Origin of the sequence: Sporosarcina sp. P29 (genome assembly GCF_002743265.1) — a bacterium.
GTDB lineage: Bacteria > Bacillota > Bacilli > Bacillales_A > Planococcaceae > Sporosarcina.
On record NZ_PDYX01000006.1, the window covers coordinates 1 to 57671 of the forward strand.

The 57671-nt window shown below is 43.2% G+C and carries 55 protein-coding genes (1 of these 55 running past the window's edge); 28 read left to right on the forward strand and 27 right to left on the reverse strand.

Translation table 11 applies throughout. The annotated features are described in order from the left end of the window. Positions 1-429: 429 nt before the first annotated feature. The gene (locus tag CSV68_RS06925) at positions 430-840 is read right to left on the reverse strand and encodes a DUF2621 domain-containing protein (RefSeq protein ID WP_085133516.1); all 411 of its coding nucleotides are present in this window, start codon (positions 838-840) and stop codon (positions 430-432) included. A gap of 133 nt (positions 841-973) precedes the next feature. Here CSV68_RS06925 and CSV68_RS06930 point away from each other — a divergent pair, with 133 nt between their 5' ends. The 5 genes from CSV68_RS06930 to CSV68_RS06950 all read left to right on the forward strand — a co-directional run bounded on the left by CSV68_RS06930 (position 974) and on the right by CSV68_RS06950 (position 3056). Then, complete coding sequence (locus tag CSV68_RS06930) at positions 974-1195, forward strand: DUF1659 domain-containing protein (protein WP_099633467.1); 222 nt, start codon at positions 974-976, stop codon at positions 1193-1195. Positions 1196-1218: 23 nt separating this feature from the next. Continuing rightward, positions 1219-1437, forward strand: a complete 219-nt coding sequence (locus tag CSV68_RS06935) for a DUF2922 domain-containing protein (RefSeq protein ID WP_099661757.1) — start codon at positions 1219-1221, stop codon at positions 1435-1437. A 75-nt stretch (positions 1438-1512) separates the two neighbouring features. Continuing rightward, positions 1513-1641 carry a YvrJ family protein gene (locus tag CSV68_RS06940; protein ID WP_081657891.1) on the forward strand — a complete coding sequence of 43 codons (129 nt, stop codon included), beginning with the start codon at positions 1513-1515 and terminating at the stop codon, positions 1639-1641. Between the two features lie 120 nt (positions 1642-1761). Then, on the forward strand, positions 1762-2352 hold the full coding sequence (locus CSV68_RS06945) for an SCO family protein (RefSeq protein WP_099633465.1): 591 nt from the start codon (positions 1762-1764) through the stop codon (positions 2350-2352). 20 nt (positions 2353-2372) lie between these two features. Beyond that, positions 2373-3056, forward strand: a complete 684-nt coding sequence (locus tag CSV68_RS06950) for a lytic transglycosylase domain-containing protein (RefSeq protein ID WP_099633464.1) — start codon at positions 2373-2375, stop codon at positions 3054-3056. Between the two features lie 328 nt (positions 3057-3384). On the opposite strand, the gene CSV68_RS06955 is transcribed toward CSV68_RS06950, so the two are convergent. Both CSV68_RS06955 and CSV68_RS06960 read right to left on the reverse strand, forming a co-directional pair. Then, the gene (locus tag CSV68_RS06955; protein ID WP_029053795.1) at positions 3385-3639 is read right to left on the reverse strand and encodes a GlsB/YeaQ/YmgE family stress response membrane protein; all 255 of its coding nucleotides are present in this window, start codon (positions 3637-3639) and stop codon (positions 3385-3387) included. A gap of 132 nt (positions 3640-3771) precedes the next feature. After that, entirely contained in the window at positions 3772-4320 is a 549-nt protein-coding gene (locus tag CSV68_RS06960) for a cysteine hydrolase family protein (RefSeq protein ID WP_099661758.1), read from the reverse strand. Positions 4321-4696: 376 nt separating this feature from the next. Here CSV68_RS06960 and acnA point away from each other — a divergent pair, with 376 nt between their 5' ends. The 3 genes from acnA to CSV68_RS06975 all read left to right on the forward strand — a co-directional run bounded on the left by acnA (position 4697) and on the right by CSV68_RS06975 (position 8482). Beyond that, on the forward strand, positions 4697-7411 hold the full coding sequence (acnA, locus tag CSV68_RS06965; protein WP_099633462.1) for an aconitate hydratase AcnA: 2715 nt from the start codon (positions 4697-4699) through the stop codon (positions 7409-7411). 328 nt (positions 7412-7739) lie between these two features. Further along, a complete protein-coding gene (locus CSV68_RS06970; RefSeq protein ID WP_099661759.1) occupies positions 7740-8165 on the forward strand; it encodes an acyl-CoA thioesterase in 426 nt (141 codons plus the stop codon). Continuing rightward, positions 8165-8482, forward strand: coding sequence for a hypothetical protein (locus CSV68_RS06975; RefSeq protein ID WP_099633460.1), 318 nt, complete (start codon positions 8165-8167; stop codon positions 8480-8482). The genes CSV68_RS06970 and CSV68_RS06975 overlap by 1 nt, the downstream gene beginning before the upstream one ends. 27 nt (positions 8483-8509) lie before the next feature. Here CSV68_RS06975 and CSV68_RS06980 read toward each other — a convergent pair whose 3' ends face one another. After that, the gene (locus CSV68_RS06980; protein ID WP_099633459.1) at positions 8510-8803 is read right to left on the reverse strand and encodes a HesB/YadR/YfhF family protein; all 294 of its coding nucleotides are present in this window, start codon (positions 8801-8803) and stop codon (positions 8510-8512) included. A gap of 29 nt (positions 8804-8832) precedes the next feature. Then, a complete protein-coding gene (plsY, locus tag CSV68_RS06985) occupies positions 8833-9435 on the reverse strand; it encodes a glycerol-3-phosphate 1-O-acyltransferase PlsY (RefSeq protein WP_099633458.1) in 603 nt (200 codons plus the stop codon). 231 nt (positions 9436-9666) lie between these two features. Here plsY and parE point away from each other — a divergent pair, with 231 nt between their 5' ends. The 14 genes from parE (at position 9667) to CSV68_RS07055 (ending at position 28636) form a co-directional block, all read left to right on the forward strand. Next, positions 9667-11682 carry a DNA topoisomerase IV subunit B gene (gene parE / locus CSV68_RS06990; RefSeq protein WP_233192878.1) on the forward strand — a complete coding sequence of 672 codons (2016 nt, stop codon included), beginning with the start codon at positions 9667-9669 and terminating at the stop codon, positions 11680-11682. Then, entirely contained in the window at positions 11679-14105 is a 2427-nt protein-coding gene (gene parC / locus CSV68_RS06995; protein ID WP_099661761.1) for a DNA topoisomerase IV subunit A, read from the forward strand. The genes parE and parC overlap by 4 nt, the downstream gene beginning before the upstream one ends. Before the next feature lie 361 nt (positions 14106-14466). Then, positions 14467-16617, forward strand: coding sequence for an acetate--CoA ligase family protein (locus CSV68_RS07000; RefSeq protein WP_099661762.1), 2151 nt, complete (start codon positions 14467-14469; stop codon positions 16615-16617). A 19-nt stretch (positions 16618-16636) separates the two neighbouring features. Next, complete coding sequence (locus CSV68_RS07005; RefSeq protein WP_099661763.1) at positions 16637-17080, forward strand: MaoC family dehydratase N-terminal domain-containing protein; 444 nt, start codon at positions 16637-16639, stop codon at positions 17078-17080. 14 nt (positions 17081-17094) lie between these two features. Then, positions 17095-17520, forward strand: coding sequence for a MaoC/PaaZ C-terminal domain-containing protein (locus tag CSV68_RS07010; protein ID WP_099633453.1), 426 nt, complete (start codon positions 17095-17097; stop codon positions 17518-17520). 30 nt (positions 17521-17550) lie between these two features. Beyond that, entirely contained in the window at positions 17551-18711 is a 1161-nt protein-coding gene (locus CSV68_RS07015; protein WP_099633452.1) for a thiolase C-terminal domain-containing protein, read from the forward strand. 11 nt (positions 18712-18722) lie between these two features. Continuing rightward, positions 18723-19160: a Zn-ribbon domain-containing OB-fold protein gene (locus CSV68_RS07020; RefSeq protein WP_099661764.1), complete on the forward strand. Its 438-nt coding sequence runs from the start codon at positions 18723-18725 to the stop codon at positions 19158-19160. A gap of 31 nt (positions 19161-19191) precedes the next feature. Further along, positions 19192-20388 carry an acyl-CoA dehydrogenase family protein gene (locus CSV68_RS07025; protein WP_099661765.1) on the forward strand — a complete coding sequence of 399 codons (1197 nt, stop codon included), beginning with the start codon at positions 19192-19194 and terminating at the stop codon, positions 20386-20388. A gap of 20 nt (positions 20389-20408) precedes the next feature. Next, positions 20409-21542: an acyl-CoA dehydrogenase family protein gene (locus CSV68_RS07030; RefSeq protein ID WP_099661766.1), complete on the forward strand. Its 1134-nt coding sequence runs from the start codon at positions 20409-20411 to the stop codon at positions 21540-21542. Positions 21543-21560: 18 nt separating this feature from the next. After that, positions 21561-23048: an aldehyde dehydrogenase family protein gene (locus tag CSV68_RS07035; protein WP_099661767.1), complete on the forward strand. Its 1488-nt coding sequence runs from the start codon at positions 21561-21563 to the stop codon at positions 23046-23048. A gap of 149 nt (positions 23049-23197) precedes the next feature. Beyond that, positions 23198-24640 carry an MFS transporter gene (locus CSV68_RS07040; protein ID WP_099661768.1) on the forward strand — a complete coding sequence of 481 codons (1443 nt, stop codon included), beginning with the start codon at positions 23198-23200 and terminating at the stop codon, positions 24638-24640. 33 nt (positions 24641-24673) lie between these two features. Further along, a complete protein-coding gene (locus CSV68_RS07045; RefSeq protein ID WP_099661769.1) occupies positions 24674-25447 on the forward strand; it encodes an electron transfer flavoprotein subunit beta/FixA family protein in 774 nt (257 codons plus the stop codon). A gap of 30 nt (positions 25448-25477) precedes the next feature. Continuing rightward, a complete protein-coding gene (locus CSV68_RS07050) occupies positions 25478-26464 on the forward strand; it encodes an electron transfer flavoprotein subunit alpha/FixB family protein (protein ID WP_099633445.1) in 987 nt (328 codons plus the stop codon). Positions 26465-26620: 156 nt separating this feature from the next. Further along, positions 26621-28636 carry a helix-turn-helix domain-containing protein gene (locus tag CSV68_RS07055; protein WP_099661770.1) on the forward strand — a complete coding sequence of 672 codons (2016 nt, stop codon included), beginning with the start codon at positions 26621-26623 and terminating at the stop codon, positions 28634-28636. A gap of 1131 nt (positions 28637-29767) precedes the next feature. Here CSV68_RS07055 and CSV68_RS07060 read toward each other — a convergent pair. From CSV68_RS07060 to modA, 5 genes are all read right to left on the reverse strand, one after another. Beyond that, positions 29768-30142, reverse strand: coding sequence for an rRNA methyltransferase (locus CSV68_RS07060; protein ID WP_099633443.1), 375 nt, complete (start codon positions 30140-30142; stop codon positions 29768-29770). Positions 30143-30185: 43 nt separating this feature from the next. Beyond that, positions 30186-31217, reverse strand: a complete 1032-nt coding sequence (gene fni, locus CSV68_RS07065; protein WP_099661771.1) for a type 2 isopentenyl-diphosphate Delta-isomerase — start codon at positions 31215-31217, stop codon at positions 30186-30188. 125 nt (positions 31218-31342) lie between these two features. Beyond that, entirely contained in the window at positions 31343-32011 is a 669-nt protein-coding gene (locus CSV68_RS07070) for an ATP-binding cassette domain-containing protein (RefSeq protein WP_099633441.1), read from the reverse strand. A gap of 19 nt (positions 32012-32030) precedes the next feature. After that, complete coding sequence (gene modB, locus CSV68_RS07075) at positions 32031-32705, reverse strand: molybdate ABC transporter permease subunit (RefSeq protein ID WP_483315671.1); 675 nt, start codon at positions 32703-32705, stop codon at positions 32031-32033. Between the two features lie 25 nt (positions 32706-32730). Further along, a complete protein-coding gene (gene modA / locus CSV68_RS07080) occupies positions 32731-33528 on the reverse strand; it encodes a molybdate ABC transporter substrate-binding protein (protein ID WP_099661773.1) in 798 nt (265 codons plus the stop codon). Positions 33529-33687: 159 nt separating this feature from the next. Between modA and CSV68_RS07085 the strand changes: the two genes are divergently transcribed. After that, positions 33688-34641, forward strand: coding sequence for a substrate-binding domain-containing protein (locus tag CSV68_RS07085; protein ID WP_099661774.1), 954 nt, complete (start codon positions 33688-33690; stop codon positions 34639-34641). 324 nt (positions 34642-34965) lie between these two features. Here CSV68_RS07085 and CSV68_RS07090 read toward each other — a convergent pair whose 3' ends face one another. From CSV68_RS07090 to CSV68_RS07100, 3 genes are all read right to left on the reverse strand, one after another. Next, positions 34966-36207 carry an AI-2E family transporter gene (locus CSV68_RS07090; protein ID WP_369823482.1) on the reverse strand — a complete coding sequence of 414 codons (1242 nt, stop codon included), beginning with the start codon at positions 36205-36207 and terminating at the stop codon, positions 34966-34968. 27 nt (positions 36208-36234) lie between these two features. Beyond that, entirely contained in the window at positions 36235-37191 is a 957-nt protein-coding gene (locus CSV68_RS07095; RefSeq protein WP_099633437.1) for an LCP family protein, read from the reverse strand. Positions 37192-37266: 75 nt separating this feature from the next. Beyond that, complete coding sequence (locus tag CSV68_RS07100; protein WP_233192880.1) at positions 37267-38445, reverse strand: MFS transporter; 1179 nt, start codon at positions 38443-38445, stop codon at positions 37267-37269. A 150-nt stretch (positions 38446-38595) separates the two neighbouring features. On the opposite strand from CSV68_RS07100, the gene CSV68_RS07105 reads away from it, so the two are divergent. Beyond that, a complete protein-coding gene (locus tag CSV68_RS07105) occupies positions 38596-40194 on the forward strand; it encodes an ABC-F family ATP-binding cassette domain-containing protein (protein ID WP_099633436.1) in 1599 nt (532 codons plus the stop codon). Between the two features lie 165 nt (positions 40195-40359). Here the strand turns inward: CSV68_RS07105 and CSV68_RS07110 are convergent, their stop codons facing one another. Next, complete coding sequence (locus CSV68_RS07110; protein WP_099633435.1) at positions 40360-40722, reverse strand: helix-turn-helix domain-containing protein; 363 nt, start codon at positions 40720-40722, stop codon at positions 40360-40362. A gap of 365 nt (positions 40723-41087) precedes the next feature. Here CSV68_RS07110 and CSV68_RS07115 point away from each other — a divergent pair, with 365 nt between their 5' ends. After that, positions 41088-41780 (forward strand): hypothetical protein, encoded by a 693-nt coding sequence (locus CSV68_RS07115; protein WP_099633434.1) that lies wholly within the window; start codon positions 41088-41090, stop codon positions 41778-41780. Positions 41781-41827: 47 nt separating this feature from the next. Here the strand turns inward: CSV68_RS07115 and CSV68_RS07120 are convergent, their stop codons facing one another. Both CSV68_RS07120 and CSV68_RS07125 read right to left on the reverse strand, forming a co-directional pair. Beyond that, positions 41828-42028 carry a cold-shock protein gene (locus CSV68_RS07120; RefSeq protein ID WP_085130730.1) on the reverse strand — a complete coding sequence of 67 codons (201 nt, stop codon included), beginning with the start codon at positions 42026-42028 and terminating at the stop codon, positions 41828-41830. Positions 42029-42237: 209 nt separating this feature from the next. Then, positions 42238-42531, reverse strand: a complete 294-nt coding sequence (locus tag CSV68_RS07125) for a DUF1033 family protein (RefSeq protein ID WP_099633433.1) — start codon at positions 42529-42531, stop codon at positions 42238-42240. 234 nt (positions 42532-42765) lie between these two features. Here CSV68_RS07125 and CSV68_RS07130 point away from each other — a divergent pair, with 234 nt between their 5' ends. Both CSV68_RS07130 and CSV68_RS07135 read left to right on the forward strand, forming a co-directional pair. Then, positions 42766-43425 (forward strand): 5-bromo-4-chloroindolyl phosphate hydrolysis family protein, encoded by a 660-nt coding sequence (locus tag CSV68_RS07130; protein ID WP_099661775.1) that lies wholly within the window; start codon positions 42766-42768, stop codon positions 43423-43425. Continuing rightward, positions 43415-44605, forward strand: a complete 1191-nt coding sequence (locus CSV68_RS07135) for a toxic anion resistance protein (protein ID WP_099633431.1) — start codon at positions 43415-43417, stop codon at positions 44603-44605. The genes CSV68_RS07130 and CSV68_RS07135 overlap by 11 nt, the downstream gene beginning before the upstream one ends. A 336-nt stretch (positions 44606-44941) precedes the next feature. On the opposite strand, the gene CSV68_RS07140 is transcribed toward CSV68_RS07135, so the two are convergent. The 4 genes from CSV68_RS07140 to CSV68_RS07155 all read right to left on the reverse strand — a co-directional run bounded on the left by CSV68_RS07140 (position 44942) and on the right by CSV68_RS07155 (position 50607). Then, a complete protein-coding gene (locus CSV68_RS07140) occupies positions 44942-45139 on the reverse strand; it encodes a DUF6501 family protein (protein ID WP_099661776.1) in 198 nt (65 codons plus the stop codon). A 63-nt stretch (positions 45140-45202) separates the two neighbouring features. Next, a complete protein-coding gene (odhB, locus tag CSV68_RS07145; protein ID WP_099661777.1) occupies positions 45203-46441 on the reverse strand; it encodes a 2-oxoglutarate dehydrogenase complex dihydrolipoyllysine-residue succinyltransferase in 1239 nt (412 codons plus the stop codon). A gap of 95 nt (positions 46442-46536) precedes the next feature. After that, complete coding sequence (locus tag CSV68_RS07150; protein ID WP_099661778.1) at positions 46537-49347, reverse strand: 2-oxoglutarate dehydrogenase E1 component; 2811 nt, start codon at positions 49345-49347, stop codon at positions 46537-46539. Positions 49348-49533: 186 nt separating this feature from the next. After that, positions 49534-50607 (reverse strand): undecaprenyldiphospho-muramoylpentapeptide beta-N-acetylglucosaminyltransferase, encoded by a 1074-nt coding sequence (locus CSV68_RS07155; protein WP_099661779.1) that lies wholly within the window; start codon positions 50605-50607, stop codon positions 49534-49536. Positions 50608-50693: 86 nt separating this feature from the next. Between CSV68_RS07155 and CSV68_RS07160 the strand changes: the two genes are divergently transcribed. Next, complete coding sequence (locus tag CSV68_RS07160) at positions 50694-52049, forward strand: MATE family efflux transporter (protein ID WP_099633427.1); 1356 nt, start codon at positions 50694-50696, stop codon at positions 52047-52049. A 354-nt stretch (positions 52050-52403) separates the two neighbouring features. Here CSV68_RS07160 and CSV68_RS07165 read toward each other — a convergent pair whose 3' ends face one another. The 7 genes from CSV68_RS07165 to msrA all read right to left on the reverse strand — a co-directional run. Continuing rightward, positions 52404-53057 carry a CAP domain-containing protein gene (locus tag CSV68_RS07165; RefSeq protein WP_099633426.1) on the reverse strand — a complete coding sequence of 218 codons (654 nt, stop codon included), beginning with the start codon at positions 53055-53057 and terminating at the stop codon, positions 52404-52406. A 178-nt stretch (positions 53058-53235) separates the two neighbouring features. Then, positions 53236-54135: a CobW family GTP-binding protein gene (locus CSV68_RS07170; RefSeq protein ID WP_099633425.1), complete on the reverse strand. Its 900-nt coding sequence runs from the start codon at positions 54133-54135 to the stop codon at positions 53236-53238. Between the two features lie 64 nt (positions 54136-54199). Continuing rightward, the gene (locus CSV68_RS07175; protein WP_099661780.1) at positions 54200-55696 is read right to left on the reverse strand and encodes a lmo1851 family serine protease; all 1497 of its coding nucleotides are present in this window, start codon (positions 55694-55696) and stop codon (positions 54200-54202) included. A gap of 75 nt (positions 55697-55771) precedes the next feature. Then, positions 55772-56476: a purine-nucleoside phosphorylase gene (deoD, locus tag CSV68_RS07180; RefSeq protein ID WP_099633423.1), complete on the reverse strand. Its 705-nt coding sequence runs from the start codon at positions 56474-56476 to the stop codon at positions 55772-55774. Positions 56477-56554: 78 nt separating this feature from the next. Next, entirely contained in the window at positions 56555-56779 is a 225-nt protein-coding gene (locus CSV68_RS07185) for a YozE family protein (RefSeq protein ID WP_099633422.1), read from the reverse strand. A 15-nt stretch (positions 56780-56794) separates the two neighbouring features. Continuing rightward, entirely contained in the window at positions 56795-57220 is a 426-nt protein-coding gene (gene msrB / locus CSV68_RS07190; protein WP_099633421.1) for a peptide-methionine (R)-S-oxide reductase MsrB, read from the reverse strand. Further along, positions 57217-57671 carry the 3' portion of a peptide-methionine (S)-S-oxide reductase MsrA gene (gene msrA / locus CSV68_RS07195; RefSeq protein ID WP_199168399.1) on the reverse strand. Its footprint extends 82 nt past the window's final position, so the window shows 455 of its 537 coding nt (coding positions 83-537); the start codon falls outside the window, past its right edge; it ends in the stop codon at positions 57217-57219. Before msrA ends, msrB begins: the two co-directional genes overlap by 4 nt.

The following is a 57671-nucleotide window of genomic DNA, read 5'->3' on the forward strand; positions in this document are numbered from 1 at the left end:
ATGCCTATGGCTTTAGACGTTTCGATCACTTTAGGGCGAAAATTTTATTAAACATACAGTATAAAGAAATTGGCGTTCATTTAGGTTGAGGGGTGGATTTAAATTCACTCCACCCCAACATTTGATTTAGAACCTCTTTTTTTATGTATGGAATGAAGGGGGAAGGCAGGGGGGCTAGGGATAGGGATTTAAATAAGTTAAAACACAACAATAATTCACACACTGACTTCAGTGAGCGATCTAAGTGCTAACACTATTAACGTAGGATGGAAGCGGCTCAAGCCACGCCCACGGGAAAGCGTCCGCCAGCTGGAGCTTCCATCCCATGACGTATCCCCTAACTCACTGAACTTATGAACTTGAACTAATTACTCAAAACCACAAAAAAACAGGACGCCCCATCAATAGGGACGTCCTGTTTTTACGTACTCACGTAAATAAATGCTCATACGGCTGAATATCAATTTCCATCTGCTTCAGCTTCTTGCGCAAGAAGTTATGGTCGCGCTTCGGTGTAGCAAGAATATAGCCCTTGATAATATGATCAAATTCAATAGTTTTGGCACGGTCTTCTAACGCAATCTCACCGATCTTGGCACCGATCTTCTGCTTTGCCACATCGCGGAACAACTCCGGCACAGGCGTAACGAGTTCGTTGAGCATACTCTTCGCCTCATCATTCCATAAATGCAATGACTCATTGACGTAATGCTCTTCCCAATCCAGCGTCGATTTTCCGTCTTCTTTCGGCAATACCTTCAGGAACTTCCGGAACATAAAGAATCCACCGATAGCGAATAAGCCGATCATCACAATACCCCAAAATATAATAAACCACATAAATAGGTCTGGCACGGTTTTTTCACCTCTTCCATTCTATCCTTCATTATAAAAGCAATTGAGAAATATTTCACTAACAAAGTATCCTTTTCGAGATTTCTGTCTATATAGCGGATGAAAGGAGGTGATACACATGGCAGCAGCACTAGAATTCAGTCAGGCTACGGCGAAGATCCACTTTAATGCAGGCGTTAACGAAAAAGGTCACTTCATTCGTAAGATTAAAACGTACAAATTCATCAATGATGACGCAACACCGGCAAATATGTACACTGCTTTGACACAACTCGCTTCATTATCAAGCTACCCATTAATTCAGCTCGAGAAAGTCGTAACAGAAGATCTTCATAACTAAAACCGTACAGGAGGAGAGCGCATATGGCAAAAGTATTGGAACTAACATTTTTAACCGCAGCCAATAAGCCGGTGAAATTAACGGTAGATGAACCGCATGAAGACCTTACGGAAGGGCAAGTCGAAACCGTGATGCAGCAAGTGATCGCAAGCAATATCTTCCTCATCGAAGAATCTCCACTCGCTACGATCAAAAGCGCACGAATCGTTGCACGTGATACACAAAACATCGTCAGTCGATAAGTTGCGGCCGGTTTTCAGTCCTGTACTGGAAGCCGGCTTTTTTATTCAATGAAAACGAGAGAGGGGGAGTGAACAATGGAGGACTGGCTACAGCTTATACAAGATGTTGGATTCCCGATTTTCGTATCGTTTTATCTACTACATCGTTTGGAAGTGAAGTTAGAAGCGATTCATGGCGTTCTCTCGGACATCAAAAACAGGTGACTTCATAGGAACTTCATGAATCCGACAAGATTTAGCCAAAATGCGGGACGCCTTCACCTTGTATGCGTTGTGAACTTTCGTTATGATAAAGTGACTATTAAAAGGTGGAGGAATCGAAAAATGTATAAAAAGCTTTTGGTACCGTTGACACTTATATTTGTGCTGTTGTTGAGTGCGTGTGGTGGTGGTTTTAAACCGGACCATAAATATAAAGTGGATTCATTTGAATTTACCAACCAAAACAATGAAACTGTAACCGATGAAGATCTAAAAGGCTCTGTCTGGCTGGCACAGTTCGTATTCACGAAATGTACAACAGTTTGTCCGCCGATGATGAGCAATATGGTTACGTTGCAGGAAGAATTAATTGACAATAAAATCGAGGATTATAATATTGTGTCGTTCAGTGTAGACCCGGATGTAGATACACCGGAAGAATTGGCAAAATACCTTGACCTATTCAGCGCGCCGGATGAAAGTAAATGGCAGATGCTGACAGGATACGATATGAAGACGATTGAAAAAATAGCCGCTTCATCGTTTAAACAATTAGTGAAACAAATTCCTAACGATGATCAAGTCATCCATGGTGTTTCATTCGGCTTGGTAAATCAAAACAACGAAGTAGTAAAATTATATGGTGGGAACGAAGACGTGCAATATGATACAATCGTAAAAGACATGAAAGCACTCATCAAAGAAGGCAAGTAATCAACAGAAGGGGTGAGGCAATGAAGAAATTAAAGAAAAAGAGACTCAGTCGATCGGGACGCGTTATGGTCGCTTTTTTGGTTTTATTAGTACCTGTTGCTGTCACACTCTTTACGATTTCCGCCATTCTTTGGGTGAATTTCGGAAAACACGACACGATTGCAGAAACGGCTACAGCGTTATTTCATATTCAAGACCGTAAAACTGGAGAAGCCGTCCCACAGGAATTTATTCCAATCTATATCGAAGCAGCAAAAGAATACAATATTCCTTGGACGTTGCTTGCAGCGCATCACCGCATTGAGACTAGGTTCTCTACAATGAAAACCGACGTCTCGCCTGTTGGAGCAGAAGGACCGATGCAGTTCATGCCATGTACTTTCGTCGGCTGGGATTATCCTGGTTGTAAGGAGTTAGGCAAGGGAGAAATTCCTGAACGCGATAAGATCGATCCGGCTGTCATCGAGCAATATGGCGGCTACGGTGTCGATGCAAATGGTGACGGAATAGCGGATCCATTTGATATAGAAGACGCCATCTTCAGCGCGGCGCACTATCTGTCGGATAGTGGTGCAGCGGATGGGGATATACAGAAAGCAGTTTTCACTTATAATCACAGCGATCAGTATGTAGAGGATGTATTGTGGTACTATAATGAATTCGAAGAACAACGCATCGCCTCAGAAAAACAAGTGAAAAAATAAAACGTAGAGTCCACCGAATTTGGTGGCTCTACGTTTTTTTAGTTTCTATACGTTTGAAGGTGACGTTCAGAAAGCGGGTGATTGAGCGGTTGCAGGTCGGGAAAGAGCGCTTAACGTAAAGTATGAGCGGTTACGGCCCATGATAGAGCAGTTGCCAACTAGTATAGAGCGCTTCGCAGCGACCGTAGAGCGGATTCGCATGAACTATGAGCGCCTAAACAATTCAATGAGCCAATTCGCAACGTTTTCTCGTTACGCCTAATTTTATTCACAAAATAAAAAACGTGAAGCGCCTCGAATGGGCATCTTCACGTTTTGATGTTTAATTTTATGAAGCTTTACGCATACTCTTCATAATCAAGCTCACAATGAATACAAGTACGATCGCACCGATTAACGCTGGTACGAAATAGAAACTAGAGATCTGTGGACCCCATTCTCCTAATAGTGCACCACCAATCCATGCACCTACAATACCTGCAATGATGTTACCAATAATACCGCCGGGAATATCTTTACCTAAAATAAGTCCAGCTAGCCAACCAATGATACCTCCGATAATTAAGAACCATAAAAAGCTCATGTTGCTCATCTCCTTTTCAATATGTTATGTAGCTCTCGCTTAGTATTGGTATTGCCATCTTTTTAATACCTCAAACATTTTTCGTTAAAAAAGTTCAGACAGGAGAAAATACCTGCTGAACTTTCGGATTGCTTATTTGGCTAGTACAGTCGCGCCCAAGGTGTTTTGGAAGTGGGAGAGAGCCCAGTCATGGCCTGCAGCGTTGAAGCTTGCGACGCCGCCTTCGTGGACGACAATCGTGTAACCGAGGTTGTACGCGTCAACTGCAGTATGTAAAATGCAAATATCCGTACATACACCCATAAGATGGATTTCCGTAATGCCGCGTGCACGCAATTGGATATCGAGGTCTGTTCCAGCGAACGCACTGTAGCGTGTTTTATCCATCCAAATAATTTCTTGCTTCTGCTCGGTATAAAGATCATGCAATGTCCCATAAAGATTTCTACCTTCCGTACCTCGAATATTATGAGGTGGGAATAGTTTGCTTTCAGGATGATACGGATCATTTTTTTCATGCAGATCATTGATAACGAATACTGGCAGTTGTTGTTTCAAATAATCTGCTGTCTGATCGACAATATACTTCTCAAGCGCGATACCTGGTTCGCCACAAGTCAATGCGCCGTCTTTAGCAACAAAATCTACTGTATAATCTACAACGAGTAACGCTTTCTTCATATAGAACATCTCCTTTTCTTTATTTTCTCATAGTGGCGGCCTAGTGTCTAAACATATGTAAAGACATCTTTGAACTCATTAATCTGCATAAAATCATAATAAAACATAAAATATTTAAAATAATAAATAATTATTTTTTCGAAAAAGATATACAGTAAATGACATAAACTGCATTTTTACGAGTAAAAGTCGTGCTATTTGAGAATGCAAACGACTAATTGAGAATTCTTAATGATATTTCGTTTAGTCATAAGCTTTTCTTATGTACACCTATAATGTATATGTATTTTACTATTGTTCTTTGGTATACTAAGATGGAGTAGAGGAAAGATGTAAACTTTTCGTCTTTCAGTACATAAAGGGAGGAAACAAAAAAATGGCAAAAAGCAACTTGCATAATAGCCGTCAGTCTTTCACAGTAAACGACAAGACGTATAACTACTACCGTTTGAAAGCTTTAGAAGAAGCAGGACTAACAAAAGTATCGAAACTTCCTTATTCTGTAAGAGTATTACTAGAATCAGTACTTCGTCAACACGATGGATACGTAATCAAGGACGACCATGTTGAAGATTTAGCTAAATGGGGCACTGTACAAAACGCAGACGCTGAAGTTCCATTCAAACCTTCACGTGTAATCCTACAAGACTTCACAGGAGTTCCTGTTGTAGTGGACTTGGCTTCATTGCGTTCTGCAATGAATGAACTAGGTGGAGATCCAAACGAAATCAACCCTGAAATTCCAGTGGATCTAGTAATTGACCACTCAGTACAAGTAGATAGCTATGGTACTCAACAAGCTCTACAACTGAACATGGAACTAGAATTCGAACGTAATGCTGAGCGTTACCAGTTCCTAAGCTGGGCACAAAAAGCATACGATAACTACCGTGCAGTACCACCAGCAACGGGTATCGTTCACCAAGTAAACCTTGAATATCTAGCAAACGTTGTTCACGCTGTGGAAAACGAAGATGGATCATTCGAAACATACCCAGATACATTAGTTGGAACGGACTCCCACACGACTATGATCAACGGTATCGGCGTACTTGGATGGGGTGTTGGTGGTATCGAAGCCGAAGCAGGAATGCTTGGACAACCTTCATACTTCCCAATTCCAGAAGTTATTGGTGTGAAATTAGTTGGAGATCTTCCAGACGGAACAACTGCAACTGACTTAGCGCTTAAAGTAACTCAAATCCTTCGTGCACAAGGTGTTGTAGGTAAATTTGTTGAGTTCTTCGGCCCTGGCGTTTCTAAATTGCCACTTGCTGACCGTGCGACAATCGCAAACATGGCGCCTGAATATGGTGCTACTTGTGGATTCTTCCCGGTTGACGAAGAGTCACTTAACTATATGCGCTTAACAGGCCGCGACGAAGAACACATTGCAGTAGTGAAGCAATACTTGATCGAAAACGATATGTTCTTCACTCCTGAAAAGGAAGAGCCGACATTCACTAAAGTTGTAGAAATCAACCTTAGCGACATCGCTGCAAACCTTTCAGGTCCAAAACGTCCACAAGACTTGATTCCATTGACTGAAATGCAACAGTCTTTCAAAGACTCAGTTGTAGCTCCAGAAGGAACACAAGGTTTTGGATTAACTCCAAAAGAGCTTGAGAAAAAAGGCACAATCAAGTTCGAAGACGGACGTAAAGTTGATCTTAAAACTGGTGACGTTGCAATCGCAGCTATCACTTCTTGTACAAACACATCTAACCCTTACGTAATGTTGGCGGCTGGATTGGTTGCGAAGAAGGCTGTTGAAAAAGGACTTACACCTCCTGCATACGTGAAAACATCATTGGCACCAGGTTCAAAAGTCGTTACTGGCTACTTGAACGAATCAGGTCTATCTGATTACTTGGATACAATCGGATTCAACACAGTAGGTTACGGTTGTACTACATGTATCGGTAACTCGGGTCCATTGCTTCCAGAAATCGAAAAAACAATTGCTGACGAAGATCTTCTAGTTACATCTGTCCTTTCAGGTAACCGTAACTTTGAAGGCCGCGTACACCCATTCGTGAAAGCGAACTACTTGGCTTCACCTCCACTAGTTGTAGCATACGCACTAGCTGGAACAGTGAACATTGACTTCGCAAAAGATCCAATCGGAACGGACAAAGACGGTAAAGACGTATTCTTCAAAGACATCTGGCCTACTACACAAGAAGTCAACGATGTATTGAACGCTACAGTTACACCTGAATTGTTCCGTAAAGAATATGCTCGCGTATTCACTGAAAACGAAGCATGGAACGCAATTGAAACGACTGACGATTCACTATACGATTTCGATGAATCTTCAACATATATTCAAAACCCACCGTTCTTCGAAAACCTTTCGAAAGAACCTGCGGATATCGAGCAGCTTAAAGGCTTGCGTGTAATCGGTAAGTTCGGTGATTCTATCACGACTGACCATATTTCACCTGCTGGAGCTATCGGTTTGAACACACCTGCTGGACTCTACTTGCGTGAAAATGGCGTAGAGCCACGTAACTTCAACTCTTACGGTTCACGTCGTGGTAACCACGAAGTCATGATGCGCGGAACGTTTGCGAACATTCGTATTCGTAACCAAATCGCAGCTGGCACTGAAGGTGGATTCACTACGTACTGGCCAAACAAAGAAGTTATGCCGATCTATGATGCTGCAATGAAGTATCAAGAAGACGGTACAGGTCTAGCTATCCTTGGTGGTAAAGACTACGGAATGGGCTCTTCACGTGACTGGGCAGCAAAAGGTACAAACTTGCTTGGCATTAAAACAGTTATCGTAGAAAGCTTCGAGCGTATTCACCGTTCGAACCTAGTGATGATGGGTGTACTTCCACTTCAATTCATCAATGGTGAAAACGTTGAGTCTCTAGGCTTAACTGGTGAAGAAGAAATCAGTGTAAATATCGCTGAAGGCGTAAAACCACGTTCAATCCTTAAAGTTACAGCGAAAGCTCCAGACGGCAAGGAAACTGAATTTGAAGTACTAGCTCGTTTCGACTCTGAAGTTGAAGTGGACTACTACCGTCACGGCGGAATCCTTCAAATGGTTCTACGTAATAAATTAGCAGCTAAGTAATAAGAAATTGATGAGGGTGCCCGGCTTAGCCGGGCACCTTTTTTGCATTTTACAAGCGAAGTAGCAGGGAAATAATCAAAACCATCGCGTGGACGCTCATTCAATTCGTGTAAGCGCTCATAGTTCATGCGTATCCGCTCTATGGTCACCGCGAAGCGCTCTATCACAGCCCGTATCCGCTCATACTCAAGCCATAACCGCTCATAACGTCGTCTTAAGTGCTCTAAGGCAACTATTAAGCGCTCAATCCTAGTCCGCGAAACCATCAGAATGTCTATCACAAGCAATCCACTTTCCCATTCGCTATACTAGAGCATGAGGTGATCACATGTTTACCAGTGAAAAAGAAATAGAAGTACGATACGCAGAAACCGATCAGATGGGCGTCGTCTACCATGCGAACTACTTAGTTTGGATGGAAATCGGCCGCACTACGCTGATCAAAGACCTCGGATACGAATATGCACAGCTCGAGCGCGACGGCTACCTATCGCCTGTAACAGAGCTGTCAGTGAAGTATAAGACGTCGATTACATATGGTGAGACCATTACCGTCAAAACATGGGTAGAGTCGCACGGAAAGCTACGTACCGTCTACGGCTATGAAATCCTGCATGCGGATGGATCGATTGCCGCAACCGCTGTTTCCGAGCACGTAGTAGTCAAAAAAGAGAACTTCCGCCCTGTATCATTGCGTAAAATCCATCCAGAGTGGGACGCCAAATACACAGAAATTCAGCGAGGCGAAGGCTGATGGCATTCGGAATCAATCGACAACAATTAAAAGAGTGGAAAAATGCGGTGCAGCGTGAGGAAATTGCGTTTTTGACACATTATTGGCTAGATGACCGTTTTCCAACAGTAAATACCGTCACAAAAGCAGGATGCAGTGATGTAAAAAAGCTGATAAAGTGGGGAAGTCAGTACGGTTTGCAACCGGAATGGATCCACGCGCGCGAAGAATATCCACATTTTGATTTACTCGGGGAACGTCAAGTAGATATTTTGACAAAAGAAGGGCAATTACATCAATTAACGCGATTAAAAAATGGTAAGCAGAACTCTTTATAGGAGTTTTGCTTACCATTTTATTTGTCATTATGCTACTTGATAGTCAAAGGATAATTCTTCTGTTGACGAATCCGCATCAATATGCAGGTCATGTCCATCAAAGAACCAAAGATCTCGTTCTTCCACGTAATAATGCACGCCGTTTACGATGTTTTCTACTGCCAGCTCGTCTGGTTCTTCTTTCGTAATACCTATGGAAAAGCCTTCATGTAGCGGACTGGATCCGCCATAACGCGCGAAAAACTTAACATAATCGCCTGTAGCGACTTCCATCTCTTCTTCAAACCATTGAATTGCTTGTTCGGATAGGTGAATATTCATGCTGTATACATCCTTTCCAGTGGAGAACCCTAAAGCCATTTCACTTTCGGTTCGGTTCCATTTTTAATTCGGCTAATATTGTCACGATGGCGATAAAAAATGAAGAAGCCCATCAGTGCGACGACTAAAAATAAATACAGGTCGCCACCCATAAAGTAATAAATGAGACAGTATAGTGGTCCCATGACAGACACGATGATGGATGTTAACGATACCATCTTCGTTAGTTTTAACGCAATTAAAAACGTAATGACGACCAATAAAAAAATGGGCCAATTATAGCCAAGTAATACACCGCCAGAAGTCGCAACGGCTTTTCCACCTCTAAGACCTGCAAAAATAGGGAAAATGTGTCCGAGTACTGCGACGACTCCAAGAATTAACGGATGAATCGCTGTATCATGAAAGAACGGCAATAGCGGTAAAAGAACAGCTGCTGTTCCTTTGAAGATGTCTAGCAGTGTGACGACAATGCCAGCTTTCTTTCCGAGTACTCGAAATGTATTCGTTGCACCCATGTTTCCACTGCCATGCTGTCTAACATCCGTTCCATAAAAAAGCTTGCCGATCCAGAGTGCGGAAGGGATAGAGCCGAGCAAATAAGCTGCCAGAATGATAACGTAATTTTCCATAGTGAACCCCTTTATGCATGATAAACTATTTTATTATTAGTGTAGCAGATGCATAAGTTCTGGACAATAATAGATTTCTAGGGGAAGATGAAGAACAGACGAAAAAACGAAATTCCGTATAAATCGTTCGGAGCGTTGTCATGGTTTGCTCGTTGCATTCCGTACATTTCTTCTATACAATAGGTTGAGCTGAAACAAAACGTTGATTTGACAAGGTTTATCAGAAGATGTATGATTAAAATAACAGAACATTTGTTTGACGGGGGTTTCATTTTGACGAAACAGAAAATACAAAATACGTATGATGATAGTTCCATTCAAATTTTAGAAGGCTTAGAAGCGGTACGAAAAAGACCAGGAATGTATATCGGTTCGACCGATACGAGAGGTCTACACCACTTAGTCTACGAAATAGTGGATAACTCGGTGGATGAGGCGCTAGCCGGCTTCGGTAATGAAATTGATGTCACGATCCATAAAGACGGCAGCATCAGCGTACGAGACTATGGACGCGGTATGCCGACAGGGAAGCATGAGTCAGGGAAACCGACTGCTGAAGTCATTATGACAGTCTTGCACGCAGGCGGAAAGTTCGGACAAGGCGGCTATAAAACGAGTGGTGGCTTGCACGGCGTAGGGGCATCTGTTGTCAATGCTTTATCCGAGTGGCTAGAAGTGACCATCTATCGTGAAGGAAAGAAATTTCTCCAGCGCTTTGAACATGGTGGCAAACCGGCTACCACGCTTGAAGAAATCGGTAAAACGAAAGAAACCGGCACGACGATTCATTTCAAACCGGATACGACGATCTTCTCTACGATTAAATATCAATATGACACACTGGCAGAAAGATTGCGTGAGTCCGCTTTTCTATTGAAAGGTTTAAAGATTACGCTAAAAGAAGAAAGTACGGATAAACAAGATATCTTCCATTACGAATCGGGTATTGAAGCGTTTGTTGCCTATTTGAATGAAGAAAAAGAAGTGTTGCATGAAGTAGCGTACCTCGAAGGTGAAGTCGACGGCATTGAAGTCGAGTTTGCGTTCCAGTTCAGCGATGGCTATGCCGAAACCATTCTTTCATTCGTTAACAACGTCCGCACGAAAGACGGCGGAACGCATGAAACCGGTGCGAAAGCTGCAATGACTCGTGTGGTGAATGAATACGCACGTAAAGCAGGCTTATTGAAGGAAAAAGATAAGAATCTCGATGGCTCAGATATTCGCGAGGGGATTGCAGCGATTGTTTCGGTTCGTATACCGGAAGAAATCTTGCAATTTGAAGGTCAAACGAAAGGGAAACTCGGTACTAGCGAAGCACGAACGGTGACAGATGCCGTCATATCGCAAAAAATGCTGTATTTCCTTGAAGAAAATGCGGAACTGAGCGCAAATCTTGTCCGTAAAGCGATCCGTGCGCATCAAGCACGTGAAGCTGCACGAAAAGCACGTGAAGATGCGCGTTCAGGCAAGAAACGCAAGAAATCCGATACATTGTTATCCGGGAAATTATCTCCGGCGCAATCACGTAACGCAGCCAAAAATGAATTATATCTCGTGGAAGGTGACTCAGCTGGCGGTTCAGCAAAACAAGGTCGCGATCGTACGTTCCAAGCGATTTTGCCGCTGCGTGGTAAAGTCATCAATACAGAAAAAGCGAAACTTGAAGACATCATGAAAAACGAAGAAATCAACACAATCATCCATGCAGTCGGTGGTGGAGTCGGTGCGGATTTCCAAATTGAAGATGCTGCGTACGACAAAGTTATCATTATGACCGATGCCGATACCGATGGCGCACACATTCAAGTGTTGCTATTGACGTTCTTCTATCGTTATATGAAGCCGTTAATTGAAGCGGGTAAAGTGTATATCGCACTGCCGCCTTTATTCAAAGTGTTTAAAGGCACAGGTAAAAGTGAAAAGCTTGCCTATGCGTGGACAGATGATGATCTTGAAGGTGCTATCGAAAAAGTCGGAAAAGGCTATATGCTTCAACGCTATAAAGGTCTTGGTGAGATGAACGCCGATCAATTATGGGAAACGACGATGGATCCATCGACACGGACGTTGATTCGTGTAACGATTGAAGATGGAGCGAAATCCGAGCGTCGCGTGACCACGTTGATGGGTGATAAAGTCGAACCACGTCGTAAATGGATTGAAGAGAACGTCGATTTCGGCTTGATTGAAGAACATAATATTTTAGACAATGCATATATACATGTTGAGGGGGATACGGAATGACACAGTCAGAAACGTTTCAAGATCTGCCCTTGGAAGAAGTAATTGGTGACCGTTTTGGGCGTTATAGTAAATACATTATCCAGGACCGTGCGATTCCAGATGCACGGGACGGATTAAAGCCGGTGCAACGTCGTATTTTGTACGCGATGTTCCATGAGGGCAATACACATGAAAAAGCGTTCCGTAAATCCGCAAAAACGGTCGGTAACGTAATCGGTAACTATCACCCACACGGTGATACATCCGTTTATGACGCGATGGTCCGGATGAGTCAGTCATGGAAGTTGCGTCATGAAATGGTAGATATGCAAGGGAATAACGGTTCGGTCGACGGAGACTCTGCGGCTGCCATGCGTTATACCGAAGCTCGACTTTCTGCTATTGCGAGTGAAATGTTGCGCGATATTCGTAAAGAAACAGTCGATTTTGCTTTTAACTTTGATGATACGGAACTAGAACCAACTGTTTTACCGGGACGTTTTCCGAATTTGCTAGTGAACGGAACGACTGGTATTTCTGCTGGTTATGCGACCGATATTCCGCCACACGCACTGCATGAAGTCATCGATGCGGTGTTGATGCGCTTAAAGAAGCCGGATGTCAGCGTAGATGAGCTGATGACGGTTATTCCGGGACCAGACTTCCCGACAGGCGCGATTATCCAAGGAACAGACGGAATCCGCACAGCCTATAAGACAGGAAAAGGGCGTTTCATAATCCGCGCATTATGGGAAATCGAGCAGTTAAAAGCCGGTAAATCTCAAATTGTCATTACGGAAATCCCGTATGACGTCAATAAAGCCAATTTGGTCAAGAAGATGGATGAACTGCGCCATGACCGTCGATTGGATGGTATTGCGGAAATTCGTGACGAATCCGACCGTACAGGCATGCGTATCGTAGTCGAGTTGAAGAAAGAAATGGACGGCACAGCGATCATGCAATATTTATTGAAGCATACCGATCTACAGATCACGTACAACTTCAATATGATTGCTATAGCAGGTAGACGTCCGATGTTGATGTCTCTTCCAATGCTTCTTGACGCGTATATTGATCATCAAAAAGATGTCATTACACGACGTTCCAACTTCGATATCCGTAAAGCTAAAGAACGATTACATATCGTAGACGGCTTAATGAAAGCTTTATCGATTCTCGATGAAGTCATTAAGACCATTCGCGCGTCAAAAGATAAAAAAGATGCGAAGTTGAACTTGGTCAATGCGTATGAATTTACGGAAGTTCAAGCAGAAGCCATTGTTTCATTGCAACTTTATCGATTGACGAATACGGATATTACGGAATTAAAACACGAGGAACAAGAACTACGTAGCCTGATCACAGAGCTAGAAGCGATCCTTGCAAGCGAAGCTAAATTGATATCTGTTTTGGTAAAGGAAATCAAAGAGATCCGCAAGCAATTCGCGGAACCACGTCGTTCTGTAATTGAAGAGAAAATAGAAGAACTGAAAGTAGATCTGGATATATTAATTCCTAGCGAAGAAGTCATGGTATCCGTCACAAAAGGCGGCTATGTCAAACGTACAAGCATGCGTTCTTACTCCGCGTCGGGTGGAAAAGGCCAAGAAATGAAGGAATACGATTATAATCTAATCGAATCTGCCATGAATACACAGCATCACTTGCTGTTGTTCACCTCCCTCGGTAATTACATCTACCAACCGGTCCACGAGCTGCCAGAGATACGCTGGCGTGATTTAGGGCAGCATTTATCCAGCATTTGCGGACTCGAGCCAGGCGAAGAGCTAGTAGACGTGATCGCACTTGAGAAATTCGATGAAAACAGTAGCATTTTAACTGCTTCATCCAATGGGAATGTAAAAATATCGAAACTGACCGACTTCCAAGTGCAACGGTATAACCGTTCATTTAAAGCAATGAACGTCAAAAAAGACGATCGACTAGTTGGTGCACGGGTTATAACGGGTGAAGAAGACGTATTATTGATTAGTAAACAAGCCTATTCCTTACGATTTGCACTGTCCGAACTCGCGATTACGGGTATCCGTACAGGCGGCGTCAAAGGAATCAATTTGAAAGCTGAAGACGAGCTAGTGGCGTTTGAAGTGATTACATCGAAAACGAGAAATATCTTTGTTGCAACACAGCGCGGATCGGTGAAGCGCATGAATATTTCTGAGTTCGAAGTAAGTTCTAGAGCGCTTAGAGGCGTGACAGTGGTGAAGGAATTGAAATCTAATCCACATCGCGTCATTGCGATGAAGACAGTGAAAGACGATGAAGAAATGGTCTTGCTGACGACACGCAATCACAAGGTAGAGATCGATCCGATGTCGTTGAAGAACACGACGCGTCAGACAACGGGAAGTGCCGTTGTAGATGAGGCGAAGGAAGGCAAAGTTGTCCAAGTTTCTACAGTGAAAAAAGAACGTAAATAAGTGTGTATGCATGAGCTGTCCCGCCGGTCGTTATATATGACTGGCTGGGCAGCTCCTTTTTGTGTTTTACGATTACCATGCACAACTTCCACCACCGTATAGGAAAAAAGCGGTGATGTATCTTGCAAGTCGTGGTGATCTTGCATAGAAGTCGGGTGTATCTATTCTAGTCAGAAAAAAGTGAAAACAAAAAACGCTGTATCCCCAGCGCTTTGTCAGTACGTATTCAAACTTTTCCAGTGCTAATAACATTAATTACTTACTCTCTAAAAGTAAAAATAATAATAAAAGTGCTTTGTTATGATTTATTACAAGTTAGACAAACAACTAGCAGATATGAGAGTGGAGAGGTGAAGAGTATATGAAATTGATAAATGAAGAAGTTGTATCGAATTTAGAATTGGATCCATTATTCCATCCACGAACGATTGCGGTTCTGGGAACTTCCGAGAATCCGAATAAAATTGGATACTTGCAGCTAAAGGCGCTACTTGACGGAGGGTTTGCAGGAGATATTTATCCGATCCATCGCAGTGCGCAGCAAATTGCAGATTTGACGTGTTACCCAAGTGTTAAGGATGTACCGAATACAGTAGATTTAGCTATTCTCTGTGTGGGGATCGACCAAGTGGAAAAATGTTTGATCGAGTGCGGTGAAAGCGGTGTCAAAGCGGCAATCGTCTTCGCTTCAGGCTATTCCGAAATTGGGGAAGCGGGTCTAGTAGCTCAACAACGTCTAAAAGACATTTCCGACACGTACAATATCCGCATTATCGGACCGAACTGTGTCGGCTTACTCAATACAACGAATGGGTTGATGGGAACTTTCTCGCCAGGATTGACGAATATGCCGTTGAATAAAAAGCGTGAAGCAGGCTTCGTCACACAAAGTGGAGCGTTCGGCGTGTTGACGTATATCGCCGCTGCCCAGCAAGGTTTAACGTTCAACTATTTTGTCAGTGTTGGCAATGAAGCCGACGTAGGCTTTGCGGACGTCATGGAATACATGCTGCATGACCCGAACACGACGATCGCAACCGGCTATCTCGAAGGAGAGAAAAATCCCGAGAAGTTACGCAAGCTAGCGAAATTCGCACTCGAGATCAATAAACCAATGGTCATCATGAAATCAGGACGAAGCAGTGCAGGCAGTCGAGCCGCAGCGTCACATACGGGTTCACTAGCGGGTGCCGATCAAGTATATGATGGATTCTTCAAACAAACCGGTATTGTTCGAGTGGAAGATTACGTAGATATTATTTCTTTCTCTAAGCTATTCATGTCGAAGAAGACACCGAAAGGAAGAAATGCGGTCATCATTACGAGCTCCGGCGGAAGAGGTATCAACGAAGCAGATCGCTGTGAATCATACGGTCTAAATATTCATCCGCTAAGCGATCAAGTAAAAAAAGAAATCGAGAAAAACATTCCTAGTTATGCAAGCGCTTCCAACCCGGTTGATTTGACCGCAGCGGCATCGATTACTAACCCAGAACTATTTATTGAACCATTGAAAGTGCTCGTCAACGATCCGGACACAGACATCATCATCTTCTCCGAATTCCCAATGGGCTGGGATGAAAACACGCCCGAGCTACAAGAATTTGTGCAGCTTTGCGAGAACTCCGATAAGTTCGTTCTCGTGACGACATTCCCACTTGAAGGCATGTCCGTTCCTAAAGGTGTCGGTTATTTAGAAGATCACGGTATCGCGTTCGTTAGAGGTGATATGAACCCGATCCGCTCACTGGCCAAGCTAGTCGAGTACAGAGAAACTTACGAGAAAGCTAAGGAACAGCGAATGCAAGCGGAACCTAAGAAAATCAATAAAACGAACATCCGTCACTTATTACTAGAAAACCAGACGTTAAGTGAGTCGCAGTCAAGTGAAATTTTGAACGAATACGGAATTCGGACAGCGAAACGCGCAATCGCACAGTCTTCTGAGGAAGCGGTACGGTTTGCGGATACTATCGGCTATCCTGTCGTGCTGAAAATCGATTCACCTGATATTCCGCATAAGACGGAAGTAGACGGTATCCGCTTGAATGTACAGAACGCGGAACAAGTAAGAAAAGCGTATGACGAAGTGTATCAAAATGCCACTCGAAACTGTCCAACCGCAACTATTCACGGTGTGTCCGTACAAGAAATGTTAGCTGAAGGTGTAGAGGTCATTGTGGGTGTTACGAATGATCCGACATTCGGTCCGGTTATCATGTTCGGCCTCGGCGGTGTATTCGTTGAAGTATTCAAGGATGTATCATTCCGCGTCGCACCGATCACGAGACAAGATGCAATCGATAAAATGGAAAGTCTCAAAGGCTATGAACTATTAAAAGGTGTACGAAATAAAAAGCCGGTCGACCAAGAAGCAATCATCGACGTGTTGCTGAAAGTATCCGAATTGATTCAAGATTATTCAAATGAAATTAAGGAAATCGATATTAACCCGCTCATCGTGTACGAAAACGGCATTGTAGCGGCAGATGCATTGATCATTACAAAGTAATTCATGAGGAGGATGGAAAATGGACTTAGATCAAAGTGTCATTGGCTTAACGAGTAATGAATACGTCTTTGAAGTAGAACGACGACATGTCGGTCAATTCGCCGCGGCGATTGGCGACGATCATCCACTTTATACAGACGAAGAGTACGCCAATCAATCGGCTTACGCAGGACTGATCGTACCGCCCACTTTCCCTATTGCGATGAATGACGGCAAGACGGAAATGCCACTCGATCTCGATCAGCGTAGAATGTTGCACGGCGAGCAGGAATTCCTGTATTACAAGCCGATCCGTATCGGAGACCGACTGCGTTGCCAGATCAAAGTAAGCGATCTGTATGACAAAGAAGGCAAAAGCGGAAAGATGCAGTTTTTGAAGCTCGATACGGAAATGAAAGATGAAACGGGCGAACTCGTTTGTATTAGCCGCATGAATATCGTCTATCGCTCACTAGCGAACTAATGGAGGGACCTCATATGATTAAAGATTGGGTGTTGGAAGAACTAACCGTAGACCAGAAACTTGAACCCATGGTGAAGCCACCGATTACGAAAGTACAGCTCGCCCAATATGCAGGTGCATCCGGAGATTTTAACCCGTTGCACCTCGACGATGACTTCGCAAAAAAAATCGGCATGGACGGTGTCATTGCACACGGCATGCTCGTAATGGGTTTCCTTGGCGAGTACGTCATGAAACTTGCCGGTCAGGAAGCACGCGTCGCAAATTTAAAAATGCGTTTCGGCAAAATGACTGTACCAGGTGACGAAATTCGTTGCTCAGGTGTAGTGGAACGAACATACGAAGAAGATGGTAAGCGATGTATCGCGCTCGAGCTGACCGCTGAGAAAGTATCTGGAGAAGTCGTCGGATCAGGTAGCGCCATCTTGCAACTAACGTAAAAGCCATCGTGAAATAGGAGGAATATAACTATGGGAACTATTAAAGACCGCTACGCCATTGTAGGCGTAGGAGAGAGCGAACGCTCAAGAAAATCGGGAACAACGCCTCTTCATTTAGCACTCGATGCTGCAAGAGCCGCGATAAAAGATGCAGGTTTGAAAGCGACGGACATCGACGGATTCATGAACTATAACGAAGGAGATTCTTGTACTTCCCATCAATTGGCAACGTATCTTGGTGTACGACCGAAATACGTCAAAGATATCCAAGGTGGCGGAGCGAGTACAGAGATGCTGATTGCGGATGCCGTGGCGCTCATTGAAGCGGGGCAGCTCAATACCGTATTGATCTATCGTTCATTAAACGGAAGCTCAGGAACACGTGTAGGACGCGGCTATGACCCAGATATGCTTCAAGGTGCATTGGCTGGCGGAAGTTTCGTCATTCCGTATGGTTCAGCAAGTCCGTCACAATGGTTCGGTATGTATGCGACGCGTCACATGCATGAAACGGGTATTACGAAAGAACATCTCGGACATGTGTGTTTGAGTTTCTATGAGCATGCACAGCGTAATCCAAAAGCTTTCTTACACGGTAAGCCGTTAACGATGGAAACATATCTTGCTACACCGGATATTAGTTCGCCATTTAATATCCATGATTCGTGCCTCGAGCTAGATGAAGGCAATGCGATCATCGTGACGTCTGCAGAAAAAGCGAAAGACTGCACGTCAAAACCCGTCTATATTATGGGAATGTCCGCACGCCAATGTCATCCGCACGTACACTACTGGAATGACATCGACCAAGTCGCTTCGGATTATGTAGCGAAAGAACTTTATGAAAACGCAGGTGTAACTCCAGACGATATCGACGTGGCGTCGATCTATGACTGTTTCAGCTGGGTCGTGATGCGCCAGCTTGAAGCCTATGGATTCGCGAAACGCGGAGAAGTAGGAGATTTTGTTGCAGAAGGTAATTTGAAGATTGGCGGAAAATTGCCAACTAACACAGCGGGTGGCATGTTATCCGAAGGCTATACGCACGGAATGAATAATGCGATTGAAATCGTTAGACAGCTGCGCCACGACTATGAAGGAACCGACCGCCAAGTAGAAGATTGCAAGATCGGTATTTGTACGGGCTGGGCTGGACCGGATATTGCAGGCGCTATGATCTTACGAAACTAGGAGGAATCACTATGACACAAGCAACGACAGCATACCAAAAACCCATTCCATTAAAAGATATAGATAATGCCCCGTACTGGGATGCAGCAGACAAACACCAATTGGCACTGCAAAAATGTGAGGACTGTAATGCTTATTCACAACCACCAGGCCCTACGTGCGCAAAGTGCGGAAGTGAAAATGTCCGCTTTGAACAGTTAGGTGACGATATAACAGCGACAGTCTATTCATACGTCGTGTCCTACCGTCCATTCCTGCCGGGCTTCCAAGATGAATTGCCGACCATCATCGCACTCGGACAACTTGATCAAGTGCCGGAAGTCAAAATTATGTGCAACATCTTACAGTGTGAGGAAAAGGACTTGGAGATCGGCATGCCAATCCGCATGACATGGATTGATATTACGGAAGACCGTGCATTGCCACAGTGGATTCCAAGCACGAACTGATCGATAGACGACATAGAAAGGATGAGCGAGTATGGATTTCTCTTTCACGAAAAAAGAAGAAAAATTTAGAGCTGAATTACGAACGTGGCTCGAGGCCAACCTTCCTGAAGGCTGGCTAGAAGGCAAGCGAGACTTACCGGAAGATCTCGATGAATACTCCCGCGTATTACGCGCATGGCAAAATACATTGTACGAAGGCGGATGGGCAGCGATCGCGTGGCCGAAAGAATATGGTGGACGCAACGCTAGCTTGATGGAAGAAATCATCTATCATCAAGAGATGGTCCGCGTGAAAGCACCACCACTTATTAACTATATCGGGATCCACATGGTAGGTCCTACGTTGATCGACATCGGCACAGATGAACAAAAAGAAAGATATTTGAAGAACATCTTAACAGGGGAAGAAATATGGTGCCAAGGCTATTCAGAGCCAGGCGCAGGCTCGGATTTAACGGGACTTAAAACACGTGCCGTAAAAGACGGTGATCGTTGGCTCATTAACGGTCAGAAAGTTTGGACAAGTTTTGGTCATGTGGCGGATAAATGCTTCTTGCTGACGAGAACGAGTACACATCCAGAGAAGAAACACCGCGGTATTACCGTGTTCATGATGGATATGGACCAGCCAGGCGTTGAAACGCTTCCGATTGTTCAGATGGACGGACAGTCAGAATTTAACGAAGTGTATATGACAGATGCTGTAGCGACGGATGCGGATATCGTTGGACAAGTGGACTCAGGCTGGCATGTATTGATTGCCTTAATGCTCCATGAGCGTACAGGGATTGGTGCAGAACTATTTACACTCGAAAAACAATTCAACGATACGGTGGAACTGGCACAGCAGTATAAAGTAAATGGCCGTCCATTAATTGAAAATCCAGCAGTTAGACAGAAATTAGCGAATTTCTATGCTCGCGTGCGTGGATCGCTACTCAATTACTATAAAAACCTAACAACGACGATCAAGAACGGTCAACCAGGTGCAGAAACGTCTATCGATAAATTGGTCGTTACAGAGCTACATCAAGCACTCTCTGCTTTCGCAGTAGAAATTCAAGGACACCAAGGTGTGTTATTGGATAAGGATGCTGTAGCGGATCCGAAGTGGCAGCATTTATTCCTCGCTTCATTCGGACAGACAATCGGTGGCGGTACGAGTGAAGTACAACGCAATACGATTGGCGAGCGGGTACTCGGATTACCAAAAGATATGGGACGTTAATAGATGTGGAGGGATGAACTATGGACTTTTCATTAACAGAAGAGCAAGAAATGTTTCGTGGACATATACGCAAAATGCTAGATAAATTTGGCGGCACACAAGTAGCTCGAGAAATGATCGACCAAAATCCGCAAAATTTGAAGAAAGTGTACAAGACGCTAGCTGAACTCGGATGCAGCGGCATCAACATTCCGGAAGAGTATGACGGCATGGACCTCGAGGCACTCGATCTCGTTCCAACGTTTGAAGAGATGGGACGTTCGTTAGTACCTGGCTTATTCATGGAAACTTCTGCGTTGGCAGTGCCGATTCTCAAGAAATATGCGACAGAAGGGCAAAAACAACAGTATTTGCCAGCGATCGCCTCAGGAGAAAAGTGGATTTCATTCGCAGCACTGGAACCATTCAACGACTTCTCCCCGGCAGGTATCCACTGTACATTGCAGCAGAAAGATGGACAGTACGTACTAAACGGCACGAAGACGCTTGTACCAGAAGCGGAACTTGCGGATACATTCCTCGTGCTCGTACGCACAAACCAAGAAGATCAAGAAGACGGACTTACGCTTGTGTTGATCGATAAGACAGAAGCGATCAACATCGAGAAACAATCATCGTTTGACGAATCCAAACATGTAGCGAAAATGGAATTCGAAAATCTAGTCATCACTCAAGAGCAAATCATAGGCGAAGTAGATAAAGGTTGGACGCAGCTTCAGGAAGGTCTTTTGTACTTTAACGCTGCACTTAGTTCCTACATTGTCGGCGCAATGGAACAAGTCGTCCATATGGCGACGGAATATGCGAAGATCCGGGAGCAGTTCGGTCAAGCAATTGGACGTTTCCAAGCGATCAAACACAGCATTGTAAATATGAAAGTGAATCTCGAAATTGCTCGTTCACTGAGCCATTATGCCAACTGGGTAGTGGATACGGAAGAATTTGACCGTGAAGCAGCAGTATATAGCGCCCGTACATATGCGACGGAGAAATTCATCGAAGTGTCGGCACATAATATCCAAATCCATGGCGGCATCGGATTCACAGAAGAAATCGATTGCCATTTATATGTTAAGCGCGCCCGTTATTATGATCAGTATTTAGGCTCCACCCCTTTCTATCAAGAAAAAGTAGTCGCTTCACTAGGCTGGTAATTTGAAGGAGGAAAACATATGACGAATGTATCCGAGAAATCCAAATTGACAACATACGGTAACATCATCAACGGTAAGACCGTACAAGCAAAGGACGGGGCAGTATCAAACAGTATCGACCCGTCTACAGGTGACGTGTGGGCGAAGATTCCGTCCAGTAAGAAAGAAGATGCGGAACTTGTTATTCAAGCGGCACGTGGAGCGTTTGAAGATTGGTCAAATCTACCGGCGCGTACACGCGGAGATTATATGCGCAAGATCGGAGACATGATTTCTGATAATGCTACAGAGCTACTGGAACTCGAAACACGCAACAACGGCTGGGTACTCGATGAATACGGCTATCTCGCGGAAGTGTTGAAGCAAGTTTGGTACGACGCAGCAGGGGCAGCGACATTAGTAGGTGCACAAGGGCGTACTGTACAGATGGGTACCGGAGACTTCGGCTTCACGAAACGTAAGCCATACGGAGTAGTCGTTGGAATCTTACCTTGGAACGCACCGTTGTTTACGTTCACGATCAAAGCAGCCTATGCACTCGCAGCAGGAAATACCGTCGTCATCAAGCCAGCTGAAAGTGGAGCGGTTGGATCTTTACGGTACGGTGAATTAATTTCACAAATTCTACCTCCTGGCGTACTCAATGTCATTTCCGGAGCAGGTCGCGAAATTGGAGATTATCTTGTCAGTCACGAGGAAGTGAATAAAGTGAGTTTGACGGGCTCTAAGGCAACGGCTGAACGAATTACGAAGGCTACAGCCCATTCACCAAAGTCATTGATTTTTGAGCTCGGCGGTAAGTCACCGAATATCGTCTTTGAAGACGCCAATATCGACCAAGCGGTACACGGCTTGATCAACGGCATCTTCACACCAAACTCCGGTCAAATATGTGTAGGTGGGTCACGCATGTTAATCCAGCGTTCCATTTACGACGAAGTGGTCGGACGCTTGAAAGAGTTAATGACAGACAAGGAATTCGTTAAACACGGTAATACGCTCGATACGACGAACACAATGGGTCCAATCGCCAATGAAGCGCAATTCAAGTCGGTTTGTAGCTATATCGACGAAGCGTCAAAAGACGACTATGAGATTGTCTTTGGTGGACAGTATGGCGGGGAAGCGGTTCTACCAGGTCAACCGGAATTTGCGGACGGCTACTGGGTGCAGCCGACGCTCGTGAAGGTAGCGGATAATAGCACAAGACTAGCTCGTGAAGAAATTTTCGGTCCTGTGGCGGTCGCAATTCCGTTCGATACGGAAGAAGAAGCGATTCAAATTGCGAATGATACGAACTTCGGCTTAGCGGCTGGGGTGTGGACACAGAACTTAGGTCTGGCTCACCGGATGATAGATAAGCTCCAAGCGGGCAATGTATGGGTCAATACGTACGCTAGAGTGGGAGCGGATCTGCCGTTTAGTGGTGTGAAGGAAAGTGGTTACGGTACAGACTCGATTCTTGATTATACACAGGAGAAAGCATGTGTCATTAATATAGGCTAATCCACTAGTAACGATAAGATCTGTGGCGGGAGAGCTTCGGTTTTGCTGCAAGCATGCCTCCTTCCGCAGATTTTTTAGATCACAGCTAGATTTGACATAATAAATAAAGCTTACAAACTAGTACAACATCGATAAAGGGAGGCCACTATATGAGTGAAGCGGCATTGAAGGATAAATCGATTAATAGAGGTTTTTTGTTCATCAGTTTCGGAGCGTTCTTTATTATGTTAAGTTTAGCGACCCATCTTCCGGCGTATCCACATATGATAGCGGAATTTAATCTGACGCCTGGCTACGCAGTGTGGATGCAACTTGGCTTGGCTATCGGATTGACAGGTTTCCAGCCATTGCTCGGATGGATCGGTGATTCGTTCGGATTAAAGATCGTAATCTTGATCGGCGGGATCTTTATGGTCATCGGTTCATTGCTTGTAGCGTTCTCGTTTTCATTTTGGGTACTTGTTCTTGGGTTGTTCTTTAAGGGCATCTCGGGAGCGGCGATTGCACCATCTGGAATTGCCTATGCCGGAAAATTCATGGTCGGTACACAGCGGGCTAAAGCAATTGGAACGTTTGCGGCATTCATTACGATCGGTTCAGTGTTCGGACCGATCATCAGCGGCATGATCGTCGATACAGCCAACTGGCAAGCGAGCTTTATGTTCACTGCTGTTCTTGGCGGAGTAGGAATTGCGCTCTTTGCTTTTGTTCCACATGTCAAAGTACCAGCAAGAAAGAAGCTGGATGTTCTCGGATTGGCTTTCGTTATTATTTTGTTGTTAGGTCTACTGACGATTCCGACATTTATCAACAGCTTCGGTATCGAATCGGGTATGTGGATTCCCTCATTGCTAGTGTTCATTTCGGCATTGATTATCTTGATCTTTGTAGAGAAGAAACAAAAAGCACCATTGCTTGATTTGAAGTATGCCGTGAACCGTAATTTCTGGGTTCCGACGACGATTGCAGTATTCATTTTCCTAGGGTACACAGGCATCATGTACTTACTGACATTCTTTGTCCAGAACGTACAAGGTAAAGCGGCTACAACGGTCGGGTTTTTACAGATGGCGGTATTCCTCGGTACATCAGTCGCAGCGTACTTCAGTGGAAGAATTTTGAAGAAACTTTCAGCGCGAACGATTATAGGCTCAGGAATTCTCGTATTTGCTTCCGGGATTATCATGTTGAATTTCGTTACGCTTACGACATCGTTCATCTATTTGTTCATCTCGATGAGTTTGATCGGGCTTGGCGTCGGTTTCCAAACACCTGCAGTGAAGGGCTTGATCGTTTCGAAAGCCTCAATAGAACGGATGAACGTCGTGACATTTACGAATACAGTCATTGAAAGTCTGGCACAGAGAATGGGCGCATCGTTTGCTTTAGTCGCTTTCTCGATCTTCAGTGCAAGCGGTAACAATGTCGGAGCGGTAGTCAGTACTTCCTGGGTCATCATGGGCTTCGTCGTCATCGCCTTGTTGTTCTTACCGTTGATTCCGCGAACCATTCCTGGAATTCATACGAATGAAGATGACTTACTCGGGACGAAAATCATACCGAAACCTTTAAAAATTGAAGAAATTAACTAAATTTGCTGTTGCGTACAGAGAGGAGTCTTTACTATGAATATTTATGTCTTATTGAAAAAAACATTCGACACGGAAGAAGCCATTTCCGTGTCAGGTGGCAAAATTGATGATAGCGGTGCAGAATTCATTATTAACCCCTACGATGAATACGCCGTGGAAGAAGCCATCCAGCAGCGTGATGCGCACGGTGGTACGGTAACTGTCGTCACGATCGGTGATCAGGATTCGGAGAAGCAACTACGCACGGCGCTCGCTATGGGAGCCGATCACGCAGTACTCATCAATACAGATGACGACCTTGACGAAGGCGATCAGTTCACGACAGCGAAAATTCTTGAGAAATTCTTTGAAGATAAAGAAGTGGATTTGATCCTCGCAGGCAACGTAGCAATTGACGAGGCAAGCGGCCAAGTCGGTCCGCGTCTTGCTGAACGTTTGGACATGCCGTTCATTACAACTATTGTCAAACTGGACATTGTCGACGGTACAGCGACAATCGAAAAAGACGTGGAAGGCGATCTAGAAAGAATCGAGGTATCACTTCCTATGCTCGTTACATGCCAGCAAGGATTGAATGAGCCGAGGTATACCTCACTGCCAGGCATTATGAAAGCGAAGAAGAAGCCTCTTGAACAATTAGAGTTAGATGATCTAGACCTGGATGAAGACGACGTGGCGGCTAAGACAGCAACTATCGCGGTGTTTCTTCCTCCTACAAAACAAGCTGGACGTATTCTAGCTGGCGAAACAGAAGTCCAAGTGAAAGAATTGGTCGATTTATTGAGGAATGAAGCCAAAGTAATGTAACTACGCCTATAGACGGAAAGGAGTTTTATCATGAGTAAAAAAATATTAGTAATCGGTGAATTGCAACAAGGAGATCTACGAAAAGTGAGTTATGAGACGATCGCAGCAGCGAAACAACTGGATGTCGATGCGGAAATTATTGCATTGGTTATGGGTGACGGTGATTTACAAAAACCGGCTCACGACATGATTCAGTATGGTGCCGATCGTGCGATTACGGTAACTCACGCAAACTTAAGTAATTACACTTCTGAAGGCTACGGTCAAGTCATTATGGAGGTTATGCGAGAAGAAAATCCAGCCGGTATCATCATGGGTCATACATCCATCGGTAAAGATGTGACACCTAAAATCGCCAGTCGCTTAGAGCTCGGTTTGATATCAGATGCCGTGGCGATTGAAAAAGAGGACGATCAAGTAGTCTTCACTAGACCGATTTACTCGGGTAAGGCGTTCGAGAAGAAAGTGATGAAAGACGACGGACTACTGTTCGCCACCATCCGCCCGAATAATATTTCAGCATTACAGCACGATGCAAGCCGTACAGGCGATATCACTGCAAAAAAAGTGGACGTTAAAGATTTGCGGACGATTGTCAAAGAAGTGATCCGTAAGAAAACTGAAGGCGTCGACCTATCCGAAGCGAAGATCGTTATCGCAGGCGGACGCGGCGTTAAGAGTGCGGAAGGCTTCAAGGCATTGTATGAGCTGGCAGAACTGCTTGGAGGCGCTGTAGGGGCTTCTCGAGGCGCGTGTGACGCAGATTACTGTGAGTACTCCTTGCAAATCGGTCAAACAGGTAAAGTCGTGACGCCAGACCTTTATATTGCAGTAGGGATCTCCGGTGCCATTCAGCACATGGCTGGCATGTCTAACTCTAAAGTGATTGTCGCCATCAACAGTGATGCAGAAGCAAATATTTTCAACATGGCAGATTACGGAATCGTCGGAGATCTATTTGAAGTCCTTCCGTTACTTATTAAAGAAATGAAACTAGAAGGCGCGCTCATATCCTAAATTGTAAAAGGCTGTACAGTTCGCGAGTTGAACTGTACGGTCTTTTTTTGCCTGTGTCGCTTACGTCTGCCGCTTTTTTACCACAAAGGCATATAGATAATTCTGTCAACTCGTGATATACTACTTGAAACTTACGGTTTATCGGGGGGACAATTTTTGATCAATTACGATTTACTGTTGAATGACACGAACTACGAACTAATCCACCATCAATCAATCGCAAATAAAATCGATCGATTCCAAGTAATCATCATTCATGATCGCCAACCCAACTTTTTTGATTATAATTATTTACTGAACTTTCCATCTGAAAACGTACGGAAAAAAGTGGATGCCAATCGCATTTTCCCGAGAGTGAAAAATGAAACTTTCGTCGTCCGTCAGCAACACTACGAAGAAAACGTGGACTTGTTTTTTAAAATGCGTGTAGATGCGAGACGTGAACTGCTAGCAAAAGCTACAGAATTCATGATTGCTAAATTTTTTAGCACCTATGAAAGTCATCTTGCACCATTGCTTGCCAATAAGCCGACACTCAAATGGGAAATCATCAATAAATTATACGATAAATACGATAAAATGTTGCGTGCACACGTCGGGCTCAATGATGAGAATTCCTGGAATGTATTCAGTACATGGTACAGAACCTATTTGAAGAATCATACCGTCAACGAGTTAATCGTAAAATATGGTTATGATACGTTGAACGCTCTTGATAAAGAAGAGTTGAATGATTTATTTCTCAAAAAAATGAGCACTAGTTTTGCTTCTAATGACAGTTTCCTGAATACATTTACGACTGACGTCAACGCGTATATTGAAAAAATGGTTTCCGAAATACTGGCAGCGTTTGAATCGGAAAAAAACTCCATGGAGCAGATCAATGAATTACTTGGAGTCAGCGCGCAATTTACCTTACATCAGCCAATTGAAGCCACAGTAAAAACAAATAATCTTGTCGTTATGAGTAATGCTGTCTATCAATTCATTACAGAAGCGATGTCAAATCAAAAATTCGATTGCGAACCGGATCAATGGCCACAAGCAACTATTCATGGGCCTAGATTAGAAGGTTCGTTGCAATTGCTTCCGAACGAAAATGATCGGACAACAAGCCAGATGAGTTTACTGCATGACTATGCCCATACTTTATCCGAAGTCGATGTGGATGTACTGGATTCGCTATGTCATTTATATTTGGCACAATCCCCGCAGGCCGACGCCCGAGTAGAACTTCGATTTGATGATCTATTGACAATCCGTGGACTGAAAACGAAACTCGGAGGGACCGGACGGCGAGGTGGCTACGAAAAAGAACAACGCACCCAAGTAGTGAAAGCGCTTTCCGTCATTCAATCACTATGGGTAGAACTCGATAGCGTAGTAGTCTACGAACAAGGTAAACCCGTTAACAAGAAGATGCAAGGGCGCGCGTTCCTTTTCACAAATGAAGACGGTAGTCCATGCCGATTTACCGAAAACTCACCGCCTGAACGTTTATATATCATACTCGGAGAAGTGTTTGACCATTTCTTACAAGGCTCTGCAAGACAAGTGAAATTATTGCCGAATCAAGCGATCGAACTGAATCCGTATCAGCGTAAATGGGAGAAAAAACTCATTCGCTATATTAGCTGGCGCTGGCGTACACAAGCACGCAAAGCAAGTTATTTGCAGCCGCATAAAATCAGCACACTGCTCGAAAAAATAGGTATACAAGCGGATTCACAGGCTCCGTCACGCATTCGCGACCGTCTGGAGAAAGCGCTAGATCTACTCGAAGAAGAAGGCGTCATTACATTTTGGCAGTACAATCAATGGAACGAAGACAGTATGTCGAAAAAAGGATGGCTACGCGTCTGGTTAGATGCTACGATCATCATCGCGCCACCTGACGAGATTGTAAGCTATTACGAGCCGATCGAGAGAAAGAAATCAGTCAAGACGACAACCAATTTCTCCTTAGTGCAGCCTAAAGAAAAAGTCTGTAAGAATATTGGCAGTGACTTTAAAGAATGCCGCATCAATCGTGGCTTAACACTAAAACAAGTATCTGATCAATTGAATATTTCAACATCCTATATAAGCAATATTGAACGAGGCGGAGCATTGCCGTCCCAAGCTGTCTATCAAAAGATGAAGGATTGGTTAAATCAAACCCGCATGATGTAATAAGCAAAAACTTAAAATAACATCTAAATAAAAATATATTTTTTAAAAAAGCGAACATACAGACGCTGTACTAGGGTATACTAAGCAAAGCTCATATTTTGTCGAGCTTTGCTTTTTTATCGATGAAAGCAATAACTAAAGAATACTATTTTCTTAAGAAACCTGGTTCCAAATAATCCTTGTTTGTTCATTTTTACTCGCGCCGGATAAATGGAGACGCGATAAATATCTCACGTATAGCAATCAAGGGGGGGAGAGCGAAAAGGGCAACATCCAGCTCATACTAGAAGCGATTTAAAATGAGAGGATCTGGAGTGATATATTTACATTCGTGATTTTAATTGGTCTATGTAAAGGTGAAATAACGTGTGAAAGGTTTGCTGCGCGACACTGACAACGTGTGTGTAAGACAGATTTCCTTAATTTAAGGATTAAAGATTCATAAATAGAGCAACAAAATAAAATGCGAACATACAAGCGTTAAAAGTGATAGACTAAGAACGGTCTATATGTATCGGAAAGTCTGTATGCTATATGTAATCTTATTGAACATGGTTCCAGATAATCCTTCTTTATATAATTTCCCTCGCATCATGCTATCCATTAAACATTGACTATCCCACGTAAAGTAATCAAGGAGAGGACCTCCAAGTACATAAACAAACAGATGATAAGAAGTTCATTCAATTACAAGGGAAAGGGCGGTCAACCAGTTGACGAGAGGACAATCGCCACGATAGTACGGGTTAAAAGACTTTAAAAGCAATACGTCGACTAACGAATTCAACACGGAGTTAAAGAGAGCCTATAAATGACTGGTTAAATTAAGTTAAGCTAATGATATGGATCATCAAGATAAAAAATAAAACGCAGCGCACTAACAAAGCATTAAATAGGTTTTTTAAAGAAAGTAGTAAACCAACCTATAAATAATACTTAAGCATTATAAAGCTTGAAGTAAACGTGTTAAGTAATTATAATAAGCCTAGCGCATAAAATCATTGAAAAAAGCGCTAATATCTCACTATCGCAAGTATACTTTTAAGTGATACATTACTTCCTATAATTTATATTATGTTCGGGGCGTTCTACGATCTATACATATTCTACTCTCCATGTATCCTTCTCGCGCTAGCTTTCTAAGCGATTCTTATGATCTTTCGTTTTGATGTGCTTCATGTCGATATGTCCTACACTGTATTCAATGACGTCGTTAATGAATAGCTTATGATCTTTTGCCAGCTGTTTAACGGATTCCAATAATTCTTTATCATACGTCGTTTTATATTGAATTCGATCTGTTGGACGTAAATTCTTATCGTACTCAATAACTCCTGCAGCTAATACGTTCCATAATCCATTTTCTAATAAATAATTGCTGTATGTGTCATGTTCTTCAGATATTTCTTCTAATTGCTCTAAAATCTCCTGACTGATATTCGTGCGGAATTTAATTCGCGTTTCATCTGTCGTTTGAATCATTTTTCCATTCACTAATTTCCACATCGCCAATTCCTCCTTAGTAATTAAAAACTCGCAAATAGTATATTCACGAGTTTTTCTTTCGTAATCGATTCGTTTGTTGTAATGCTTGGATATCCGCAGAACCTGTTGCAAACATTGCCATGCGCAATTCAAGTTCACGGACTTCCATTGTTTGGAAAACGCTTTCAGACGATACAGTTGCTTCTTCTAAAATCGCTCGACCAAAGCCGACAAAATCTGCACCTAGCGCGATACATTTTGCAGCGTCTACACCAGTATGAAGTCCACCGCTCGCTATCAATAATTTTTTGTTCATATGAGGCTTAACTAGCCGTAGTGAATCTGCCGTTCGAATTCCCCATTCGCTAAATGCTGCCGCGGCTTGCTGTTTGATCGGTGTCGTGCGGAATTTCTCTACTTGACTCCAAGACGTCCCTCCTGCACCGGCTACATCAATGAATGCCACGCCGATATCTAAGAGTTTCTTAGCCGTTTGATCATCAATTCCCCATCCAACTTCTTTAATGCCGACAGGAACTGTTAATTCATTGCATAATTTCTCGATTTTACATAATAAATTACTGAAATTCGTATTCCCTTCAGGTTGAATGACTTCCTGTAATACATTGATGTGCAAAACTAACGCATCTGCGTCGGTATACTCGATGATTTGACGGCATTCATCGGAAGAAAACCCATAATTCAACTGCACTGCGCCTAAATTCGCGATAATGGGGGCCGTTGGGGCATATTTTCGTAATGCAAATGAAGGTCGAAATGCTTTACTCTCTATTAAAGCGCGTGTCGAACCTAATGCCAATGCCCAGCCTCTTTGTTCCGCTGCAAGTGCTAGATTCCGGTTAATCGTTTCCGCAAAATCCGCTCCACCGGTCATCGAACTTACTAAAAAAGGTGTTTTGCATGATTTGTTTAGAAAGTTTTGCTCCAAATTGATTTCGTCAAATGATAATTCTGGTAAGGCATTATGTAGAAAATCATACTGCTCCAAACCAGTTGTTATCGCATTTCCCGTCACATGTTCATCCAGCACAATTTGAATATGCTGTGCTTTCCGGTCATTTAGTTGCTTGCCCATGATTTTAGCTCCTATCTACTCGTAAACCCGTTACTGTATTGTCGGTTACTATGAATTATAGCTGTTCTATTTCGATTACACAAAAAATAAAAAAGCTCTGATATGAAATCGGAGCCTAGTACGTTTTAATACGTTGAAACTACATATCTTTTCCACTTTTCATCCGTTATTTGTCCTTGATCGAGGAAAATAATACGATTACCGAGGCGTTCTGCTTCATCGAGATTATGAGTCACAATAATGAATGGAATTTTCCACATGTCATGTAATCGTAAAAGTTCGTCTTGACACTGTTTCCGCGTTTCTGTATCAAGGGCTGATAACGGTTCATCCAACAATAACACGGAAGGTTGTGTGGCAAGTGCCCTAGCGAGTGCTACACGTTGTTTTTCTCCGCCTGAAATCTGATGGGGATACTTCTGCAGTAAGTGCTCAATCCCTAGAACTTGAAGCAATTGGTGAATCATTTCATTACTTTCTTTTCGCTCATTCTTTTTCACGCCAAACCAAATATTCTTCTCCACCGTCATATGCGGAAATAATGCATAGTCTTGGAATAAGTAACCGATTTGACGATCACGAGCAGGCAGCGGTTTTTCGCCGGTTTCAAAGAATGTATGTTCATTCGATAGAATCTGGCCGTGATCTGGGTGTACGAGTCCTGCAATACAGTTTAAAATCGTCGTTTTACCGGAGCCCGATGGACCGACTAGCACCATGATTTCATTGCACATTTCAAAATGAATGTTCATCTCAAAGTGCGCGAGTTGTGTATTGATATCCACATGCAGCATGTCAAATCCCCCCTTATACTCAAGATTTCGTAAAACGCCTAATATTGCGCTTGCTCCACCAGTTCACCCATAAAATTAAACTAAATCCGAATGTAATGATCATAACAACCCAAAATGTCGCTTTTTCCATCTGTCCCGACTCCACCGCGAAATAAATAGCCATTGGAATCGTATCCGTTTTACCTGGTATGTATCCTGCAAGCATTAAAGTCGCACCGAATTCGCCAAGACCTCTTGCGAATGAAAGCACCAATCCTGCGAGTAATCCTGGCCAAGCGAGTGGGAATACGACTGACCAGAACACACGCCATTCCGAAGCGCCCATTGTACGCGCCGCATTCGATAATCGTTCATCGAGACTTTCAAATGCGGCCGCTGCGCTTTGATACATTAAAGGAAAGGATACGACAATCGAAGCAATCACAGCACCGATCCACGTAAAGACAATTTGGAAATCGAACCATTCAAGCAACCAACTGCCGATCCAGCCTTTTTTGCCAAATAAAATGAGTAAACCGAAGCCGACAACGGTGGGTGGTAGTACGAGAGGCAATAAAAACAATGCTTCCAATATGCTTTTCCCGAAAAAATCACGCTTCGCAAGCAAATATGCAATGAAGACCCCTGCTACAAAAACAAAGAAAGTGGAGATAGCAGCTACTTTCAAAGATAATAATAAAGGTGAATAATCCATTTCCAGCAAGCTGTCTCCCCCTCCTTTACTTAAATCCGAACTTCTGTAGCGTTTTTTCCCCTTTGTCGCCAGTCAAATAATCAAGAAATTGCTGTGCGGCTTCTTGATTATTAGATTCAGCGACGACAGCTGCCGGGTACACTATCGGCTCATGCCAATCAGCTGTAGCTTCTGCCAATACTTTTACATTATCCGAAATGAATGCATCACTGGAATACACTACACCGTAATCTACGTTACCCATTTCCACATGTGTCAGTACTTGACGCACGTCTGAGCCAAGAACTAATTTGTCTTGCAAAGGGTCCCAGAGATCTAAGCGTTCAAATGTCTCTTTCGTATAGCGACCAACCGGCACTGATTCCGGCTCACCAACTGCTATATGATCGATTGCTGCGGGATCTATGTCTTCAAAAGAAGAAATTGTACTATCGGAATCTTTATGCGTAATAAATACGAGTGCATTTTCTGCGAAGTCAATTCTTGATTCATTAACGATTAAACTCTTATCTTCCATATTATTCATATCTTGTGAACTAGCAGACAAGAATACGTCAGACGGTGCACCATTTTCAATAGTCGTTGCCAATTTCCCAGAGCTTCCGAAGTTGTATGTCACGGTTATACCTTCATGCGCTTCTTCAAAAGGACCTTTTAACTCTTCCAATGCATCGGTTAAACTGGCTGCAGCAGAAACGATTAGTTCGGTCTCAGGTTTCTCCTGCTCAATTGCCCTTGTCTTCTCGGTTTCATTTGTATTTGAACATCCTACCAGAAAAATCGCTAGTGGAATGAACAAAGTAGAAAGTGGAAAACGTTTCATTTTGTAGTATCCCTACTTCCGTATTACTTATAACTAGATATGCCTAGACATAACTAGTTATATCTAGAATCATCATATTATGCTTTATAAAGCTTGTCAATTTTGCAATTATTGATAAGTTGTTAGAAGATAGATGTACTATTCTTGGAGGGTTGAGACATGACAAATCTAGAAAATGATATTTCTTATACGACCGATGAAATCGCCCAATTATTGAAAGTGTCGAAATTAACGGTGTATGACATCATTAAAAAAGGAGAAATCCGTGCCTATCGTGTGGGACGTCAAATGCGTGTTGATGCCGTAGATTTAACAGCGTATAAAGAACGACTAAAAAGCGGTGGCGAATCAGCGCACAAGCATCCGAATTCCGTAATTCCACACGTCAATGCGTCGGAATCCGTGACAGACAACCCAATCATCATTAGTGGACAGGATTTGAGCCTGGATATCATAGCCAGTCATATAGAAGAATCGGGACTCTTTCGTCCGTTGCGATCATTTTCTGGTAGCTTGAATAGCTTGATCAAGATGTATCAAGGACAAGCTGACATCGTCAGTACCCATTTATTTGATGGAGAAACCGGTGAATACAATCTTCCGTATATTAAGCGGCTACTTACGGGACGCTCTTATATGGTCATCCACTTGCTTGGCAGGAAAGCCGGGCTGTATGTTCAAAAGAATAATCCGAAGCAACTACAGAACTGGACTGATCTCGGACAGCCAGGTATCCGCCTTGTGAACCGCGAGAAAGGCTCAGGAGCTCGTGTTTTACTGGATGAGCAACTACATCTCGCAGGCATTACAAGCCCTTCTATCATTGGCTATGACGACGAGGAACTAAATCATATGGCCGTCGCGTCACGCATCGCTTCAGGTCACGCAGATGTAGGTGTCGGAATCGAAAAAACCGCCCGACTGATCGACGTAGACTTCATTCCCTTGATTCAGGAACAATATGATTTAGTGTTGATCAAAACGGCTGAAAATGAAAGGTTACGCGAACTTATTATCGAGACTCTGAATTCTACTTCGTTCAAAGAGCAACTGGCTGCTATGGGTGATTATGACCTAACGAGAACAGGAACTATTTTGCATGAGACGGTATAAGGGAAGACACGGTTGATCGTTTTTATGCAACTAGTGAAAGACAGCACGGGTTTCGCTCATTCATTCGTATAAGCGCTCATAGTTCATGCGTATCCGCCCTATGTTCATCGTCAACCGCTCTATCACGATCCGTAATCGCTCATACTTTTAACTTAACTGCTCTATCAAGACCAATATCCGCTCATTAGCCTTCGTGTCTCTATAATTTTGAACTTAAAATCTCAAGCATCACCACGTCTAGCATTCATTTCAATGAAATCCCGAACTTTCATACTCCCACGACAACTTCATAAAAAAAGTAACCCACCTTAAACTACAGGCGGGTTACTCTCTATCATTGTCATAATACTCTTCAATTGAATCCGTTTCATAATACATCTCTTCTTGCGTCTCAAAGCGATTATATCGCAACGTGAACAAATAAAATACATGAGTCGCGACCACTTTCAGCAACGCGTACGCCGGAATCCCGAGAATCACTCCAGCGACGCCAAATAGTGAGCCGGCTGTCAATAAGACGAAGATAATCGTAATCGGGTGAATATGCAGCGACTTCCCCATGATCTGTGGTGAAATAAATTTCCCTTCGATCACTTGCACAATCGTCCATACAATCGCTAGCTTTACGAGCATGAATGGTGATGTGACCATCGCAATAATTGCAGCTGGCGTGATCGCAATCACCGGACCGAGATACGGCACGATACTCGTGAACATTGCAAGTACCCCGAGCAGTAACGCATACTTCATTTTAATAATTAGGAAGCCAATTGATACCATAATTCCAATCGCAATCGCAACTAAAATCTGCCCTTGAATATACGCACTTATTTGCCTATCCGCATCGCGGAAGATAATAGATGCTCCGTCACGCATACGTGGTGGCAACATACGTAAAATCATTTGTGGTAACTTCTCGCCGTCTTTCAGTAAATAAAACAGAATGAGCGGGACAGTCACAATGCTCAATATAATTCCCGTAAGCGCAGAAACGAATGATGTAACGCCTGATGCAATACCGCCGATTGTCTCAGTGAAGAACTTGCCAATACTTTCAAAACCGGAATCGAGAAACGTATTGACATTAAAGTTGAATCCTTCATAGACTGGGGCAAATATAGAATTTCGGAAAAAGTTATCCGTATCCAAAATCAACTGTTTGAAATACGAAGGAAATTCATCGAATAAATTGATCGTCTGCAAACGCAGGAACGGTAATACTAAGAAAATCACTAATGTTAGTAAACCAGCAGTTGCCAATAAGATGATCAAAATCCCATAGACGCGTGGTATACGTAAACGTTCTTCCAAAAAACGAAGAATTGGACGCATTAAGTAATATAAAATGGTCGCGAGTACTACCGGTAAAACGACCGTGGAGAAAAATACATGAATCGGATAGAAAATAAATGAAACTTGAGTGAAGACCAAGATGATCAATCCAATGAACAATAAACAAAGCAGTACAAACAATGTAGATTGACCACCGAGAAATCCGACAATTGGTGACGTCGAAGGAATAGACCAGAAATCTCGTAAAGAAGACTTTTTTGGTGGCTGCCTCAACGTTTCACTCCCCCTTTATTCGATCCGTTACGGTGCTGCTAAAAATGAACGGATCGCTTCTCTGTTTTTATCTAAATCAATATCAATTACAGATCCTGCATGGCTATACGAAGTAAAGGAATAACTGTCCTCGACTGGAATACGCAAAGTCTGCAGATCTAGTTTACGTTTTGCGATAACTGTCAGTACTTTAGTGAGCTCGTCCTTCGTCGTGAGATCTGTTTCAATGAAGTTATCGAGTGCACCGGCTACTTTTGGAGCTTGTAAAACAGTTGATACGCTAAACAACTCGTCCTTCACTGCTTCAATCACTTCCTGCTGACGATTGACTCGTCCAAAGTCGCCTTCATCATCTGCGCGGAATCGTGCATAGCCGAGTAGTTCTTTACCATTCAACTTTTGTACGCCTGGTTTTAGCGTGACACCAATTTTCTCAGACATTTCATTCTTCACATTCATTTCTAGACCTTTTGGAAACGTAATATCCATAATCGATTCGAAATTATCGAAATCGACGACTGCATAGTGATGAATCGGAATATTGAACATCCCCGAAATCGTTTCTTTCGCAGTTTGGACTCCGCCTAGGTAGTATGCGGTATTCAGTTTGTACGATTGGTACCCTGGAATTTGTGCATAAATATCTCGCATGAATGAAATCAAATGCGCGGTTCCAGCGGTTTGATCCCAAGACAGCACCATCATGGTGTCGGTACGATATTTTCCAGAGCCGTCATTATCGATGCCGAGCAATAGATAATTTTCTGTCGTCGGATCTTGTGGACTCAGCAAATCACCTTGAAATTCTCCTGGATCAATCTTACTACCTGCTGTCAAAGCCTTACCTTGTTTATATTGAAAGTAACTATAAGCTGATATCGTTACCGTGAAAAGCAATAGTACTGTCATAAAAACTCTGCCAACGCGTAATTTACGCTTCTTTTTTCTACGATGCGGCTGTTGTTCGTCGAAGTGTTCGTCCATGTGGCATTCATTCCTCCATTATCCGTGTGTATCCTGTTAATCAGGACGTTTCTGTTCACAAGGGGTTGCGTCCAGTCACGAGCTTTGCTTGGCGGATCGACCTATTTGCAACGCTAGCACTAGCATAGCCACAAATAAAACAAGAAATACGAACAATGTCACGTAATGATTTTCAGTGTAGTCATATAAGGAAGCGATAAGTAACGGCAAGATCCCACCGATGATAAATCCGCCTGTCTGCATCATTGCAGTCCAGGAATTCGTTTCTTCGGCAGTATCTGTCGCGTCCATCGGCATCAGTAAGCAGATTGGGAATAATCCACCGAGCGGAATTCCCATGACGAGAACACCCACAGCAAACCACAGCGGATCGGCTGTCCACATTAACCCGATCGAGACAATACCGAGTGCAAGAATACCGACAAGTGCCGGCGTTCTACTAGTAAACTTCTGTAAAACAATAGGAAAGCCGATATTCATAAAAATCTGTACAATCGTCATCCCACTTAGCAATGTCCCCGCTTGTAGAAGTGTCATGCCATTCGATACCGCGATGGGAACGAGGTAAGTTAAAACGGAAAAGAAAAGCGCGGTCTGTAAACCAAAGAAAATCAGAAAGCTCCATGCCTGTTTACTGCGCCAAGGATTCTTCCCCTTTTGCACAGTTTGCTCTGTCACTTGCTTCACTTGGATCGGATGCGCGGCGGTGATAGCCCACGCCAGGATGCCAAGAACCGCAATGCCTGCCCAAACCGCAAGTGCGAATGAGTAGGAATGGGCTTTTTCATAAAAGACACCTGTCAATCCTGTACTCAGCGTCGCTCCCATACCCATGCCGAATGAATAAATTCCTACGACAACAGCAACATGCATCGGGAAGTATTGTTTGATCAGTGCAGATAATAACGGTCCAATGACAGCAATCGCCACACCTGCAAGAAAAGCTGTCAATAATAAGATACTGAACGAAGTAACAGCAAAACGCGCGCCCGTTGCTACAGCAAGTAACACCAACATCAAGTACATCGTTTTATTCAAGCCGATTGCTTTATTCAGTATCGGTGCCAGCATCGCGAAGATACCCATGCAGATCACCGGAATAACGGTCAGGAGACTAACTTGCGTGTTCGACAACAACAGATCATCACGTATGATGTCTAGCATCGGCCCGATGGAAGTAATCGCCGGGCGTAAGTTGAGCGCGACTATGAAAATCGCAAATAATAGTAGACCTTGAGTTGTTTTAGAGCGCAATACAATGACTCCTTTTAGATATAATACATATATAACATCTATCTTCATTATATCGTAAATCAAAATTGTAAACAGTACTAGTTCAAACATTCCATTTCACGTAATTTTAATGTATACTAGGAACATTGTGAAATTAGGAGGATATTATTTATGTTAGCAGTTAGTAATTTAAGTCTTCGCTTCGGCGATCGCAAGCTTTTCGAAGACGTCAATATACAGTTCAATCCAGGCAATTGCTATGGATTAATTGGAGCGAACGGCGCTGGTAAATCAACATTTGTTAAAATTGTGTCAGGTGAACTTGAACCCCAAACAGGTAATGTTATTCTTGGAAAAGACGAGCGTATGGCTGTCTTGAAGCAGAACCACTTTGAATACGAAGAATTTGAAGTAATGGATCTTGTCATCATGGGCCATAAAGAGCTGTATGAAGTAATGAAAGAAAAAGACGCTATTTATATGAAGGAAGATTTCTCTGATGAAGACGGCATGCGTGCAGCTGAACTCGAAGGCGAATTCGCAGATATGAATGGATGGGAAGCAGAATCTGAAGCTTCTGTTCTCCTTCAAGGTCTAGGCGTTCCTGAAAGTATGCACCATTCCAAAATGGCGGAACTTGATGGTTCGAATAAGGTAAAAGTATTGCTTGCACAAGCGTTGTTCGGCAAGCCGGACGTACTATTACTGGATGAGCCGACAAACAACTTGGACACAAAAGCCATTCGTTGGTTGGAAGAATTCTTGATCAACTTCCAAAACACAGTCATCGTAGTTTCCCATGACCGTTACTTCTTGAACAAAGTATGTACGCACATCGCAGATCTAGATTTCAGTAAAATTCAGATCTACGCTGGTAACTACGACTTCTGGTATGAGTCTAGCCAATTGGCATTGAAACTATCTCAAGAGTCAAACAAGAAAAAAGAAGAAAAAGTTCAGGAATTACAAGCGTTTATCGCACGTTTTAGTGCCAACGCTTCAAAATCTAAACAAGCTACTTCCCGTAAAAAGACGTTGGAAAAAATTGAGTTGGATGACATCAAGCCATCTTCTCGTCGTTATCCATTCGTCAACTTTACAATGGGCCGTGAAATCGGTAATGATGTAGTATCTGTTAAAGACGTTACCAAAACAGTAGATGGCAAAACGATGATCAAAGATGCGTCATTCTCACTTGATAAAGAGGATAAAATTGTCTTGATCGGTAACCCGCTTGCGAAATCAGCGTTACTTGATATGTTGGATGGAATAATCGAGCCAGATTCAGGTACGATCAAATGGGGCGTAACAACAACAAAAGCTTACTTCCCTATGGATAACTCCGAATACTTCGAAGGAGACGAAGAGTCGCTAGTTGAGTGGTTACGTCAATATTCTCCTGAAGATGAAACGGAAACATTCTTGCGTGGATTCCTTGGACGTATGTTGTTCTCAGGTGAAGAAGTTAAGAAAAGCCCGAGTGTGTTATCAGGTGGAGAAAAAGTTCGTTGTATGCTATCGAAAATGATGCTAACAAGCGCAAACGTCTTACTGTTTGACGAGCCGACAAACCACTTGGACTTGGAGTCTATCCAAGCACTTAACAATGGTTTAATCGCATTCAAAGGCGCTATGATCTTCACATCTCATGACCATCAGTTCATCCAGACAATTGCTAATCGTGTAATCGAAATCAATGACGACGGAACAATCTTTGATAAGTCGATGTCATACGACGAGTACTTGGAATGGAAAGGTCAGAAAGCTTAATTGATATTTACTATAGAGACTCCCCTAGAAGATTTTACTTCTAGGGGAGTTTTTTTGAGATTGGTGTTACTTGGTGATAACCTTAAGTAATGTATAAGAACCGTCGATTGGCTGTAATCGCAATCTTCAGCGGCTAAAAAAATAGCCGAAACCGCACCGCTTTTATTATCTCTTCTGCGAATAATTGTCTTGCAGTGCTCTATTAAGTAATGAGATAGATCGATCAATCTCAAACTTTATCGTATCTTTATAAGCTTTGACCTTCTCCTTATCACCAATGCGGTAGATGTAAAGTGTCTGCATCTCTGTCCCCTGCTTATGGATTGGATGTCTGACGATAAGACCGTCGTTGAGTAAGTCATGTAGAGACTTGTATACTTCAGACTTAGTCGGACGATACCCAAGGTCTCTGAAATGATCTAGAAGGTCATCTAATATTTGTAAGCCATACAAGTTCCCTTCTTCTGCCTTGTTGAGCATATAGAGCTTTAAAAAGGCTCTCTGACGAATTACAAATGTACTCTTCATTGTTCTTCCCCTCCTTGATTGCTGTACGTGCATTATGTATAGTATACCAAATAATGAGATGCGAGGATTAAAGTAGGAAACAGGGATTATTTGGAACCAGGTTTCGTTAGAACTATATAATATGTTTATAGATGGATTTGTTTGGATACTCGTAAATAAATCATATACTTTGAGACTTTTCACAATAAAAATAGAGATCTATACTGAATCTTTCTGGTTAGAAATCGAATTAAATGTACAAGATGTTTTGAGTGTCCACTCGATCGATGCGATTTACAAATCGATTGCACTACCTTATTTTTTATTCGCTATGAATAGCTTCCACTATTAAGGGAATAACAGAAAGTAAAAGGAGGTTTTTCATTATGAAACGCAATCTATGGTTTCTGATGGCTGCACTGCTTCTCGTGCTCGCTGGATGCTCAAATAAGCCTGCTACGTCTATTGATGGTAAGACTGACTCTGCTAAGACAAACCAAGAAGGAACGAACGGTGACAAGTCAGAACAGCAAAATGACGACAAGGATGCGAATCTGACCGATGTAGCCCTACTGGATTACTTTCTTCCAGATGGTTCAAGCGCGCATTATAAAGGCGTCGGGAATGAATTTGCTGAACTAGATATTACTGTAGCGAGGCCTGCACAAGACTATGTCGTAATTCACGAAAACAACGGTGGTGCATTTGTTCAAAAAGTGTATAAAGTCAATGGAGATGAAATTCAAGTATTACAGGAAGAACATATCGATTTAGATGCTGGTGTTCCGCCGACCGAAGAACTAGAATCTATGAATCCGATTCGAACGTATTTGAAAGGTCCTATTGAAGTGGGGACGACATTTGACGACTGGAAGATTGTTGAGATGAACGCCTCAGTGGAAACGCCCTATCAGCAGTTCGAAGATGCGGTCGTAATTGAGCAAGTCGGTAAAGACTTCGTCAACAGGATCTATCTTGTGAAGGATTTTGGGGAAGTAAAACGTGAGTCGACAATGTCTATGGAAGGCGAAGATGAATTCGTCGTTACATCTAGTCTAGAAACTGTGACACAACCTTAATTTTTTGCAAATAAAAAGGCGCCACAATGGGCGCCTTTTCTAGTGGTTTAGATTTTAACAACGTTAGCTGCTTGTAGACCACGGTTACCTTCGACAACTTCAAATTCAACCTGCTGACCTTCGTCAAGAGATTTGAATCCGTCGCCTTGGATTGCTGAGAAGTGCACAAAGATGTCTTCTTCTCCGTCAACTTCGATAAAACCGAAGCCCTTTTCTGAGTTAAACCATTTCACTGTACCTTGTTTCATTCGATTACCTCCAAAAAAAATATAAATACTTTAATACACGAACCTTAGCATACAAAAAAATTCACGTATTACAAAAGTTGCCGACGACGCCGATCCCTTTTGTAATAGGTGAATCACTTAGCATACGGTCGTTCGATTAATTTACTTACGTTTAGTATAACATATTGGTCTGAATTGTCAATTGATAAATACATTTTTACAGAATGTTCTTACGATATGTTTGGTTCCCCGTCTAACAACACAATAATGCCGTGATACAATTGCAAGTCTCCTTCACAGCCTTCACAATAGTGTTTTTCAGATGTGGTCCAAAACGCGTGAAAGCAGCCTTTCCGTACTTCGTAATGCTCAAAATACGGTTCCATCTTCCCGATTACTTCTTTAATATATGTTTCTGTATCGATTTTATTCGTAAATGTTTTGGATGAGACACTGTAGTCTCTCCACTCTTCAAACATCCACCACGGCTCAAAGTCCGCCTTCATGTACACCACTTCATACATTCAGTAAGCACTCCTTTACCTTGCGCTATGCAGGAATGATATTCATTCTAGCAAATTCAACTCGCTAATCAAAGTAAATTGATTCATGTTGCGTAATATATGAGTTTTTGGCCATTTTCGGCTATAATTGAGATAGGCTCCAGTAACCTTACTGTCTGCACGATAAATGAAACCTTTTCGCTGTTAATCCGTAAGTATTATATAGAGTCAGAATGGAAGGCGGCCTGAACCATCATGAATAATATAAAAAACTTCTTCACACGACATGTAATTATGGCTCCGACTAGTTTCTTGACATGGGTTATCCTAATTGGCGGTACTAGTATCAACTTTTTCCTAGGTTCCGCAATCGGGATTGCACTGTATGCAGGAGGCAACGTGGCGATTAAAGAACTGCAGTTACGCTCCACACTAAAACAATTTGGAATGGCGCGCTCTGAATATAAACATATTGAACAACAACTGAATGAATCTAAACGTAAGCTAAAGCAGCTTGGAAATATGTACGGACAAGTCCGTTCAATCCAAGCATTCAGACAAGTGTACGATATGTCTTCGATGGCTAGACGCATCATCAAGATCGTCCAGTCCAATCCGAGAAAGTTCTATCAAGTCGAAAGCTTTTTTTATGCCCACCTTGATTCCGTCGTAGAATTAACATCGAAGTATAGCCTACTCGTGAACCAACCATTAAAAGACCAGGATATCAAGATCGCGTTACAACATACACGCGAGACATTATCCGATTTGAGTCTCGAAATGGAACAAGATTTACGTAACGCTGTATCAACTGATTTGGAACAACTTCGAATGGAAATTGATTACGTCGATATTACACTCAAGCGAAACAAACCGTTGCTCGAATCGAAAGGGGAACATTCCAATGACAGATAAAAACACACTACAAGAAAAATCAGTGGACGATTTGCTCGACAATCCATTCGACATGGATGCTAGTTTGCTTCCGAAAGAGATGGAAAATTCGCTGTCGGACACAGCTGCACCTACTAAATTAATTGATCGATTAACACCTGAAGAACAGGATAAAGCAAGACAATTGGCTTCACAGATTCCTGTCGGTAATTACGAAGCCGTCATTTCCTACGGAGCCAATGCGCAAAACGAACTATCCAACTTCTCTCACAAAATGCTGGATCATGTTCAAGGCAAAGATATCGGCCCTGTCGGCGATGTACTGAATGAATTAATGGCCAAACTATCCGAAATCGATACAGATGATCTTTCGGATAAAAAGAAATCCGGCCTTAGTCGTTTATTTAACAAAGCCACTCGCCCGATTAAAGAAATCATGACAAAATACGAAAAACTCGGCACACAAGTCGATAAAATAAGCGTTCAACTAGAGCACTCCAAACGAGGCTTAATGGAAGACGTCCGCATGCTGGACAATTTGTATGAGCAAAATAAAACTTACTTCCAAGCATTGAACGTCTATATCGCAGCAGCTGAATTAAAGATTGATGAAATCAATAGTACAATTATTCCAGAACTGCATAAAAAAGCACAACAATCGGATGATCAAATGATGGTTCAAGAAGTCAATGATATGGCACAATTTGTGGATCGTTTAGAAAAACGCCTGTATGACTTGCAATTATCACGCCAGATCACGATTCAGAGTGCTCCGCAGATTCGGATGATCCAACAAACGAACCAAACACTGGCTGAAAAGATCCAGGCTTCCATTATGACGGCGATTCCACTTTGGAAGAACCAGATTGCGATTGCTTTGACACTCAACCGTCAGCAAAAGGCTGTGGAGTCACAGAAGCTCGTCACGAAGACGACGAACGATTTATTGCTTCGTAACTCCGAAATGTTGAAAGTGAATAGCATTGAGACAGCTAAAGAAAACGAAAAAGGTATTATTGAGATCGATACATTGAAAACAACACAAGAGAACTTGATCCAGACGATCGAAGAAACGTTGCTGATCCAAGCAGATGGCCGCGCGAAACGCAAAGCTGCCGAGACTGAGATCGCTAGAATGGAACAAGATCTGAAGACACGTTTACTCGCTGTATATGAAGAATCACAAAACCGTCCCTCATAAGAGAGACGGTTTTTTGTTGGTGTAATTTCAAGATATAGGTCAGGACCGCTAGTGAGTCTGCGGACAATGAGCGGATACAATCAGCGATAGAGCGCTTAGCGTATCGTATGATCGGATATGGCACCTAATAGAGCGGTTGGCAGTGACCATAGATCGAATACGCATGAATTATGAGCACGTAGACGAATTATTGAGCGTAAGCCGCACAGTTCTCACCAGTTATTCAAGTTTAAAACTTCAAACTACAATAGTTCCCGCGCTACCCATCCCAAACATAAAGAAGACGATTCAATTAAGAATCGTCTCTACACTTCCTACTATTTATTCACCTAGCAATCACTCAAAATACGTCTTATAAAAGCCGCCGACCTTGCCGGAGTTGTCTACCACAAAGATAAACTCCTCGGTCTCATTCTTCACTTCATACGACTTCCCTACCGTTAGCATATTACTAACGGAAAATTTCGCTGCATCGGTATGCGTACACGTCACCGTCTTCAATGTAGGCTCATCTAACCATTGTAAATATGACATAAAATCTCTCCTTTCCCAAATAAAAACGACCCGCTGATTAGCGGGTCGCTTGGCTTGTGTTAATTAAGAACCTAGTAGAAGGTCTTCAGGATTTTCAAGCAACTCTTTAATCATCTTCAAGAATCCTACTGAATCTTTACCATCAATTACACGGTGATCGTAAGAAAGTGCAACATACATCATCGGACGAATTTCGATATTGTCACCAATAGCTACTGGACGCTTTTGAATTGTATGCATACCCAAGATTCCTACTTGTGTACCGTTAAGGATTGGAGTAGACAATAATGAACCGAATACCCCACCGTTTGTAATGGTGAATGAACCGCCTGTCATATCAGCCATTGTCAATTTGTTGTCGCGTGCTTTTTTCGCAAGTTCGCCGATAGATGCTTCGATTTGTGCAAAGCTCTTACGGTCTGCGTCTACTACGTTTGGTACAACTAATCCACCGTCAGTAGATACTGCGATACCGATATCGAAATAGTTCTTCAATAGAACTTCATCGCCATCTAGTTCAGCGTTAACATATGGATATTTCTTCAATGCTGCAACGACTGCTTTTGTGAAGAATGACATGAAGCCTAGACGTACATCGTTTTGCTCGAAGAACTGGTCTTTTTTGCGTGAACGAAGTTCCATCATTTTCGACATATCAATCTCATTGAAAGTAGTCAACATTGCTGTTGATTGTCTTACTTCAAGCAAACGCTTAGCGATCGTTTGACGACGACGAGTCATTTTTTCACGAGTGATACGGCCATCATCTTTCGCTTCTGCTTTAGCAGCTGGAGCCGCCGCAGCAGGTGCTGGAGCGTTGTTGTGAGCAGATACGTCTTGTGCGCGTACGCGACCCATTGGATCAACAGGTGATACGTCTGCAAGATTGATACCTTTTTCACGAGCAAGCTTACGTGCTGCTGGGCTTGCAATCGTGCGGTCTGAAGAAGATGCTTCTTCCGTTACAGCAGTTGCTGCTGGAGCTGGAGTTTCTTCTTTTTGCGCTGGTGCTGGTGCTGGTGCTGCAGCTTCAGTTGCTTGTGGAGCTTGTTGTGCCGGTGCACCTGAACCTTCGCCTACAATCGCGATAACTTGGCCAACTTCAACTGTGTCGCCTTCTGCAGCCAATAGTTCAGACAAAACGCCTGCTTCTTCTGAAATTACTTCGACGTTTACTTTATCTGTTTCCAATTCAACGATGAATTCACCTTTATCCACGTTTTCACCGGGTTGTTTTAACCATTTTGCAATTGTACCTTCTGTAATTGATTCTGCTAGTTCAGGTACTCTGATCTCTGCCACAATAAATTCCTCCTCGTAGGTATACCGTTTTTAACGGTTAAGCTACTTTATATAAGTAGTTTTAAATTTAATTGTAAAGCTTCTTACTCGTTATATCACTTTTTCAAAGCTTCTTCAATGATTCGATTTTGTTCTTTTTTATGAGAAGCTCCATCACCTTCAGAAGGACTTGAACGCTTAATACGTCCTACGTAAGAAATGTCCTTACCGTCAGCTAGTTTTTCTAGGAATGGATAAGCGAATGACCATGTCCCCATGTTCTTCGGCTCTTCCTGAACCCATACTAAATCTTTTGCTTTCGGGTAGCGTGCAAGGATTTCTTTGATTTTGTCGGATGGGAATGGATATAACTGCTCTACACGTATCACGTGCAAGTAGTCGAATCCTTCACCGTCTTTAATCTTCTCCGCTAGGTCGATTGCCATCTTCCCGCTTGCAAACAAGATCTTTTTAACTTTTTCAGGTTTTTTCCCTGTGCCAGGTTGCTCAAGAACTGTCTTGAAGTGACCTTCCGTTAAGTCTTCAACATCTGCTCCAACTAGTGGATGACGAAGTAATGACTTAGGTGTAGCAATAACTAACGGACGCTCTGCTTCGCTGCCGAGAATTTTCGACTGACGACGCAATACGTGGAAGTAGTTTGCTGCACTAGAAATATTCGCAACTGTCCAGTTGTTTTCACCACAAAGTTGTAGGAAACGCTCAATACGAGAACTGGAGTGTTCTGGTCCTTGTCCTTCAAATGCGTGTGGCAACAATAGCACAAGGCCAGATTGCTGACCCCACTTCGAATAACTTGAAGATACGAACTGGTCGAACATGACTTGTGCCATGTTTGAGAAGTCACCGTATTGTGCTTCCCAGATCGACATCGTTTTGTCTTCTTCTAAGTTATAACCGAATTCATATCCTACGATACCTGCTTCGGACAGTGGGCTGTTATACGCCACGAATGAAGCAGTAGATCCGCTAATATGATGCAATGGAACAAGTTCTTCACCTGTTTTTTCATCATGTAATACTAAATGACGCTGTGCAAATGTACCGCGCTGGATATCTTGTCCAGAAATACGGATTGGCTTACCGTCTTGAATGATTGAACCGAATGCCAATTGCTCAGCATGTGCCCAGTCGATTTTCCCTTTACCTTTAAACGGCTCTAGGCGACGCTTCAAGATTTTATCCAATTTATTGAAGACAGTGAATTCTTCTGGATACGTCAATAGCTCATCGTTCATTTGACGAAGGCGATCTTCCGCTACCCCTGTTTCAAGATCACGTGGTAGTCCAGCTTGTACCACTTCCGGTGTTGCATTAGAAATTTCCGGAGCGTCTGCTGATTCTTCTTTTACGTGATCGTACGCTTCTTGCATCGTTGCGATCACCGACTTGTCCATTTCTTTAACCTCTTCATCTGTTAGAAGCTTTTGCTCTACTAGACGCTGTCCGTAAATTTCACGAACTGTAGGGTGTTTATGGATTTCGTGGTACATCACTGGATTTGTCACTAGTGGCTCATCCATTTCGTTGTGTCCGTAACGACGGTAACCAATCAAGTCGATTAGTACGTCTTTGCCGAACGCCTGGCGATATTCAAATGCCAGTTTTGCAACAGCTAGTACTTCTTCTGGGTGATCTGCATTCACGTGGAATACAGGCACTTCATAGCCTTTTGCTGGATCAGATGCATAGTGTGTAGAACGGGAATCATAATATTCCGTCGTAAAGCCAATCGTGTTGTTGGCAATGACGTGGACCGATCCACCTGTTCTAAAACCGCGAACACGAGAGTAGTTAAATGATTCTGGAACGATACCTTGTCCAGGGAACGCTGCATCACCGTGTACTAAAATCGCGTATGCTTTATTTGTATCTTGTTGTGGAATACCTGGGTTGTCCGTGTTTTCTTGGGCAGCACGAGTCTGACCCGTAATTACAGGGTTTACTACTTCTAGGTGAGATGGGTTATACGCAAGGAAGCGATTCATCCCAGACTTACCTTTATGAAGAGCACCCATATGGTATTTCACGTCACCGAACCAGCCGCGCGTTACTTCAAGAGATCCGTCTTTTGGTAAGAACGGTGAAGCAGGTACGCCTGCGAATTCTGCAAACATCATTTCGTATGGTTTGTTTAAGTTGTGCGTCAATACATTCAGACGTCCACGGTGAGCCATGCCGATTAGCACTTTTTCCATTTTCGCATCTTCGGAAAGACGCATTAATTCATCAATTAAGACGACTAATGTGTCCACACCTTCGATGGAGAAACGTTTCGCTCCTACGAATGTACGGTGAATGAATTTTTCAAAGCCTTCAATTTTCGTCAAACGCTCAAGAAGTTGTTTTTTCTCGTCTTCTTGCATTTTTGACTGTACGTCGCCGTTTTCAATTTTTGATTGAATCCAGTTACGTTCTGTTTCATCGATCAAGTGAGAGAATTCATATGCGATGGAGCCTGTATAAAGAGACTTCAAATAATTCATTGCATCTAATCCATTTTCAACTGTCGCTGGAACATTTTTCAAGAACAAAGTTGCTGGCAATCCGACCAGATCGCTTTCTGTCAATCCATGATATGACAGTTCAAGACGGGATGTATCTTTAGGTCGATCGTTTAATGGATAAATGTCTGCTGCAAGATGTCCATAAGAACGAATAGCTTCAAGTAAAGAATAAACAGCAAGAACTTTACGCAAATCCGTTTGGGAACCTTGCGCTATAACTGCCTCTTGACCTGACTCATCCATCTGAGGCGCACCAAAATTCCTGAATAGCTCTGCTAAATCAGGATCTACTGCATCTTGATCTGTTTTGAACAGATCGTACATTTCCATTACATACCCAAGGTTTGGACCCGAAAAATTAGCATACGGGGAACGATGGGAATCCACATTGTTCGACATGTAATATAACCTCCACATTTGCCTATCGGCGTGTTGTGTTTATTTTAACTACTTCTATACAATAATAGCACGCAAACCTTAGAACTGAAAGGGATTAATCCTAATATGCGTAGTTTTCTGCAAAGTACTTGGAAATATATTAAAAAATACTGAAAACTACGTCTCTTAGGCACTTCGCGTACATTCTCATTTTTGGAACGATAAAATCAATTCTGCCATCTTTTCAGGTGTCTTCGGTTCTGTCGTCTTTTCAATATTCGACAGCAATCGATTTTTTTCCTTCACGAGTTCATCAAATTGTTCTGTAACAGACTGCACTTCGAATTGCTCTTCTTCTATTTGTAATGCCAATCCCTTAGAAGCGAAGTATTCTGCATTCAATATTTGATCACCACGGCTCTTTGAGGCGGCAAGGGGAACAAGCAACATCGGCTTATGGATCGCAAGCAATTCGAAAATTGCATTCGACCCCGCACGCGAAACCGCATAATCAGCAGCCGCTAGCAAATCAGGCAATTCATCGGTGACATATTCATACTGTACGTACCCCGCCACTGAAAGACCTTCTACCACATTCCCTTTACCACATAAATGAATGATCTGATACTTCTGTAGCAACGCGGGTAATTCATTGCGCACCGCTTCATTCAACACGGCAGAGCCTTGACTACCTCCCATGATAATGAATACCGGCTTTTCGGAATTCAAACCTGTTCTGCGTAATCCCTCTTGCCGATCGCCCATAAACAGCTCAGGACGAATAATCGGGCCTGTGCATTCAGATTTTGCTGTCGGCACATATTGCAACGTCTGTTCAAAGACAGTAAAGATTTGGGATGCGAACGGCAATGCCAATTTATTCGCAAGTCCTGGCGTCACGTCTGATTCATGGACAACAACAGGTACATTTGCAAGTTTCGCTGCCATGACAACGGGTACCGAAACGAAACCTCCTTTAGAAAAGATGATCTCCGGCTTCAGTTTCCGCAAAATAGCGAGCGCTTGTAGCGTCCCTGCACCAACACGAAATGGATCCGTAAAATTCTTCATTGAGAAATACCGACGCAACTTACCACTTTGTATTGCGTGATAGACCACTTCCGGATGACCTTCTCCTATCAACTCTTTTTCAATACCTTCATGAGAACCAATATAATGCACACTATACCCTTTACCCAAAAACACAGGAATTAATGCTTGATTGACGGATACGTGTCCTGCTGTACCGCCACCTGTTAAAACGACTACCGGTTGTTTCATTCATTCCATCCTTCCCTATGCGTTGCCTACTATATTTCATGCTACACTAGTCAAAACGAAAAAAATTAGTAGAGGAAATCAAAACTATGACTACTGTAACGAAACCTTTGCAACAAAAAACATCCATTTTTATTAAGATTATGATTCCCATTGTGATTACGCAAGTCGCGCTTTATCTGATGTCATTCTTCGATATTCTCATGACAGGGCGCTACGACACGTTCCACTTAGCAGGCGTGACCATCGGCAGTTCCTTCTGGATACCAGTCTATACCGGCCTTTCGGGAATTCTGATGGGCCTGACTCCTATTATCGCACAGCAAATCGGTGCGAAGAATAAAAGCGATGTCCGTCCGACTGTCCAGCAAGCATTATACGTATCTCTCGCTCTTTCAGCAATCATTTTCGTGCTGATCCACTTTGTCGTGTTACCCGCTATTACGAGAATGCCACTGGATGCACCGGTAATAGAAGTAGCGTCCGCCTATCTGACGGGTATGAGCATTGGATTGGTGCCGTTGATGGCCTACACTGTTCTGCGTTCATTCTTTGACGCACTCGGTGCAACCCGTGTCTCAATGTTTATCATTCTGTTATCTGCACCCATTAATATCGCATTAAACTATTTATTGATTTTCGGTAACTTCGGTTTTCCAGAACTAGGTGGTGCTGGCGCTGGGTATGCATCCGGATTCACCTACTGGCTCGTGTTCTTCATCGCGGTGCTAATCGCTTGGTCATCCCGCCACTTTAAAGAGTTTACGCTGTTTAGTGGATGGCAACGAATCTCTTTCCGCAAATGGAAAGAAATTTTACTCATTGGCGTGCCGATCGGATTATCCATATTCGTAGAAACGAGTATCTTTTCTGTCGTCACATTATTAATGAGCAGTTATACCGCACAAGTCATCTCGGCTCACCAGATCGCGCTCAATTTCACGTCTCTCCTCTATATGGTGCCGTTAAGCGTCTCGATGGGTACGACGATACTAGTCGGTCAATCAATTGGTGCGAATAAAACGAAGGACGCGCGCGAGTATACGTATCTCGGCATAGCGTTCGCTGTGGTTTTCAGTTTCTTATCCATATTCATTTTACTGATGTTCCGTGAGTCGATTGCTTCTATGTATACGACGGACACAGCGATTATTACACTAGCCGTGCACTTCTTCATCTATGCCGCACTCTTCCAGCTATCGGACGCAGTGCAAGCGCCAATCCAAGGTGCGTTACGTGGCTACAAGGACGTAACGATGACATTCCTAGTCGGTGTCGTGTCATTCTGGCTCATTGGGTTGCCTACAGGATTCGCACTCGCCCGCTATACGGAGCTAGGCGCATACGGATACTGGGTTGGTCTCATAGTTGGTCTATCGGTAGGTGCGGTGATTCTGTCGTTTAGGTTACGGTTTATACAGAATAGGTATCGTGAAGTGGAATAATGAGTTGGTTACAGGCTGATGGAGTTTTGATTCCATTGGCCTTTTTTGTGTCTGAAGTGAATGAGAGCCATGCAAGTTATGCTCATTCATTCGTCTAACGCGCTCATAGTTCATCTGTATCCGCTCTATGGTCAACGTGAAGTGCTCTATGATACGAGGCAACCGCTCTATCAAAGTCCACAACCGCTCATACTGCACGTCAAGCGCTCTATACTAACCTGTATCCGCTCATTACCCCTCGCATCTCTATCAGTCTCAACTACTCTCTTGAACTTCTACAACGGAAATCATGCAGTCTCTAACTCTCCCCATTAAAAAAAGCTAACGGAAATCACTCCGTTAGCCTAACTAGCTTTACTTCTGTATAAACTGCTGTGTCCAATAGTGTCCATTCGCATCATAACCGATACCGATATGCGTAAACCCAGGCGTTAGGATATTTTGACGGTGTCCAGCTGAATTCATCCAAGCTGTCACGACATCCTGTGCACTGCGCTGACCCATCGCGATATTCTCGGCTGCCGAACTATATGTAACACCATTCTGTTTCATCTGATCAAACGGTGAACCGTATGTCGGGCTCGTATGAGAGAAATAGTTGTTCGCTGCCATATCGGCTGATTTCTGCTTTGCGGACTTTTGCAAGGCTGCATCGATCTGCAACGGCTTGAGTCCTGCCTTCGTACGTTCCGCATTCGTCAAATCGAGTACGGCTTGCTCTGTTGCAGACACATTCGCTGTTTGTTGTGCCGGCTTGTCTGTTTGTGGTTTCTCCACTGGTTGGTTTGGCTGAGTTGGTTGTTGTGCAGGTGGTGTCGGTTTCGCAACCGGACGTTGTTGTGGCTTCTGGTACTGATAGTTACCAAAGTAATACGTGTACACCTGCTGATCCGATACATTCCACGTATAGGTGTGTGTTTTCACCTGATTTGTCGTGCTTGCCTCTGCTGCATGTGTAGGCAATAAAATAGCTGAGCTTAATAAGATGAGTGATAAAGGTTTTTTCATCTTGGTCCCTCCTTTTCTACGTGACCTAGCATAACGTCAAAGAAAAGGAGAGATTTTGGTCAAACCTACCAATTTGTCCAATGAACTCTAGAAAGCTATGGAATGAGAGTCTGAGAACGATGTAATTAGCAACCTTATCCAGTAGAGAAGACTATTAACAATAGAAAGCTATTGACAACTAGTTTTTTGGCGTATATTCAATGTCGGTGAGTTGCTCTCCGATGATCACTAATTTAGACGGTATTTGCATATATTCAGGTATCCAGTTGACCATGCCATATGCATATTGGAATAAATGCGAGTACCGAGAACCTTCTAGTTGGATATAGCCTTTCATCCGGTAGACGCTGTCTGGTAATGTCCGCACCCAGTCTTCAAAATGTTGTTGGTTGATCGGTGTATCAAACGCCAACACCTTTGATGCAAGTGGTAATCCACTACCTGTTGCGACCGGCTGCTTGGGTGCTTCCACATTGACCATCTTCTCGATATAGCTGAAATCGACTTTCGCGTTCACGGTCTGGACGAGCGGTGCGTAACTATTAAATTGCGTCACTTGCATCGTCACGAACGCCAATTGGTTGTCTGTCAGCAAATCCGTCTTATTGAGCACCATGAAGTGTGCGTGGCGAACTTGCTCGAGGAATAATGCCTGTATACGAGGCGACAGCTTATCACGGTCGATCCAGCGCTTGGCGTCCACTACAGTAACAATTCCCTTGACGTCTAGTTTCTCTGCGAATAACGGCGAGTAAACGGCGTCTAACGCTTCTACAGGGTGAGCAGCACCTGTTGTTTCAATGAACAGTACGTCAATCTCCGGATAATCTGCTAGTAAGCCTTGTAATTGTGCCTCTGTAGATTCCGCACCCGTACAGCATATACAGCCGTTTAGTAATTCCTTTAACGGAACCTCTCCTGCTTCCTCGACGATTTGACTGTCGATATTCAGTTCTCCGAATTCATTCATTAGAACAGCTGGTTGTCTTCCTGATTTCTTTACCTGGTCTACCAGATTAACGAGTAGTGATGTCTTACCGCTTCCGAGAAAGCCGCTGAGTAAATATACATCGATCATAGTTATATCATCCTTTTCCATAGAGAACACGCGCCCAACGATTGCTGGACGCGTGGATCTTTGATTATGAGTTAATTTCTTTTAACACGACTTCTTTCGCTTTCAGCAATTGCGGGTCATCTTCTTTCATCTTGTCCCGTAATTTCTGCATTAAGCCGACTGTTGTATCGCCAGTCAAGATGCCTGTCTGCTCTTGTGATAGATCTTTCTGCAACGCTTTAACGGCTTGTGCTGTACCTGCGTCGTAGAGACCATCTGCTTCTCCTGGGTCATACCCTACCGCTTCTAACATCTCTTCTGCCGCTTGTACGGAAGGTGAAACGAGACCTTCGTCCATCTCTTCAGATGAATCTAGGAAAGGAAGTGACGCATACGAAGGGTACGGTACTTTCACGTCAGGCACGATCCCTTTTTTGTGGATCCAGTTGCCGTCTGGAGTTAGCCATTTCGCTGTCGTTAATTTCAAGTTGGAGCCATCCGGTAATTGAGTCGGTGTTTGAACCGTTCCTTTACCAAACGTCTTCACGCCGACAATTGGAATACCCGCAGACTCTTTTAACGCACCTGCTAAGATCTCAGACGCGGACGCACTGCCCTCATCTACGATCAACGCGACGGGAACGGTTACTTTCTGTCCGTCAGACGAAGGATACGCTTCCGGTGCCTTCCCTTTTTCCTCCGTTTGGAATAAAACTTTGCCATCCGGAACGAATAAGTCGGAAATGTCGATTGCACCACTTAAGATGCCACCTGGATTTTGACGCACATCAATGAGTACGCCTTCCATGCCTTTATCAGTCATTTCATTCAGGGCTTCGAGTAATTCTTCATACGTATGTTCAGAGAACGATGTAATATTGATATGTGCGATGTTATCGTCGAGCATTTCTGCATAGACCGTATTGATCGGAATCACGTCACGGACGATTTTCACGTCAAACGGATCCGATTTCTCGCCGCGTCGAACAGATAATGTCACAGTGGACCCTTTTTCTCCACGGATGAGCAATACTGCTTCCGATGAAGACAAACCTTGTATGCTTTCGCCGTCTACTGATAGCACCGTATCATTTGGTAGTAAACCCGCTTTTTCAGCAGGTGAGTTTTTGATTGGTGACACGATACTAATATAGCCGTTTGACTCTTGAATTTCCGCACCAATTCCTTCGAAACTTGAAGATATGCTTTCATTCAATTGCTTGGCTTCTTTTTCATTTAGATAATCGGAGTACGGATCACCCAATGAATCAACCATTCCGTTGATTGCACCGTCGATGACAACTTGATCATCTACATCGTCAAAATAACTTTCTTTCAGTTGATCGTATGCCTCATACAGTTTCTTGAACTCTTTTCGTTCCATACCTACTTGATTCGGTTTGACGACTTCTACTACTTTTTCGTCTCCTACCGTCAGTGCAACGAAGGTAACGGCGGCTGTCGCCAGTACAAGGAAAAAAATGAGCATGATCAGAGAAAACGGTTTGATCCGAATAAAGCGAGTAGGTTTCTGCGCTTCCGGTTGAGGTTTCTCGTTCTCATGCGAATCGTTTTCGTTCATTGTCTTCCCTACTTTCCATATCCCTGCAAAAGACCGCTGCCAAGAGCGGTCTTTTACAAGTTTCTATCTATTCTATTAGTCAGCAATTGCTGCGTCTAGCGCAACTTCGATCATCTCATTGAATGTCGTTTGACGCTCTTCAGGAGTCGTAATCTCTCCTGTAAGGATGTGGTCACTAACTGTTAGGACAGCTAGTGCTTGACGGCCATAGCGAGCTGCTAGTGTATACAGTGCTGCAGCTTCCATTTCCACTGCCAATACGCCGTGACGCGCTAGTTTTTCATGCTGTGCGTCTTCATTATAGAAGAAATCTTCTGTATAGACGTTTCCTACTTGTAAATGCAAGCCTTTTTCTTTCCCTGCATTATACGCTTTCATCAATAAATCAAAGTTCGCAATCGGCGCAAAACGAATCGGGCCGAATGTAACGTCGTTTAGTGAAGAATTTGTTGTCGCACCTTGTGCCAAGATAACGTCCCGTACTTTCACGTCTTTTTGAATCGCACCGCATGTTCCAACGCGAATCAATTTTTGAACGCCAAACTCCTGCATTAACTCGGTTACGTAGATAGAAATAGATGGGACGCCCATCCCAGTACCTTGTACGGAAATGCGTTTGCCTTTGTATGTTCCTGTAAAGCCAAACATATTACGTACTTCGTTATACTGTACGACGTCCTCTAAAAAAGTTTCTGCGATATACTTCGCGCGCAATGGGTCTCCCGGAAGAAGAACTGTTTCTGCGATATCGCCTGGTTTTGCATCAATATGTATGCTCATCTTTTTTTCAGCCTCTTTTCACTAATTTGTTATTATCATACAGTGAATAATGGCGAGATGCAATGAAACCCTCGCCATTTATCTACTGCAAAGCTCTTGATAGATTGCGTATATTTCGTCAAATGTAGTAGAACGTAAATGATCGTCCGCCATGTCCTCGACGTAACGCGACAATGAATCGAAATCCTCTTCATCCTTCGGGAAACCGGCATCGACAAACATTCTATCTGCAAACAACGCCTTTACATCATCTTTTCCACCGCCACGGTAGCGTAGCGCGAAATGGTAAAAGGATCGATCCATCGTCGTCACCTACTTTCACTCAAATAGTCCTTTGTATTCTTCATAGCCTTCTTTTTCTAGGTCACTCACTGGAACGAAGCGCAATGCAGCGGAGTTGATACAATAACGTAACCCGCCTTGTTCTGTTGGTCCGTCAGGGAATACATGTCCTAAGTGAGAATCCGCTGTCTTACTGCGTACTTCCGTGCGGCGCATACCGTGAGCTGTATCGAAATGCTCGGTTACTTCTACGGCTTCGATTGGCTTCGTGAAGCTTGGCCATCCGCAACCTGCGTCGTATTTATCGTTCGAGCTGAATAACGGTTTGCCTGATACGATGTCTACATAGATTCCGTCTTCGTAGTGTGCATCATATTCATTACGAAACGGTGGTTCTGTTCCGCTTTCTTGCGTCACATGATATTGCATCTCTGTTAATTCAGTACGTAAGTCTTTTTTCATGAACGATTCCCCCAATTTTCTTCGATAAATCCTGCACGACCTGATCCGACAGTGTAACGCGCGTAGTGATCCGGGTTCTTTTCATAATATTGCTGGTGATATTCTTCAGCTGGATAGAATACTTCCGCCGGGAAAATATCAGTCACAATCGGTGCGCTAAACTTGCCGCTGTCTTGTAAAGCTTGCTTCGATTGTTCTGCTGCTTGTTGTTGCTCGTCCGAGTGTGTGTAGATCGCTGACTTATACGATTCACCACGATCATGGAATTGGCCGCCTGCGTCAGTAGGATCGATTACTTGCCAGAAAACAGTCAATAATTCTTCGTAACTGATGACGCTATCGTCGAATTCGATCTCTACAGCTTCTCGGTGACCCGTTGTATTGGAACAAACTTCTTTGTACGTTGGATTGATGGTATGTCCTCCAGTATAACCACTCGTTACGGAATGTA

What these genes read in the sequence shown, in the direction of transcription:
- deoD (WP_099633423.1), bottom strand. Translation starts at nt 56,476, where the DNA reads ATGAGCATACATATTGATGCAAAACCAGGCGATATCGCAGAAACAGTT.
- modA (WP_099661773.1), bottom strand. Translation starts at nt 33,528, where the DNA reads ATGAAACGTTTTCCACTTTCTACTTTGTTCATTCCACTAGCGATTTTT.
- acnA (WP_099633462.1), top strand. Translation starts at nt 4,697, where the DNA reads ATGGCAAAAAGCAACTTGCATAATAGCCGTCAGTCTTTCACAGTAAAC.
- CSV68_RS07135 (WP_099633431.1), top strand. Translation starts at nt 43,415, where the DNA reads ATGACAGATAAAAACACACTACAAGAAAAATCAGTGGACGATTTGCTC.
- CSV68_RS07165 (WP_099633426.1), bottom strand. Translation starts at nt 53,057, where the DNA reads ATGAAAAAACCTTTATCACTCATCTTATTAAGCTCAGCTATTTTATTG.
- CSV68_RS06940 (WP_081657891.1), top strand. Translation starts at nt 1,513, where the DNA reads ATGGAGGACTGGCTACAGCTTATACAAGATGTTGGATTCCCGATTTTC.
- CSV68_RS06935 (WP_099661757.1), top strand. Translation starts at nt 1,219, where the DNA reads ATGGCAAAAGTATTGGAACTAACATTTTTAACCGCAGCCAATAAGCCG.
- CSV68_RS06945 (WP_099633465.1), top strand. Translation starts at nt 1,762, where the DNA reads ATGTATAAAAAGCTTTTGGTACCGTTGACACTTATATTTGTGCTGTTG.
- CSV68_RS06950 (WP_099633464.1), top strand. Translation starts at nt 2,373, where the DNA reads ATGAAGAAATTAAAGAAAAAGAGACTCAGTCGATCGGGACGCGTTATG.
- CSV68_RS07045 (WP_099661769.1), top strand. Translation starts at nt 24,674, where the DNA reads ATGAATATTTATGTCTTATTGAAAAAAACATTCGACACGGAAGAAGCC.
- CSV68_RS06955 (WP_029053795.1), bottom strand. Translation starts at nt 3,639, where the DNA reads ATGAGCTTTTTATGGTTCTTAATTATCGGAGGTATCATTGGTTGGCTA.
- CSV68_RS07160 (WP_099633427.1), top strand. Translation starts at nt 50,694, where the DNA reads ATGACTACTGTAACGAAACCTTTGCAACAAAAAACATCCATTTTTATT.
- CSV68_RS07175 (WP_099661780.1), bottom strand. Translation starts at nt 55,696, where the DNA reads ATGAACGAAAACGATTCGCATGAGAACGAGAAACCTCAACCGGAAGCG.
- CSV68_RS06975 (WP_099633460.1), top strand. Translation starts at nt 8,165, where the DNA reads ATGGCATTCGGAATCAATCGACAACAATTAAAAGAGTGGAAAAATGCG.
- parE (WP_233192878.1), top strand. Translation starts at nt 9,667, where the DNA reads ATGATTAAAATAACAGAACATTTGTTTGACGGGGGTTTCATTTTGACG.
- CSV68_RS07115 (WP_099633434.1), top strand. Translation starts at nt 41,088, where the DNA reads ATGAAACGCAATCTATGGTTTCTGATGGCTGCACTGCTTCTCGTGCTC.
- parC (WP_099661761.1), top strand. Translation starts at nt 11,679, where the DNA reads ATGACACAGTCAGAAACGTTTCAAGATCTGCCCTTGGAAGAAGTAATT.
- CSV68_RS07005 (WP_099661763.1), top strand. Translation starts at nt 16,637, where the DNA reads ATGGACTTAGATCAAAGTGTCATTGGCTTAACGAGTAATGAATACGTC.
- modB (WP_483315671.1), bottom strand. Translation starts at nt 32,705, where the DNA reads ATGGATTATTCACCTTTATTATTATCTTTGAAAGTAGCTGCTATCTCC.
- CSV68_RS06925 (WP_085133516.1), bottom strand. Translation starts at nt 840, where the DNA reads ATGTGGTTTATTATATTTTGGGGTATTGTGATGATCGGCTTATTCGCT.
- CSV68_RS07125 (WP_099633433.1), bottom strand. Translation starts at nt 42,531, where the DNA reads ATGTATGAAGTGGTGTACATGAAGGCGGACTTTGAGCCGTGGTGGATG.
- msrB (WP_099633421.1), bottom strand. Translation starts at nt 57,220, where the DNA reads ATGAAAAAAGACTTACGTACTGAATTAACAGAGATGCAATATCATGTG.
- CSV68_RS06980 (WP_099633459.1), bottom strand. Translation starts at nt 8,803, where the DNA reads ATGAATATTCACCTATCCGAACAAGCAATTCAATGGTTTGAAGAAGAG.
- CSV68_RS07025 (WP_099661765.1), top strand. Translation starts at nt 19,192, where the DNA reads ATGGATTTCTCTTTCACGAAAAAAGAAGAAAAATTTAGAGCTGAATTA.
- CSV68_RS07060 (WP_099633443.1), bottom strand. Translation starts at nt 30,142, where the DNA reads ATGTGGAAATTAGTGAATGGAAAAATGATTCAAACGACAGATGAAACG.
- CSV68_RS07120 (WP_085130730.1), bottom strand. Translation starts at nt 42,028, where the DNA reads ATGAAACAAGGTACAGTGAAATGGTTTAACTCAGAAAAGGGCTTCGGT.
- CSV68_RS07170 (WP_099633425.1), bottom strand. Translation starts at nt 54,135, where the DNA reads ATGATCGATGTATATTTACTCAGCGGCTTTCTCGGAAGCGGTAAGACA.
- CSV68_RS07035 (WP_099661767.1), top strand. Translation starts at nt 21,561, where the DNA reads ATGACGAATGTATCCGAGAAATCCAAATTGACAACATACGGTAACATC.
- CSV68_RS07040 (WP_099661768.1), top strand. Translation starts at nt 23,198, where the DNA reads ATGAGTGAAGCGGCATTGAAGGATAAATCGATTAATAGAGGTTTTTTG.
- CSV68_RS07030 (WP_099661766.1), top strand. Translation starts at nt 20,409, where the DNA reads ATGGACTTTTCATTAACAGAAGAGCAAGAAATGTTTCGTGGACATATA.
- CSV68_RS07185 (WP_099633422.1), bottom strand. Translation starts at nt 56,779, where the DNA reads ATGGATCGATCCTTTTACCATTTCGCGCTACGCTACCGTGGCGGTGGA.
- plsY (WP_099633458.1), bottom strand. Translation starts at nt 9,435, where the DNA reads ATGGAAAATTACGTTATCATTCTGGCAGCTTATTTGCTCGGCTCTATC.
- CSV68_RS07000 (WP_099661762.1), top strand. Translation starts at nt 14,467, where the DNA reads ATGAAATTGATAAATGAAGAAGTTGTATCGAATTTAGAATTGGATCCA.
- CSV68_RS07015 (WP_099633452.1), top strand. Translation starts at nt 17,551, where the DNA reads ATGGGAACTATTAAAGACCGCTACGCCATTGTAGGCGTAGGAGAGAGC.
- CSV68_RS07105 (WP_099633436.1), top strand. Translation starts at nt 38,596, where the DNA reads ATGTTAGCAGTTAGTAATTTAAGTCTTCGCTTCGGCGATCGCAAGCTT.
- CSV68_RS07020 (WP_099661764.1), top strand. Translation starts at nt 18,723, where the DNA reads ATGACACAAGCAACGACAGCATACCAAAAACCCATTCCATTAAAAGAT.
- CSV68_RS07050 (WP_099633445.1), top strand. Translation starts at nt 25,478, where the DNA reads ATGAGTAAAAAAATATTAGTAATCGGTGAATTGCAACAAGGAGATCTA.
- CSV68_RS07155 (WP_099661779.1), bottom strand. Translation starts at nt 50,607, where the DNA reads ATGAAACAACCGGTAGTCGTTTTAACAGGTGGCGGTACAGCAGGACAC.
- CSV68_RS07095 (WP_099633437.1), bottom strand. Translation starts at nt 37,191, where the DNA reads ATGGACGAACACTTCGACGAACAACAGCCGCATCGTAGAAAAAAGAAG.
- CSV68_RS07130 (WP_099661775.1), top strand. Translation starts at nt 42,766, where the DNA reads ATGAATAATATAAAAAACTTCTTCACACGACATGTAATTATGGCTCCG.
- CSV68_RS07085 (WP_099661774.1), top strand. Translation starts at nt 33,688, where the DNA reads ATGACAAATCTAGAAAATGATATTTCTTATACGACCGATGAAATCGCC.
- CSV68_RS06970 (WP_099661759.1), top strand. Translation starts at nt 7,740, where the DNA reads ATGTTTACCAGTGAAAAAGAAATAGAAGTACGATACGCAGAAACCGAT.
- CSV68_RS07110 (WP_099633435.1), bottom strand. Translation starts at nt 40,722, where the DNA reads ATGAAGAGTACATTTGTAATTCGTCAGAGAGCCTTTTTAAAGCTCTAT.
- fni (WP_099661771.1), bottom strand. Translation starts at nt 31,217, where the DNA reads ATGGGCAAGCAACTAAATGACCGGAAAGCACAGCATATTCAAATTGTG.
- CSV68_RS07150 (WP_099661778.1), bottom strand. Translation starts at nt 49,347, where the DNA reads ATGTCGAACAATGTGGATTCCCATCGTTCCCCGTATGCTAATTTTTCG.
- CSV68_RS07070 (WP_099633441.1), bottom strand. Translation starts at nt 32,011, where the DNA reads ATGCTGCATGTGGATATCAATACACAACTCGCGCACTTTGAGATGAAC.
- CSV68_RS07010 (WP_099633453.1), top strand. Translation starts at nt 17,095, where the DNA reads ATGATTAAAGATTGGGTGTTGGAAGAACTAACCGTAGACCAGAAACTT.
- CSV68_RS06930 (WP_099633467.1), top strand. Translation starts at nt 974, where the DNA reads ATGGCAGCAGCACTAGAATTCAGTCAGGCTACGGCGAAGATCCACTTT.
- CSV68_RS06960 (WP_099661758.1), bottom strand. Translation starts at nt 4,320, where the DNA reads ATGAAGAAAGCGTTACTCGTTGTAGATTATACAGTAGATTTTGTTGCT.
- CSV68_RS07140 (WP_099661776.1), bottom strand. Translation starts at nt 45,139, where the DNA reads ATGTCATATTTACAATGGTTAGATGAGCCTACATTGAAGACGGTGACG.